This is a genomic window from Streptosporangium sp. NPDC001681, from assembly GCF_040298085.1.
Classification (GTDB): domain Bacteria; phylum Actinomycetota; class Actinomycetes; order Streptosporangiales; family Streptosporangiaceae; genus Streptosporangium.
The window spans coordinates 1-49,508 of sequence record NZ_JBEOZN010000073.1; the positions used below are offsets into that span (position 1 = coordinate 1).

51 protein-coding genes and 2 pseudogenes are annotated in these 49,508 nt (G+C 68.5%); 27 read left to right on the forward strand and 26 right to left on the reverse strand.

Annotated elements, in window-relative coordinates; translation table 11 throughout:
* The 3 genes from ABT130_RS28725 to ABT130_RS28735 all read right to left on the reverse strand — a co-directional run.
* The coding region (locus ABT130_RS28725; RefSeq protein ID WP_502992226.1) for a class I SAM-dependent methyltransferase at nucleotides 1-293 on the reverse strand (293 nt) is incomplete at its 3' end.
* On the reverse strand, nucleotides 290-1,285 hold the full coding sequence (locus ABT130_RS28730; RefSeq protein WP_350960391.1) for an alpha/beta hydrolase: 996 nt from the start codon (nucleotides 1,283-1,285) through the stop codon (nucleotides 290-292). The genes ABT130_RS28730 and ABT130_RS28725, both read right to left, overlap by 4 nt.
* Before the next feature lie 23 nt (nucleotides 1,286-1,308).
* Complete coding sequence (locus ABT130_RS28735; RefSeq protein ID WP_350922090.1) at nucleotides 1,309-1,614, reverse strand: putative quinol monooxygenase; 306 nt, start codon at nucleotides 1,612-1,614, stop codon at nucleotides 1,309-1,311.
* Between the two features lie 240 nt (nucleotides 1,615-1,854).
* Between ABT130_RS28735 and ABT130_RS28740 the strand changes: the two genes are divergently transcribed.
* The gene (locus tag ABT130_RS28740; protein ID WP_350922092.1) at nucleotides 1,855-2,427 is read left to right on the forward strand and encodes a ferritin-like domain-containing protein; all 573 of its coding nucleotides are present in this window, start codon (nucleotides 1,855-1,857) and stop codon (nucleotides 2,425-2,427) included.
* Here the strand turns inward: ABT130_RS28740 and ABT130_RS28745 are convergent.
* Complete coding sequence (locus ABT130_RS28745; RefSeq protein WP_350960394.1) at nucleotides 2,375-5,146, reverse strand: AAA family ATPase; 2,772 nt, start codon at nucleotides 5,144-5,146, stop codon at nucleotides 2,375-2,377. The genes ABT130_RS28740 and ABT130_RS28745 overlap by 53 nt on opposite strands.
* Nucleotides 5,147-5,418: 272 nt before the next feature.
* On the opposite strand from ABT130_RS28745, the gene ABT130_RS28750 reads away from it, so the two are divergent.
* From ABT130_RS28750 to ABT130_RS28780, 7 genes are all read left to right on the forward strand, one after another.
* Nucleotides 5,419-5,571, forward strand: a complete 153-nt coding sequence (locus ABT130_RS28750; protein WP_350960397.1) for a hypothetical protein — start codon at nucleotides 5,419-5,421, stop codon at nucleotides 5,569-5,571.
* A gap of 248 nt (nucleotides 5,572-5,819) precedes the next feature.
* On the forward strand, nucleotides 5,820-6,251 hold the full coding sequence (locus ABT130_RS28755; protein ID WP_350922097.1) for a hypothetical protein: 432 nt from the start codon (nucleotides 5,820-5,822) through the stop codon (nucleotides 6,249-6,251).
* Entirely contained in the window at nucleotides 6,245-6,478 is a 234-nt protein-coding gene (locus tag ABT130_RS28760; RefSeq protein ID WP_433381358.1) for a helix-turn-helix transcriptional regulator, read from the forward strand. Before ABT130_RS28755 ends, ABT130_RS28760 begins: the two co-directional genes overlap by 7 nt.
* Nucleotides 6,475-7,428: an NAD(P)-dependent alcohol dehydrogenase gene (locus tag ABT130_RS28765; protein ID WP_350960400.1), complete on the forward strand. Its 954-nt coding sequence runs from the start codon at nucleotides 6,475-6,477 to the stop codon at nucleotides 7,426-7,428. Before ABT130_RS28760 ends, ABT130_RS28765 begins: the two co-directional genes overlap by 4 nt.
* Before the next feature lie 498 nt (nucleotides 7,429-7,926).
* The gene (locus ABT130_RS28770; protein WP_350960402.1) at nucleotides 7,927-9,198 is read left to right on the forward strand and encodes a YibE/F family protein; all 1,272 of its coding nucleotides are present in this window, start codon (nucleotides 7,927-7,929) and stop codon (nucleotides 9,196-9,198) included.
* A gap of 283 nt (nucleotides 9,199-9,481) precedes the next feature.
* Nucleotides 9,482-9,718 (forward strand): hypothetical protein, encoded by a 237-nt coding sequence (locus tag ABT130_RS28775; protein WP_350922103.1) that lies wholly within the window; start codon nucleotides 9,482-9,484, stop codon nucleotides 9,716-9,718.
* Nucleotides 9,719-10,004: 286 nt separating this feature from the next.
* Nucleotides 10,005-11,108 (forward strand): alpha/beta hydrolase family protein, encoded by a 1,104-nt coding sequence (locus ABT130_RS28780; RefSeq protein WP_350960483.1) that lies wholly within the window; start codon nucleotides 10,005-10,007, stop codon nucleotides 11,106-11,108.
* On the opposite strand, the gene ABT130_RS28785 is transcribed toward ABT130_RS28780, so the two are convergent.
* Both ABT130_RS28785 and ABT130_RS28790 read right to left on the reverse strand, forming a co-directional pair.
* The gene (locus tag ABT130_RS28785) at nucleotides 11,105-11,755 is read right to left on the reverse strand and encodes a response regulator (RefSeq protein ID WP_350960405.1); all 651 of its coding nucleotides are present in this window, start codon (nucleotides 11,753-11,755) and stop codon (nucleotides 11,105-11,107) included. The two genes, ABT130_RS28780 and ABT130_RS28785, sit on opposite strands and share 4 nt — an antisense overlap.
* The gene (locus ABT130_RS28790; RefSeq protein ID WP_350960408.1) at nucleotides 11,752-13,638 is read right to left on the reverse strand and encodes a sensor histidine kinase; all 1,887 of its coding nucleotides are present in this window, start codon (nucleotides 13,636-13,638) and stop codon (nucleotides 11,752-11,754) included. The genes ABT130_RS28785 and ABT130_RS28790 overlap by 4 nt, the downstream gene beginning before the upstream one ends.
* Nucleotides 13,639-14,082: 444 nt before the next feature.
* Here ABT130_RS28790 and ABT130_RS28795 point away from each other — a divergent pair, with 444 nt between their 5' ends.
* Nucleotides 14,083-14,247, forward strand: coding sequence for a helix-turn-helix domain-containing protein (locus ABT130_RS28795; protein ID WP_350960410.1), 165 nt, complete (start codon nucleotides 14,083-14,085; stop codon nucleotides 14,245-14,247).
* Between the two features lie 56 nt (nucleotides 14,248-14,303).
* On the opposite strand, the gene ABT130_RS28800 is transcribed toward ABT130_RS28795, so the two are convergent.
* A complete protein-coding gene (locus ABT130_RS28800; protein WP_350960412.1) occupies nucleotides 14,304-15,374 on the reverse strand; it encodes an NADP-dependent oxidoreductase in 1,071 nt (356 codons plus the stop codon).
* Between the two features lie 62 nt (nucleotides 15,375-15,436).
* Here ABT130_RS28800 and ABT130_RS28805 point away from each other — a divergent pair, with 62 nt between their 5' ends.
* Nucleotides 15,437-16,222 carry a gamma-glutamyl-gamma-aminobutyrate hydrolase family protein gene (locus ABT130_RS28805; RefSeq protein WP_350922115.1) on the forward strand — a complete coding sequence of 262 codons (786 nt, stop codon included), beginning with the start codon at nucleotides 15,437-15,439 and terminating at the stop codon, nucleotides 16,220-16,222.
* Here ABT130_RS28805 and ABT130_RS28810 read toward each other — a convergent pair.
* From ABT130_RS28810 to ABT130_RS28855, 10 genes are all read right to left on the reverse strand, one after another.
* A complete protein-coding gene (locus ABT130_RS28810) occupies nucleotides 16,200-17,219 on the reverse strand; it encodes a hypothetical protein (protein ID WP_350960415.1) in 1,020 nt (339 codons plus the stop codon). The two genes, ABT130_RS28805 and ABT130_RS28810, sit on opposite strands and share 23 nt — an antisense overlap.
* A 2-nt stretch (nucleotides 17,220-17,221) precedes the next feature.
* Entirely contained in the window at nucleotides 17,222-18,592 is a 1,371-nt protein-coding gene (locus ABT130_RS28815) for a glutamine synthetase family protein (RefSeq protein ID WP_350960417.1), read from the reverse strand.
* A gap of 73 nt (nucleotides 18,593-18,665) precedes the next feature.
* Nucleotides 18,666-20,885, reverse strand: coding sequence for a N,N-dimethylformamidase beta subunit family domain-containing protein (locus ABT130_RS28820; RefSeq protein ID WP_350960420.1), 2,220 nt, complete (start codon nucleotides 20,883-20,885; stop codon nucleotides 18,666-18,668).
* A gap of 68 nt (nucleotides 20,886-20,953) precedes the next feature.
* Nucleotides 20,954-21,709 (reverse strand): SDR family NAD(P)-dependent oxidoreductase, encoded by a 756-nt coding sequence (locus ABT130_RS28825; protein WP_350922123.1) that lies wholly within the window; start codon nucleotides 21,707-21,709, stop codon nucleotides 20,954-20,956.
* Between the two features lie 184 nt (nucleotides 21,710-21,893).
* Nucleotides 21,894-23,381 carry an APC family permease gene (locus ABT130_RS28830; RefSeq protein WP_350960421.1) on the reverse strand — a complete coding sequence of 496 codons (1,488 nt, stop codon included), beginning with the start codon at nucleotides 23,379-23,381 and terminating at the stop codon, nucleotides 21,894-21,896.
* A 194-nt stretch (nucleotides 23,382-23,575) separates the two neighbouring features.
* Entirely contained in the window at nucleotides 23,576-24,325 is a 750-nt protein-coding gene (locus tag ABT130_RS28835; RefSeq protein WP_350922128.1) for an SDR family oxidoreductase, read from the reverse strand.
* A complete protein-coding gene (locus ABT130_RS28840) occupies nucleotides 24,322-25,809 on the reverse strand; it encodes a flavin-containing monooxygenase (protein ID WP_350960424.1) in 1,488 nt (495 codons plus the stop codon). Before ABT130_RS28840 ends, ABT130_RS28835 begins: the two co-directional genes overlap by 4 nt.
* Before the next feature lie 49 nt (nucleotides 25,810-25,858).
* Nucleotides 25,859-27,133 (reverse strand): YlbE family protein, encoded by a 1,275-nt coding sequence (locus ABT130_RS28845; RefSeq protein WP_350960427.1) that lies wholly within the window; start codon nucleotides 27,131-27,133, stop codon nucleotides 25,859-25,861.
* Entirely contained in the window at nucleotides 27,127-27,858 is a 732-nt protein-coding gene (locus ABT130_RS28850; RefSeq protein WP_350960430.1) for an SDR family NAD(P)-dependent oxidoreductase, read from the reverse strand. Before ABT130_RS28850 ends, ABT130_RS28845 begins: the two co-directional genes overlap by 7 nt.
* 125 nt (nucleotides 27,859-27,983) lie before the next feature.
* On the reverse strand, nucleotides 27,984-29,501 hold the full coding sequence (locus ABT130_RS28855; protein ID WP_350960433.1) for an AMP-binding protein: 1,518 nt from the start codon (nucleotides 29,499-29,501) through the stop codon (nucleotides 27,984-27,986).
* A gap of 157 nt (nucleotides 29,502-29,658) precedes the next feature.
* On the opposite strand from ABT130_RS28855, the gene ABT130_RS28860 reads away from it, so the two are divergent.
* On the forward strand, nucleotides 29,659-30,390 hold the full coding sequence (locus ABT130_RS28860; RefSeq protein ID WP_350922138.1) for a FadR/GntR family transcriptional regulator: 732 nt from the start codon (nucleotides 29,659-29,661) through the stop codon (nucleotides 30,388-30,390).
* 3 nt (nucleotides 30,391-30,393) lie between these two features.
* Here the strand turns inward: ABT130_RS28860 and ABT130_RS28865 are convergent, their stop codons facing one another.
* The 4 genes from ABT130_RS28865 to ABT130_RS28880 all read right to left on the reverse strand — a co-directional run bounded on the left by ABT130_RS28865 (nucleotide 30,394) and on the right by ABT130_RS28880 (nucleotide 33,332).
* A complete protein-coding gene (locus tag ABT130_RS28865; protein ID WP_350960436.1) occupies nucleotides 30,394-31,176 on the reverse strand; it encodes an SDR family NAD(P)-dependent oxidoreductase in 783 nt (260 codons plus the stop codon).
* The gene (gene lipP1, locus ABT130_RS28870; RefSeq protein ID WP_350960438.1) at nucleotides 31,169-32,098 is read right to left on the reverse strand and encodes a LipP1 family hormone-sensitive lipase; all 930 of its coding nucleotides are present in this window, start codon (nucleotides 32,096-32,098) and stop codon (nucleotides 31,169-31,171) included. The genes ABT130_RS28865 and lipP1 overlap by 8 nt, the downstream gene beginning before the upstream one ends.
* A gap of 165 nt (nucleotides 32,099-32,263) precedes the next feature.
* On the reverse strand, nucleotides 32,264-32,440 hold the full coding sequence (locus tag ABT130_RS28875; RefSeq protein ID WP_350960441.1) for an integrase core domain-containing protein: 177 nt from the start codon (nucleotides 32,438-32,440) through the stop codon (nucleotides 32,264-32,266).
* 55 nt (nucleotides 32,441-32,495) lie between these two features.
* Nucleotides 32,496-33,332 (reverse strand): TetR/AcrR family transcriptional regulator, encoded by an 837-nt coding sequence (locus ABT130_RS28880; protein ID WP_350960443.1) that lies wholly within the window; start codon nucleotides 33,330-33,332, stop codon nucleotides 32,496-32,498.
* Between the two features lie 207 nt (nucleotides 33,333-33,539).
* On the opposite strand from ABT130_RS28880, the gene ABT130_RS28885 reads away from it, so the two are divergent.
* The gene (locus tag ABT130_RS28885) at nucleotides 33,540-35,126 is read left to right on the forward strand and encodes an MFS transporter (RefSeq protein ID WP_350960446.1); all 1,587 of its coding nucleotides are present in this window, start codon (nucleotides 33,540-33,542) and stop codon (nucleotides 35,124-35,126) included.
* A 67-nt stretch (nucleotides 35,127-35,193) separates the two neighbouring features.
* On the opposite strand, the pseudogene ABT130_RS28890 reads toward ABT130_RS28885, so the two are convergent.
* Nucleotides 35,194-35,505: pseudogene (locus tag ABT130_RS28890) on the reverse strand (hypothetical protein); the annotation flags it as partial.
* Complete coding sequence (locus tag ABT130_RS28895; RefSeq protein WP_350960448.1) at nucleotides 35,490-35,744, reverse strand: serine hydrolase; 255 nt, start codon at nucleotides 35,742-35,744, stop codon at nucleotides 35,490-35,492. The pseudogene ABT130_RS28890 and the gene ABT130_RS28895, both read right to left, overlap by 16 nt.
* Before the next feature lie 309 nt (nucleotides 35,745-36,053).
* Between ABT130_RS28895 and ABT130_RS28900 the strand changes: the two genes are divergently transcribed.
* The gene (locus ABT130_RS28900) at nucleotides 36,054-36,254 is read left to right on the forward strand and encodes a hypothetical protein (RefSeq protein ID WP_350960450.1); all 201 of its coding nucleotides are present in this window, start codon (nucleotides 36,054-36,056) and stop codon (nucleotides 36,252-36,254) included.
* On the opposite strand, the gene ABT130_RS28905 is transcribed toward ABT130_RS28900, so the two are convergent.
* A complete protein-coding gene (locus ABT130_RS28905; protein ID WP_350960452.1) occupies nucleotides 36,238-37,206 on the reverse strand; it encodes a recombinase family protein in 969 nt (322 codons plus the stop codon). The two genes, ABT130_RS28900 and ABT130_RS28905, sit on opposite strands and share 17 nt — an antisense overlap.
* Before the next feature lie 224 nt (nucleotides 37,207-37,430).
* Between ABT130_RS28905 and ABT130_RS28910 the strand changes: the two genes are divergently transcribed.
* Nucleotides 37,431-38,495 carry a protein kinase family protein gene (locus ABT130_RS28910; protein ID WP_350960455.1) on the forward strand — a complete coding sequence of 355 codons (1,065 nt, stop codon included), beginning with the start codon at nucleotides 37,431-37,433 and terminating at the stop codon, nucleotides 38,493-38,495.
* A gap of 116 nt (nucleotides 38,496-38,611) precedes the next feature.
* Here the strand turns inward: ABT130_RS28910 and ABT130_RS28915 are convergent.
* Nucleotides 38,612-39,121: pseudogene (locus ABT130_RS28915) on the reverse strand (Tn3 family transposase); the annotation flags it as partial.
* 138 nt (nucleotides 39,122-39,259) lie between these two features.
* On the opposite strand from ABT130_RS28915, the gene ABT130_RS28920 reads away from it, so the two are divergent.
* The 13 genes from ABT130_RS28920 (at nucleotide 39,260) to ABT130_RS28980 (ending at nucleotide 48,113) form a co-directional block, all read left to right on the forward strand.
* Complete coding sequence (locus tag ABT130_RS28920) at nucleotides 39,260-39,604, forward strand: hypothetical protein (RefSeq protein ID WP_350960458.1); 345 nt, start codon at nucleotides 39,260-39,262, stop codon at nucleotides 39,602-39,604.
* A gap of 178 nt (nucleotides 39,605-39,782) precedes the next feature.
* Complete coding sequence (locus ABT130_RS28925) at nucleotides 39,783-40,418, forward strand: TetR/AcrR family transcriptional regulator (protein ID WP_350960460.1); 636 nt, start codon at nucleotides 39,783-39,785, stop codon at nucleotides 40,416-40,418.
* Nucleotides 40,419-40,553: 135 nt separating this feature from the next.
* Nucleotides 40,554-41,942 (forward strand): MFS transporter, encoded by a 1,389-nt coding sequence (locus ABT130_RS28930; protein ID WP_350960463.1) that lies wholly within the window; start codon nucleotides 40,554-40,556, stop codon nucleotides 41,940-41,942.
* Between the two features lie 1,044 nt (nucleotides 41,943-42,986).
* Complete coding sequence (gene rpmG, locus ABT130_RS28935) at nucleotides 42,987-43,151, forward strand: 50S ribosomal protein L33 (protein WP_350922222.1); 165 nt, start codon at nucleotides 42,987-42,989, stop codon at nucleotides 43,149-43,151.
* A 4-nt stretch (nucleotides 43,152-43,155) separates the two neighbouring features.
* Nucleotides 43,156-43,401 (forward strand): type B 50S ribosomal protein L31, encoded by a 246-nt coding sequence (locus tag ABT130_RS28940; protein ID WP_326639960.1) that lies wholly within the window; start codon nucleotides 43,156-43,158, stop codon nucleotides 43,399-43,401.
* A 27-nt stretch (nucleotides 43,402-43,428) separates the two neighbouring features.
* Nucleotides 43,429-43,665 carry a 50S ribosomal protein L28 gene (gene rpmB / locus ABT130_RS28945; protein ID WP_350960466.1) on the forward strand — a complete coding sequence of 79 codons (237 nt, stop codon included), beginning with the start codon at nucleotides 43,429-43,431 and terminating at the stop codon, nucleotides 43,663-43,665.
* Nucleotides 43,665-43,964, forward strand: a complete 300-nt coding sequence (gene rpsN, locus ABT130_RS28950) for a 30S ribosomal protein S14 (protein WP_350960469.1) — start codon at nucleotides 43,665-43,667, stop codon at nucleotides 43,962-43,964. The genes rpmB and rpsN overlap by 1 nt, the downstream gene beginning before the upstream one ends.
* A 12-nt stretch (nucleotides 43,965-43,976) precedes the next feature.
* Nucleotides 43,977-44,141 carry a 50S ribosomal protein L32 gene (gene rpmF, locus ABT130_RS28955; RefSeq protein ID WP_350960471.1) on the forward strand — a complete coding sequence of 55 codons (165 nt, stop codon included), beginning with the start codon at nucleotides 43,977-43,979 and terminating at the stop codon, nucleotides 44,139-44,141.
* A gap of 70 nt (nucleotides 44,142-44,211) precedes the next feature.
* On the forward strand, nucleotides 44,212-45,363 hold the full coding sequence (locus ABT130_RS28960) for a CobW family GTP-binding protein (RefSeq protein ID WP_350960473.1): 1,152 nt from the start codon (nucleotides 44,212-44,214) through the stop codon (nucleotides 45,361-45,363).
* On the forward strand, nucleotides 45,360-45,590 hold the full coding sequence (rpsR, locus tag ABT130_RS28965) for a 30S ribosomal protein S18 (protein ID WP_350922232.1): 231 nt from the start codon (nucleotides 45,360-45,362) through the stop codon (nucleotides 45,588-45,590). Before ABT130_RS28960 ends, rpsR begins: the two co-directional genes overlap by 4 nt.
* A 355-nt stretch (nucleotides 45,591-45,945) precedes the next feature.
* On the forward strand, nucleotides 45,946-46,143 hold the full coding sequence (locus tag ABT130_RS28970) for a hypothetical protein (protein ID WP_350960474.1): 198 nt from the start codon (nucleotides 45,946-45,948) through the stop codon (nucleotides 46,141-46,143).
* Complete coding sequence (locus ABT130_RS28975; protein ID WP_350960475.1) at nucleotides 46,140-47,345, forward strand: replication initiator; 1,206 nt, start codon at nucleotides 46,140-46,142, stop codon at nucleotides 47,343-47,345. Before ABT130_RS28970 ends, ABT130_RS28975 begins: the two co-directional genes overlap by 4 nt.
* Before the next feature lie 309 nt (nucleotides 47,346-47,654).
* A complete protein-coding gene (locus tag ABT130_RS28980) occupies nucleotides 47,655-48,113 on the forward strand; it encodes a hypothetical protein (RefSeq protein ID WP_350960478.1) in 459 nt (152 codons plus the stop codon).
* 204 nt (nucleotides 48,114-48,317) lie between these two features.
* On the opposite strand, the gene ABT130_RS28985 is transcribed toward ABT130_RS28980, so the two are convergent.
* A complete protein-coding gene (locus ABT130_RS28985; RefSeq protein ID WP_350960480.1) occupies nucleotides 48,318-49,013 on the reverse strand; it encodes a hypothetical protein in 696 nt (231 codons plus the stop codon).
* Between the last annotated feature and the right edge of the window lie 495 nt (nucleotides 49,014-49,508).

The following is a 49,508-nucleotide window of genomic DNA, read 5'->3' on the forward strand; positions in this document are numbered from 1 at the left end:
ACCCACAGGTCGACGTCGACGTCGACCTGTGGGTAGCGGGCGGCGAGCAGGTCCGCGAATCGTTGGTTGAGCTCGATGGCCAGGTGGTGGCCGCGGCCGGCGAGCCGCTGCTGGATGGCCCCGGTGAACGCGCCTGTACCGGGGCCGAGTTCGACGACGAGCGGGTCACCGTCGCGTGAGATGGGCGAGGTGATCAAGTCGGCCAACGGCTCACCGCTCGGCGCGACAGCGCCGACGGTGAAGGGGGACCGGAGGAACTCTCGCAGGAACGCGGCACGGTTGACGGCGCTCATCGGTTGGCCCCTTGTGCTGGCTGAAGGGCCTCGTCCGGCGAGGCGGGGGTCAGGACGCGGGCGAGCCAGTCGTTGCGGGTACGGCGGGCGGTGGCGGAGATCCGGGCATGGGGGTAGAGCGCGTCGAATCCGTGGAAGCCGCCCGCCCAGACATGCAGCTCTGCCTGGCCGCCTGCCGCCCAGATCCTGGTGGCGTAGGTGACGTCCTCATCGCGGAAGACCTCTGCCGTGCCGGCGTCGATGTAGGTGGTCGGCAGGCCGGACAGGTCGCCGGCGATCGCAGGTGAGACATAGATGGACACAGCCTGGTCGGCCAGGGGGCCGAGGACCGATCGCCATCCGAACTCGTTCATCTCGCGGGTCCAGACACCGGGGTCGCCGGAGAACTGGTGGCTGGAGACAGTGATGTTGCGATGGTCGAGCATGGGACAGATCAGCACCTGCGCGGCGATGGCGGGGGCGCCGCGGTCACGCGCCAGAAGGGCGAGCCCGGCAGCGAGACCACCGCCGGCGCTGGCCCCCGCAACGATGATGCGCCCCGGGTTGATACCGAGCTCGCCAGCGTGCTCGGCGATCCAGAGCAGGCCCTGGTAGCAGTCTTCGACCAAGGTCGAGCCGGTTGCCTCCGGTGCCAGCCGGTAGTCGACGGTGGCCACGACGGCGCCGAACAGTTCGAGCCATTCCAGCGGGATGTCGATGTTCGAGAACCGGTCCCCCATGATCATTCCGCCACCGTGGATCCAGTAGACGCACGGCGCCGCCGCCGTGGAACGGCCGGGGGTGAAGATCGACAGGGGGATCTGGGCACCGTCTTGGCCGGTCACCGTCACCTCGCGCCGGTCGATCGCGCGACCCTCGAGGTACGGTTCCACCGATGTCACGGACAGGTGGCGCATCTGGGCGAGCATCTCGGGGTCGAGCCGGGATACCAGGGGCATGTCCGCAAGAAGCTCCCGCAGTTCGGGATCGAGGTCGGGTCTGGCCAATGTCACGATGAGTTCCTCCTGGTTCAGGTTCAGAAAGCGGCTTTGCCGCCGACCGGCACCGCGTCGGCGTATTCGGACTCGCCGGCGAGCAGCGACTGGAGGCGTGCGACCAACGCCTGCGCCTGCTGGGTGGCGAAGAACATTGCGTGCGCCTCCCGGCTGACCCACCCTTCCGTGACGTGCACGACGTCCCGGTTGCCGGACGAACGGCTGACCAGGAACACGACGCAGTCCTTGTTCGGTAGTGACGGTGCGTTGAGCAGAAGCCGGACCAGTTCGTCGCCCTTACCCGGCTGCGCCGTCATCGTCGCGTGAAATCCATGGCCGACAGACATGGGGACGACCTCCTCACTGTGGTGCGCTGTTCGCTTGTCTCACGCCCCACTTTCGGCGCCGCCCAGGCGGCCCCACATCAGTCATTCGACTCCGAGTTCACGGCCTTTCCCGGGGCAGGCGACCTACTTGCGTGTGGAGTCACGCCTCTGGAAAACGGCCTGTCCAGGGACCACCGCCCCTGGGCGATTAGGTCATATGACAGATGCCTCGGTGCGACTCTGTGTCTCACCATCGAGGGTGTGACGAGGCTTCCAAGTCCAGAGCAGCTGTCCAAGCGCGAGGTCCGGGACCGTGCCCTGTTCGATCTGGAGGACGGGCCGGTGACCCCGTCGAACCATGCTGAGCTGACGGCTGTCGCGCGTCTGCTCAACGTGCTGCTGGTGAGCCTGGTCGTGTCCTCCTTACAGTACGAGCAGCATGCGCACCTCGTCCGCGCGCCGTCATACCGGCCGATCTCCGAGTTTCTCCACGCCTGCGCGGATCAGGACCGTGGTGGGGCCAGGCTGCTCGCGGCGCGGATCTGGCAGCTCGGCTTCGCCGCCGACTACGACCCGCAGCACCTGTCCGCCCGGTCGTGCGTCACCTTCCAGACCTTCCCCGACGGGGACCTCACGGGCATCGTTACGCAGGATCTCCTCACGGCGCGGATCCTCGTCCAGACCCTGCAGGAGGCGGTGCGCTGGGTCGGGAACAGCGATCCGACCACCCGGCAACTGCTGGAGCGGCTGCTCGAAGAGAAGGAGAGCCAGGCTGACGCGCTCAGCGCGCAGGCGGCTGCGACTCGTCGGGATGCGACGACAGCGCATCCCTGAGCCCCGCGCGGGAGGTGACGCCAAGCTTGGGGAAGATCCGGTACAGATGCGCGCCGACCGTTCGATGCGACAGGTACAGGCGCTCGGCGATCTGCTTGTTGCTCAGCCCGCTCGCCGCCAGCTGCGCGATCTGAGCCTCCTGCGCAGTCAGGGCGGTCGGACCACCCGACGGCACGTCAACCTGCCGGTGGCCGGCCGCGCTCAGCTCGCTCCGGGTGCGCGCCAGCCACGGCTCCGCGCCCATGGCGGCGAACCCGTCACAGGCGAGGAGCAGCTGCCGACGAGCCTCCGACGCCGATCGGCCACGGCGGAGCCTCTCGCCGAACGCGAGCCGTACCCGCGACGCGTCGAACAACCACCGCTCGCTCGCGGGACCGGCCAGCAGAGCCTCCAGCCGCGACATCGCCGCGTCGTCATCGAGAACGAGAGCCTCCGCGCCGGCCTGGATCAGCGCCATCCTGCTCGACAGCGAGGCCACGTCGGCAGCCCGCATCGCCTCTACGTGCGCCCTGGCCTCGACCGTGCGTCCGACTCGCACCGCCGCCTCGACCAGGTCGAACATGACCCAGGTGCAGTGCGGTGCATGCGAGGCCAGGACGCCGGGCGGGCTCATCGCGGCGGCGTGCCGGAAGGCGGCGTCGTAGTCGCCCCGGCCCAGCGCAGCCAGGGCGCGCGGATGGTGCGCGAACAGGGCCGCAGCCGACACACCGCGCGGCAGCGCCCAGTGCGTGATCTCGTCGGCCAGTGTGTACGCCTCGTCGAAACGGCCCCGGCCGGCGGCGACGATCGCCCTGTTGTACAGGAAATACCACTCGAAGAACGAGAAGCCGCTGGCGTCACAGACCCGATGCCCCTCCAAAGCGAGTTCCTCGGCCTCGTCCCACCGGCCGACAAGGTAGTCGTCCAGGCACAGGTGCATCAGGGCGCCGAGGTGCCGGCGGGGTGCTCCGCCGTCCCGCCCCTGCTGGACCAGGCGCCATGAGGACTCGCGGCAGTCGGCCAGGCGGTCCAGGTAGACCGATGCCGTACCGATCCGCATGATGCGCGTGGGATCCCCCTCGTCGGGGAGGGTGCGGAGGATTTCATCGATCGCCGGCCGGGCCGAAGCCGCGGTGCGTACAGGGTCGGGGAACGTCTTGCTCGCCAGTGCGAGCACGTCGGGCGGCGATGGCTTCAGCCTGCGCAGCGCCCGGTAGAACGGTTCCCAGTACTCCGGATCGCTGCTGTACCAGCACAGCAGCAGCAAGGTGTGCATGGCTTCGATCAGGGCGGGGTTGTCGGCGCGGAATCCGTGGTCGCCGGTCTCGATGGCTCCCACCAGGAGGCGGTGCGCGGTGTTCACATCGCCGTCTCCGTTGAGCATCAGGAAGGCGGCCGCGTTGGCGGCCAGCAGGGAACCCGCCGAGTCCGGGTCCGACCGGCGCGCATCCGTCAGGAGCGACTGGGCGTCCTCGACGGCGCCGCCGGCTTCGGCACCGATGTAGGCGGCCTCGGCGAGCCGCCGGCCACGGCTCGCGCTGGTCGAGCTGAGTTCGGCGGCGCGGATCAGAGCCGCGACCGCGGCGAAGGCGTCTCCGCGGAGCATGACGCGGTGCGCCGAGTCCTCCAGCAGTTGCGCCACCGTCTCATCCGGTCCGGTGGCAGCCGCCGCGAGGTGCCACGCGCGGCGTTCCTGGTCGACGTCCAACGCTCCGGCGAGAGCGAGGTGCGCGCTGCGTCGCTCCTCGTGGGTGGACACCGCCACGATCGCCGACCGGATCAGCGGGTGCCGGAACGCGATCCGCGCCGTGGCGTCGTCCACGCGTACCAACTGCGCCCGCTCGGCCGGGGCGAGGCCGGCCAGGCCGTGCCCGGCCCCCACGGCGGCCCTGAGCACCCTGATGTCGCCGTTGCCCTCGAACGTGGCCAGCAGTAGCAGCCTGCGGGTCGGCTCCGGCAGATCAGCCATCCGCGTGGCGAACATCGCCTGGAGCCTGTCGCTGAGCGGAACCACCTCAAGGTGGGTCACCGGGTGATGCGCAGCACCCAGCAGCGTGGACGGCAGCTCAGTCAGCGCCAGCGGATTGCCTTGGGCGAGGTCGAGCAGCCGTCGCCGGACGCGCGGCGGCATCTCCGGGAAACCAGCGTCGACCAACTGCCCGGACGCCTCATGGTCCAGCGGCCGGACCGTCATCTCGGTCAGTCCCCGCGGATCCAGGAAGCTCGCCGCGCCCGTTCTGGCGGAGACCAGCAGCCCGGCCTGGGTACCCTCCAGGCGGCGGGCGACGAAGCTCAAGACGACGGCGCTGGCCCGGTCGATCCAGTGCACATCGTCCACCAGAAGAGCGAGCGGCGCATCGGCGGCTACCGCCTTGACGAGCAAGAGCGTCGCGTTGCAGACCAGGAGCGCGTCCGTGGGCGCCCCCACACCGAAACCGAGCGCCACCGACAACGCCTCCCGCAGACCGGGTGGGAGGCGCTCGATGTCGGCGTTCAGCGGCAGAAGCAACTGGTTGAGGCAGGAGTAACTGACTTCCGCCTCGAACTCCGACCCTGACGCTCGCAGAACCCGCATGTCCGCCGTGATGGCGAGCTCTGCCACGGCGGTCATGAGAGCGGATTTGCCCACCCCGGGCTCGCCCCAGAGCAACCGCGCGTCGCCGCGTTGCCGGGAGGCATCGAGAAAACCGGCGAGCTGGTCGAGCTCGGCACGGCGTCCGAAGAGTTCACCGCCGCCCACAGGCACCTCACAGCGTCGGCCATGTCCACCTGCCCGACGCGACTCGCCGCACCACGACGGCTGTCGCATAAGGCGTCGAGAGCATATCCCGCGATGCGGCGGACATGGCGGCGTCATTGGCCTCCTTCGGCCGAGAAGGCAGGATCGGGCAACAGTTAGCGAGAATCGAACAAGCCAGAGACCTGGAAGCGCCGATCTCTGGTGTCGATCGATCCCGCAGGCGGCGCTGACCTCGGCTGGGGCGGCGCGCGTACTTACCCGCGAGGCGAGTCATGCGGCACTCCCGGCCCCTGCGCGCCTCGGCCTCGGAGGTGCACGCGATCGAGGCCATCCTGCGCCGGTTCACCGAGTCCGCCTCCCACCTGGCCTACCAGGCCATGCTGGAGGTCGGCCGCGCGCAGAAGACCACCTTCGTCACCCGCTAAGCGTCTGCCGCTGGGCGGCGGCGAGGGTGCCGCCCAGCGGCGCGAACCGGAGTAGCCCAGATCCTGCGGCTCTTCCGACGAGGGCGGGCTGGTGCGACCTGCGCCGTCCGGCCGACTGTGGACGTTTTGCAGCAACACCGCGCCGGGCGCTATGGCGTCGCCGGTCGTGCGTGTAAATAAACTTTGACATGGTGTCCGGGGCGCTTTACATTGGTTGATGTCAGCTTTGTTTTACATGAGGAGCAGGCATGGCCTTCGAGGAAAAGCGCGCCTGGGTGATGATCGTGGTCTCCGTCGGCGCGTACACGATCTACCTGGTGACCATCCTGGGCCGGGCCGGCGAAGGCCCGCTCGCCGACGTCGCCTACGCGGGAACTCTGCTGTGGACCATCGGTGGCGCCATCGTCGCCGCGATCGTGGCCCACATCGCGATGGCTATCGCGGGCGGCCACGGCGCCGACCGCACTGACGAGCGCGACCGTGAGATCAACCAGGTCAGTGAGCGCATCGGGCAGTCGATCCTCGTCATCGGCGCGCTCGCCGCACTGGTCATGGCCATCGCCGAGCTACGCCACTTCTGGATCGCCAACGCCGTCTACCTGGCGTTCGTGCTGTCCTCGGTGCTCAGCTCGTTTGCCAAGATCATGGCGTACCGCAAGGGCGGCTTCCAGACGTGGTGAAGCCGACGCAGGTCACCAACGCGATCCGGGCCCTGCGGTTCGCGCACGACGAGATGACCCAGGCCGAGCTGGCCGACCGGGTCGGCGTCACCCGCCAGACCATCATCGCGATCGAACAGGGTCGCTACTCCCCCTCGCTGGAGATGGCATTCCGCATCGCCCGGGTGTTCCGGGTCGGACTCGACGACGTCTTCCAGTACCCCGACACCGAAGGAGACCCCTCATGAGGGCGATCGTCCAGGACAAGTACGGCCCGCCGCACATGCTGAGCCTCGGCGAGGTCCCGATCCCGACGCCCGGCGCCGACGATGTGCTGATCCGGGTACACGCGGCCGGCGTCGACTACGGCGTGTGGCACATCATGACCGGGCTGCCGCTCATCGGCCGCCTCGGCTTCGGCCTGCGCCGGCCCCGCAACCGCGTGCCGGGCATGGACGTGGCCGGCGTCGTGGAGTCCGTCGGCGCCAACGTGACCGCGTTCCGCCCCGGCGACGAGGTGTACGGCGCGGCGACCGGCGCGTACGCGCAGTTCGCGCTCGCCCGCCCGGGCAAGCTCGCCCGCAAGCCCGCCAACCTGAGCTTCACCGAAGCGGCGGCCGTACCCGTGTCAGGGGTGACCGCGTTGCGGGCCGTCGGCCAGGTCACCGCCGGCGAGAAGGTGCTGGTCATCGGCGCCGGCGGCGGAGTGGGCAGCTTCGCGACGCAACTCGCGGTCGCCGGCGGCGCCCACGTCACCGCCGTGTGCAGCACAGCCAAGGCCGACCTCGTCCGGTCACTGGGCGCCCAGGCCGTCATCGACTACACGCGCGAGCCGCTCACCGGGACATACGATCTGATCATCGACATCGCGGGCCTCCGGCCGCTGGCCCTGCTGCGCGGGCTGCTCACCGAGCGCGGCCGGCTCGCCATCGTCGGCGGCGAGGGCGGCGGTCGGTGGTTCGGCGGGCTCGGCCGGCCGCTGGCCGTCCGGCTGATCACCCCGTTCACGCGCCAGCGCCTGGAGGCGCGGATCGCGCTGACCCGCACCGCCGACCTGGACGCGCTGCGCGACCTCATCGAGGCCGGGACCGTGCGACCGGCCGTCGGGCGCACGTACTCCCTGGCGGAGGCCTCCACCGCGGTGGGTGACCTGGCGGCGGGCAACGCGCCTGGAAAGCTCGTCATCACGGTTGAATGACCCCGGGGCGCCGGGATCAATATCCTGCGGCGAGTCTTGATCGCCCACCGCCCCCGCCACGCCCGTACCACCCTCCCTTCTCGCGACGTCGATTCCTCACCCCGCTGCTAACACGCAGTCGTTGGTTCCAGCTGCAGCGCCGTCACTGACGCCACGAAGCTGATGCCCTCGCAGGCCGGTGATCTCCTGCCGAACGTGTCGTTGTGCGGTAACGATCGGAAGACATGTCATCAGCCCCCGCACCGCGGCCAGCCAGACGCGGGCGGGGGCCTCAGTCGTGGGCGCGGGTGAACCAGAAGTCCGACTAGCTTCAACAAACCTTCCTTTTCTGAAGGTCGCCCGGAGGGGCTGCGCGGACGCCGCAGAGCCTTCAAAAACCTGGGTGGTTCATGAACCGGGGACCCGGCGGCCTCCATCACGCCGACATAGGGCAACACGGTCACCTTCGCGGTGCGGTACTTTCCCCTTTCCACGCCGCTAAGGAGACCCTTCTCGACCATGGGCACCAACCATTCACACGGCCCGGCCGCTCCCAGCTCCCGCGGCACGGTGTGGGCAACGCTGGCCGTCATCGTTCCCCTGGCGCTGGCCACGCTGACCGCCCTGATCTGGCTGTGGCCCACTGAGCGCACCTCCACCGGCCAGCCATCGGCCAGCCTGCAGCAGATGACGGGAACGATCACCTCCATCACCCTCACCCCCTGCATCGAGGAGCCGCCCGCAGACGGCCAACCCCGCGGCCAACAGCCACCGGCTGACCCCGCCACCTGCGGCGAAGCCAAAGTCGACCTGACCAGCGGGCCGCAGGCCGGCCAACGTATCGCCACCCAGCTACCCAGCGGCCCCGGCGCGCAGATCTTCACCGCGGGCGACGACGTGGTGCTGATCTACACGCCGAAAGGCATCCTCGATGTGCCGCCCTACCAGATCTCCGACCACGACCGGTCCTCACCCCTAGGACTGCTCGGCGCCGCCTTCGCTCTGGCCGTGATCGCCTTCGGCCGCTGGCGCGGTGTGACCGCGCTCATCGGGCTGGCCATCACCTTCGTGCTGCTGCTGATGTTCGTCATCCCGGCCATCCTCGCCGGACAGCCACCGCTGCTGGTCGCCATCGTCGGCTCGGCGGCCATCATGCTCACCGTGCTGTATCTGACCCACGGCTTCACCATCCCCACCTCGATGGCCGTGGTCGGCACCTTGGTCAGCCTCAGCCTCACCGGCGCGCTGTCGGTGGCCGCCATCGGCTTGGCCGACCTTAACGGCATCACTGACGAAAGCTCCTTCTACCTGGACATGAACTATCGGATCAACACTCAGGGCCTGCTACTGGCCAGCATCATCATCGGCTCCCTGGGCGTGCTCGACGACGTCACCGTCACCCAGGCGGTCACCGTCACCGAACTGGCCCACGCCAACCCTGGCTATACCTTCGCCCAGCTGTATCGGGCCGCCGCCCGAGTCGGCCGCGCCCACATCGCCTCAGTGATCAACACCATCATCCTCGCCTACGCGGGCGCCTCCCTGCCGCTACTGCTGCTCATCAGCGTCGGCGACCAACCCATCGGCGAGGTATTGACCAACCCGGTCATCGCCCAGGAGATCGTCCGCAGCGTGGTGGGCACCATCGGACTCATCGCCGCGGTTCCCATCACCACCGCCCTGGCCGCCCTGACCGGCACCCGGCGCACCACATCCGACCACCAGCCACCCCCCACAGCACGCCACCGACGGCCGAGGAACCTCCTGATCGACTCCGGGATGACTGACTGAACAACGGCCGGCACGGGCAGGTTCTCCTCATCAGTCGTGCCTCGACGATGGCCCGCGCGCCGGCCTCATGTACTCGTGTCCAACCAGACGACACCACCTGTCGTCTGGTTGGACAGGTAGCAGGCTCCGCAAGGTTCTCTTGGGTGGGGCATCCAAAGGCGGCATGGGGCTGCGCACCCCCGACCGGCGTCCGATCATCCCGCCCGGCGAGGACACGTCCTTGACGAGGGAGAGGGCCGCGCCAAATCCCGCACCAAGCGTAAGACCGCCGACCGCACTGCGCATGATCTTCACTTCGCGAGAATACGCGCCCTTCAAAAGCCAACGCCCCGCAGGGACCGGGCTGCTGGACCTGGTCGACACCCCTGAGGTCCTCGTGCTGCGCGAGCGCCTGGCCGCCGTCGGCCCGGTCGCCGACGTCGTCTTGACCACCGAGCAGGAGGCCGTCTACCAGGCCACCGCCACCTGGCTCAATCAGATGTGGACGCTCGGCTCCTCCCTCAGCCGCTTCGAATACTGATGAGCAGCGGGTCGGTGACGACCGCTGAGGTTCGCCGGGCGTTCTTGGGCCGGGCTACGGCTTTTGGGCCGGTCCCAGCCCCCGAGCGTCCCGCGGACCTTGTCTATCCCCTCCGGGCGGAGGGGTGCTTCCTTCATTCGTATGAGTGCCAAAGTCATCTCTGGTGGGGAGTTTCCGGACAGCGAGCCTCCCTAGCGTGGCCGTTATGAATTGCGCATTGCTCAGACGGGGCGTGGCCTCTGCGGTGGCGGTCGGCCTTCTGCTCACCGGACCCGCCGTACAGGCCATGTCAAAGCCCGTCACTGTGGCCCTGCCCCAGCCGACAGGTCCACGCGAGATCGGCACTGTCGCGCTGCACCTGCGTGACGGCTCCAGGGCCGACCCGTGGATCAAGGCACATGACCGGCGTGAGCTGATGATCAGCCTGTGGTATCCCACCCGTCGTCCGGACGGCCACCCCGCTGCGCCTTGGCTGCCGCCTCGCGCCGCCGAGGCCTTCTATCGCAACAGCAGCCTCTCGCCTGCGGCTGTCAGCCTGCCTTTGACCCATGGCCGCGAAGGGGCCCCTGTGGCGGGCCGAGGGCTGCCCGTCGTACTGTTCTCACCCGGCAACGGCGCCGACCGTTCCATGAACACCGCCACGGTCGAAGAACTGGCCAGCTGGGGCTACATGGTGGTCACGATCGATCATCCGGGCGATGCCGGCGAGGTGGAGTTCCCCAACGGCACGGTCACCGGCCGTGTCCTGAAGCCGGTCCCGGTGAGCCGGCTGGACGAGAAGGCCGAAGAGATCAAGGTGCGGGTGGCCGACACGCGATTCGTGCTGGACCGGCTCAAGGAGCTGAACAAGGGGCAGAACCCCGATGTTGAGGGCCGGAAGCTGCCGGAGGGGCTGCGTGGCGCGTTCGACCTGAGCAGGGTCGGCATGTTCGGCCATTCCGCGGGAGGAGCGACGGCCGCCGCGACGATGCTGGAGGATCGGCGGGTCAAGGCGGTTTTGAACCTGGACGGACCCGCCCTCGGCAAGGTGGCCGCCAAAGGATTGGCCAAGCCGTACATGCTCATGGAGGCCGAGATCTTCGACAAGCCCATCCGCGGGCAGAAGGCCTTCTGGTCCCGGCTGAAGGGCTGGCGGCTGCACGTGAAGACCAAGGGCGTCAAGCACAATTCCTATACCGACCTGCCGCTGCTGTACGAGCAGGCGGCGCCGGTGATCGGCCTGTCAAGGGAGCAGTTGCGAGCGGTAAACGGCACACTGTCGGCGGCGCGTTCCGTGGCCGTCACCCGCGCCTACACCATGGCCTTCTTCGATCTGCATCTACGGCGCAAAGGCGACCTGCTCGACAGGCGTTCCTCACGGTTTCCCGAGGTGCAGGTGATCGCCCGTTAGGGCTCACGCGACCAGATGAAGCCGCTCTCGTAGGCGTAAATGGTGGCATGCAGCCTGTCGCGGACCTGGAGCTTAGCCAAGATGGAGGCGACGTGCTCCTTGACGGTCGTGGCGCTGATGCCCAAGGCCACGCCGATCTCGGCATTGGTCAGGCCGCGGGTGAGGTGCCACAGCACGTCATCTTCGCGCGGGGTCAACGTGTTCAGCGCGGGGGCGGGTGATGGCAGGTGTGGGACCAAGCGCTTGATCAGCCTGGAGGTGATCGCCGGGTCGAGGAACGACTGACCCGCCGCGGTCAGCCTGACCACCTCGATCACCCGCCTCGGCTCGGCGTCCTTGAGCAGGAAACCGCAGGCGCCCGCGCGTAGCGCGGTGTGGACATATTCCTCCAGCCCGAACGTGGTCAGCATCACCACGCGGACCGCCGGCAGCCGGCGGGTGATCGTGGCGGCGGCCGACAAGCCATCGGTGCCGGGCATCCGGATGTCCATCAGCACGACGTCCGGAACCTCGGTGATGGCCTGCGCGGTCGCCGCCGCCCCATCGGCGGCCTGGCCCACCACCTCGATATCGGGTTCGACCGACAACATCGCGGCGATCCCGGCCCGGACCATCGCCTGGTCATCGGCCACCAGCACCCGGATCACACGCCCACCTCGGGCAGCCAGATCCGCACCCACCTGCCACGGCGGACCATGCCGCCGTCGGCCGCGTCGGCCACCGCCCGCAGCCGTCGTCTGGCCCCCGCATCCGCCATGCCCGAGAGCATAACCCCAGTGGGAAGGCAGCTCACCACGAGCATCCCATCGTGACTAAGAAGCTCGCGGGCGACCCAGAACGCCGTCGCCTCCACAGCTCCCTGCAGTTGGCGCGGCTCGCCGAGAAAGCGCACGACCGCTTCGTGGCGGGCCGCCAGTGCGGTGATCCCGGCCAGGCACGGGGGCGGGGCATTTTCGCCCATCGGGCTACGTAGCTCATCGAGCAGGTCCCGCAGGGCGTCCAGCCCTGCGCGCGCCTCGACCATCACGGTCTCCAGGTCCACGGCGGCCACCACCGCCTGCGCGCGCAGCAACGCCGTCGAACGCAGCCTGGCGGCGATCCTGGCCCGCTCCGCTTGTGCCGCTTCCTCGCTCAATCGGTGATGGCGCACGACGGCGGCGGCATGACGACCGGCCCGCCTGGTCGTGATCGCCACGCCTGCCGCCCACACCCCCGCCATCGGCATCAACAGGCAGACGCTCAGCACCGCCCAGACGCCCACGCGGTTACCGGTGATCTCCGGGCTCCAGGCCAGCGCCGCCCCGGTCGTCACCGCCACCGCCGCCGGTGCCGGCCAGCTTCGCAGCCGCCTCGCCGCGCCAATGCCATACATCATGATCAACTCCACCCAGCCGCTCCACAAGAAGCCCCCGCCTGACGGCACCGGCCAGCCCGCCCATCGCGCCGCCACCAGGAGCGGATACATGGACAAGGCCAGGGGCACGGCCACGACCGGCCGGTGTGTGTGGAAACGCAGTGCCAGGGCGTGCACGACGAGCAGCGGCAGGAGTGGAACCAGCGTTCGCGCGGACAGCGGAGGACCTGCCCCAGGTATCAGCAGCCCGCCCACCGGAATCCCAGCGGCCAACCCCACCAGTGCCCACGTGTGCAGCCTGCCGCCCGGCCTCTCGGTGGCGGTCTGATTGATGGTCAGAGGGAGTTCCGCACGCACCGACCAGCCTCGTGCCGACCGGCCGGCCGACAGTGAGCCGCCCGCCGCCGCCAGGTCGGCCCGCAGCACCGAAAGGCCGCTCCCGCATCCCCCGGCGAACGGCTCGCCCGTCTCCGCACGTCCCCAGTCGTCGACCGTGACCACTAGCCGGTCGCTCCGCCGTGCCAGGCCCACCTCGACGCGCGCTCCGTGAGCGTAGCGCCGACAATTGGTCAGTGCCTCGCGCACCACGCGGAAGGCCAGCGCGGCGATGAGCGGCGGCGCGGACTCCACGCTCCTGCGATAGACCGGTGGCCGCCCCGGCCATTCCGCGACCAGCGCGTCGACCTCTGCCAGGTCGGTTCGCGCCGCCCGCTGACCGAGGGCGGTCAGCCGGGTGAGCTCGGCCACGGCCAACCTCCCCTCCGTCGCCGCGTGCGCGCTCGCTTCGGCCTTCAGCCGGGGATCGGCGACGTGCAGCGCGGACGAAGCACCGATCATGATGCCGGTCAGCCGATGCGCCGCGGTGTCATGGAGGTCGGCGGCGAGCCTGTGCCGTTCGGAGGCCGCTGCCAGGCCGGGCACTGCCCACTCTCCCGAGCGGTAGGCCGCCAGCGCCCGGCGTCGCGCCCCGCGCAGCCGGGCCGACCTGCCCAGGGCCCAGCTCGTCGCGCCCAGCCCCACGGCCAGTAGCGCCGTGCCGACGATCTCCAGCGGAGTCCGGCCGAGGACGGCGACGACACCCGTGGCCGCGACGATCGCGGCCGCGGCACTCCACGCCGTCACGCTCGCCGTGCACCGGTAGGCCACGTACGACAGGAGAACGACGGCTGCGAGCAAGCTGATCCACCACATAGCCACCCTCGCAGCTCATATGAAGACTCGTCCCACGCGGGCACAGTTGGTGTGACCGGCGGGTGAGGCCGCTGCCAGGAGCCCGAAGGCAGCGGCCTCAGCGACGATAGTTCGCAGGTGTTCATCGTCACCGGTAACGGCCTCGTCAGGTGATCGGCCAAAGGTACACCGGTCATCATCCGCCCGGCGGGTCGCGCACTCCTCGTAGGCGAACTCGCCGTGGTAACGGATGGTGATGCCGGCGAGCTGAGGCCGGCGCTCGCGTGCCCTGGCGGCCAGGCGCCGGCGTAGCGAGGTCATGGTCGACTCAGGTGGCCTTACGGCCATCGTGCCCTACCCGCCTGGCTGCACCATGGAGCGCATGCCCTCCACCTTGGCGACGCTGAGCTGGAGTCCCTGTCCCGGCGCGGCGCAGCGCCGTTTCGCCTGGTGCTGCGATCACAGATTGTGCTGCTCGCCGCGGCGGGCACGGCGAACCGGATGATCGCGGAGCGGTTGGGCATCTGCCAGGACACGGCCCGCAAATGGCGGCGCCGGTACTGTGAACAGGGCATCGAGGGGCTGGCCGACGCACCGCACCCACTGGCCGGATGAACCCCGACGAATTAACGGGCGCGACCACTAGCGGGGTCTGTCAGCCCTCCTCGTGCCTACTTGTGCTGCAGCCGCAGCAGTTGCTTGCCCAAGTTCTTGCCGTCGAAGAGCCGGTTCATCGTGTCCACCGCGTCCTCGACGCCGCCCTCGTGGACGTCCTCGGCCCACACCAGGCGACCCTGCCGGATCCAGTCCACGAGCCGACGCGTCGCCTCGTCGAACCGGTCGACGAAGTCGGTGACGATGAACCCTTTCATGTCCGCGCTGCGCACGGTGATAGTCGACAGGTTGGTGGGCCCGTAGGCCACCGCCTCGTCGGAGTACCCGCTCGAGATCCCGCCGCACATGACGACCGTGCCGCGCTGCGCGATGTTCGCGATCCCGGCCTCCAGGATCCGGCCTCCCACATTGTCGTAGAAGACGTCGACGCCGTCGGGGGCAAGCTCGTGGGCCCGCGCTCTGACGTCTTCGGCCTTGTAGTCGATGACGTCGTCGAAGCCGCCGACCTCGGAGAGCCAGCGCACCTTCTCGGCGCCACCGGCGATGCCGATCGTGCGAGCGCCCGCGAACCGGGCCAGTTGCCCGGCCACCGACCCGGTGGCACCGGCAGCGCCGGAGACCAGGACCACGTCACCCGGGCGAGGAGAGGCGAGCTGGAGCATCCCGAAGTACGCTGTGAGGCCCGTGGTGCCCAGCACGCCCAGCGCCGCCGTCACCGGCACGCCCTCGGGGACCGGCCGCGCGACGGGCGTACCCACCGCGGCCGCGTGGATGTGCTCCAGCAGCGCCGCCGAGTGCGACCCCGGCTGGGCCACCACGTGGGTCTGCCAACCGAAGTTGCCGGTCACGACGGCGCCGACCGGGAGCTCGTCGGTCTTGCTGACGACGACCTCTCCCACCGCGTGCCCCCGCATGACCTCGCCCAGCGGTACCGGCGGCGCGTACGACGGGCCGTCGTTCATCCAGCCGCGCATCGCCGGGTCGAAGGCCAGCCAGTCGACGCGGACCAGGACCTGGTCGGCGCCGGGCTCGGGGACGGCCACCTCGTCCAGCACGAAGTCGTCGAGGGTCGCGGTCCAGGTCGGCCTGCGGGCGAGCCGCAGCTGTCGATTGACGAGTCGAGTCATACGGGCCAAGATACCTGAAAAGGTCTAAACGCTCTACCAATAGCACGCACAGGAGGCGTCGAATGGTGGCTCACCCCTCGCGGCCGGTCATCGGTCTCACCTACTCCTCGACGGACCTCGAACGGTTCTCCCTGTGGCGCAACATGCTGCACGGGTTCGCCGAGGCAGGTGCGGTGACGCTGACCATCGACTGCCACCAGCCTCACGACGACATCGCGGCGGTCGTACGCCGCCTCGACGGCCTGGTGGTCAGCGGGGGCGCCGACGTCGACCCGGCCGCGTACGGCGCGGACCCCGGCGACCCGGCGATCCGCGACATCGACCCGATCCGGGACCGCAACGAGCAGGCCGCGCTGCGCGCCGCGCTCGACGCCGGCCTCCCGGTGCTGGCGATCTGCCGTGGCCTGCAGCTGGTGAACGTCACGCTCGGCGGGACCCTCTATGCCGACCTGAATCGCGACCTCGCGGGCGAGGTCGCCCACGAGCTGCGCGAGGAGGCGCTCGCGTGGCCGCTCCATATGGTGGACGTCACCCCCGGATCGCGCCTCTCGCAGTGGCTGGGCGGGACGAGCGGGCGGCTGGCCGTCAACAGTGAGCACCACCAGGGCGTCCGCCGGCTGGCCGACGGGCTGGTCGCGACGGCGGTCGCCGACGACGGCCTGGTCGAGGGCGCAGAGCTGAGGGACCATCCGCTGGTCGCCGTGCAGTGGCACCCCGAGATCCTGTGGCCGAACGAGGAGCACGCGCTCCAGCTCCTGAGCGGCTTCGTCGACGCGTGTCGGACCGACCCGGCGGCGGGTCAGTCGGTGTCCGCCGGCGCGGGGGTCACGACCGTCGTGACCGACTGAGCCAGGACGGCACGGGCGCCCCGACGCTGGTGAACGCCTCGTCCGGCAGGAGCGTGGGGTCCTTGTAGAGGGACCACGTGCACTGGTCCCGGCCCGGCCCTTCGCCGTCGGGGCGCACCGGCGGTTCGACCACCCGCAGCGGCATCCCGAGGTGCTCGATGGGGGCGCGCTGCTGCAGCTGGCAGCAGTGCACGCAGTAGTGGCACACGCCGGTGGTCCGCCACGCCCAGTCGTGCTCGCTCTGGGTGAAAGTCCGGCCCGGCGTGGACTCCGGGTCGACGTACGTGCGCCCGCCCGAGCCGCAGGGCTCGAACCGGACCACCCACCGGTCCGGCTCCTCCCAGACCTCGAAGTTGCCGTCCCGCTCCGGCCCGCTGAGGTGGCCGCGGGTGGCCTCGAAGATGTCGAGCACCAGCCGCTCCAGGGACTGCCGCCACGGCCTTGTCGCGGGGTCGTACTTTTCCCCCAGCGCCGCGTAGTAGTGCGCCAGGAGCCGATCCCAGAGCGGACCGACACAGTCCTCGCCGAGCACGTCGACACCGACGGCGATCAGGGCGCACAGGGCGTCGGTCGCGGGATCGTGGGCGGTCTGCCATACCATCCGGCCTGCCTCGAGCTCCTCCTTCGCGCCCGGGGTGTCCCGTGCGCGCGCCCGTACGCCGAAGGCGGCGAGGTGCTCGCGGTAGGTCGCCCAGCCCGCCTCCAGCGTCTCGGCGGTCCGAGCGGCCAGGTCGCGGGCCGGTGCCAGATTCCCGTCAGGCACGCCCAGCTCGACGAGCAGGGCGGGCAGCTGCCCGAGCCAGAGCAGGTAGAGGTCGAAGGCCTCCTGGGCCTCCTGGGCGGTGAGCTCGGCGAGACTCACCGCCGCCTCGACGTCGTCCGCGGCCAGCGCCTCGCGGGCCCGGACGTAGGTCGACTCCCCCTGCTGTGCCCAGTCCTCCAGCCGGACCGCGTGGCCGAGCAGCTCGTTGTGCCCGACCGCGGTCGGCGGCCGCACCGTCAGGCCCGCTCGAACAGGCGCCGTTTCTCCCAGTCGGTGACCGTCTCCATGAGGAACGCCTTCTCCTCCTCGCGGCCCATGGCCAGCAGGTGGGCGTGTGTGGCGGGGCCCAGGGCGGTCCGCATCTCCTCGCTCTGCTCGAACAGGTCGAGCGCGTCGTGCAGGGAGCCGGGGATGAGCGGGACGTCCTCACGGGTGTACATGTCGCCGCACTCGATGGTCGGCATGGGCATCCCGGCCTCGATGCCGTCGGCGCCGGACAGCGCGATCGCGCCGAGGGCGACGTACGGGTTCACGTCGGCGCCGGGGATCCGGTTCTCGATGCGGCGGGTGTCGCCCGAGCCGACCACGCGCAGCGAGCAGGTGCGGTTGTTGTCCCCGACCGCGATCACGGTGGGCGCGAACGAGTGCGGCTGGAACCGGCGGTAGGAGTTGACCATCGGCGCGTACATCAGCGTCGCCGCCTCGGCGCGGGCCGCGAGCCCGGCCACGAAGCCGTCGAAGCGCGGGTCCGCACCCAGCGGCGTGGACGTCTCACGGTCCCAGAGGCTGACGTGCACGTGGCAGGAGCTGCCGTCCGCGTCGATGTTCCACTTGGCCATGAACGTCGCCGACTTCCCCATCCGGGCGGCGATCGTCTTGACGCCGAACTTGTAGAGGAAGTGCCGGTCCGCCATCTCCAGGCAGGTGGTGTGCTTGAGGTTGATCTCGTGCTGCCCGAGCCCGTACTCGCCGGCGTACCCCTCGATCTCGACGCCGGCCTGGTCCATCTGCCGGATGACCTGCTCGATGAACCCCTCGGACCGCAGGCAGGCCAGCGCGTCGTACGCCGCGTGGTAGCGGCTGGAGGGCGTGAGGGTCCGGTAGCCGTCGTGCCAGGCCGTTTCGTAGCTCTCGTCGAAGAGATGGAACTCCACCTCGGTGGCCGCCTGCAGGGTGACGCCGAGAGCGTCGAGCCGTACAAGCTGGTCCTTGAGGATCTGCCGCGGCGCGAACGGGATCGGGACACCGTTCTTGTCGACCGGGTCGCAGATGACCACGGGCAGGCCGGGCATCCACGGGACCCGACGGATGGTCGTGAGGTCCGGGACCAGGAACACGTCCGGGACGCCGGCGCCCATGCCACCGATGTGGTCGAGCCCCGGACGTACGTCCTGCTCGATGTCGACGCCCCACAGCATCAGCGGGATCTTGTAGGCGTCGGTGCGGCCCAGGTTCTCGACGAACCCGGCAGCGGCGACTCGCTCCGAAAGGCAGCGACCGGCGTTGTCCGGCGTCACCAGCAGCATGCCGTCGACGAGACCGGCGTCGATCTGCTTGATGAGCTCGTTCACCGAGAGGAGCCCGCTTCGAATCGTCTCCGTCTTCATTCGGCACTCCTCGTGCGTGCAAGCGAAGGGTTAAGGTCTATTTTCTGAACCATATTTGTCCTGGCTTTCTGTGTCAACGATCACGACGACGCGTGACGAAGGCGCGGATGACGTTCTCGGTCATGCGGGACACGCCGTTCTCGGTGGCCGCCTGCAGCAGCGAGCCGGTCCAAGCGATCGAGCCGGTGGAGAAGACCTCGCCGCCGCCGGGCGTCGCGAAGTAGACGATGTCGGCGTGCACCTCGGGGTCCTGCTCGCCTCCGCCGTGCTCGGGCAGGTTCATCGGGATCTCCTCGATGGCGCGCTGGTAGAAGTTCGAGTGACCGCGGGAAGTGGCGAGCACCACGGCGTGCCGCGGCGTGCCGAGGGCCGCGTCGGCCCGGTCGATCTCGTCGCCGGCGGCGCCGTCCATCACCAGCCCGTACGCCCCGATCGGCTCCTCGTCGACGCCCTCGAAGATCCAGGCGTGCTCGGGGTCCGCGGCCGCCTCGGTCCGGAAGTACGGCTCGGAGTGACCCCACCCCTGGGCGGCGAAGCCGACCCCGGCCAGGGCCTGTGGCGCCCGGCCGCGGTGGCGCCAGAGCCCGCCGGGCAGGCCGGTCGACATCAGCGTCACCTCACCCGGGAGCGACTCCCAGCAGCGGACGCCGGCCTGGCCGCGCCGGATCTCGACGACGAGGGGGTCGTCACTCAGGACACCGGTGACCCAGTACCAGCCGTTACCGCCGAGGTAGAGCAGCCCGCCACCGCCGTCGCGGTACGCCGTCAGCGCGTCGAGCATCTCCTCGGAGGTGTACTCCGGGTGCGAGCCCGACACCACGGCCGCATACGGGCGCAGGTAGTCGGCGCCCCGCTGGTGCACCTCGTGGTCGGTGAGCACATCGGCCTCGATGCCGCGCCGCGCGAGCCACTCGATCAGGTACATGTCCGAGGAGAAGGCGCGGCCCGCTCCCCCGACGACCCACATGCGGTAGCCGCGGCGCATGTTCACGATCTGGCGGCGCGCGGCCGAGAGCATGACCCCGCTTCCGTCGGGGTGGTGGTCGTACATCGACAGCCCGAAGGAGTGGTCCCCTATGTGCGCCAGGCTCTCCGGGGCGACCACCACCTCCTGGTCGGTCATCGCCGAGGTGTCCAGCCCGTTGAAGAGGGCCTCGTTGGCGTAGGCCAGGTAGGTGAACGTGGGCAGAACGACCGCGACCTTGCGGCGCTCGTCGGAGGATCTCGGCACCACGGAGATCGGCACCACGTCGGACCCGTCGGCGTTCTCGACGACGATGCCGTAGACGCCGCTCTCGAGCTCCTCGGGGAGCGGTGCGGTGATGAGGGCCGGCCAGCCCGCGTCGACCAGGTCGGTGGCGTGAAAGTGCGCCGCGGCGTACTGGTCCGTGGCGAGGGTGAAGTCCAGGCACCGGCCGGTGAAGGTCCGCCCGGTCACGGCCCGCGCCGGTCCGTTGACCAGCGTGCCGTCCGGCTGGCCGGGCACCACGGCCCTGGCGACCGTGGGATCGTCGCCGTAGGAGAAGGCCAGGTCCCAGGCGGCCACCGGCTCCAGGGCGCGGACGTCCGCCTCGGCCCGCGCCAGCGCCTCGAGCTGCGCGTCGTCGGGGTGCGAGCCGAGGACGAACGGCAGCTCGACCTTGCCGGTGAAGTGGTCGTCCGCCTGCCCGCGGGTGGCGCCCTCGACGGGCTCGACGGCGCGGCCGCGGTGCGCCGCGACGGTCACCGGACCTGTGAGGTCGACCGGACCGACGGGCGTCGACGCGGCCGCGTCGAGCCGTACGCCGCGCAGGGGGTCCACCGGCAGCGCCAGGACCCGGACGCCGTCCGGTCCGAGCATTCCGACCACCAGGTGCCACTGGTGGTCGACCAAGCGCTCGGCGGCCGTGACGAGCACGTCGCCGCTGCCCGGGTCGGCGAGCCCCGGGCGACCGTCCCGCAACTGCAGCGCAGGCCCGGAGGCCAGGGAGACGAGGGACTGCACGGGTGCGGACCCGACGTCGCCGGAGTAGACGAAGGCACCCAGGGTGGCACGGGTGTGGGACGCCGTGGCGGCGGGACCCGGGTCGCCGTGGAGGAACGAGCCGACGCAGGTCGGCGCCAGGCTCGCGTCGTACCGCGCGGCGGCCTGCCAGTCGACGGGGCGGTCGAGCGAGGGCTCGTCGGCGCTCGCACTGATCAGCCGCACCAGGCGGACGTCGACCGGGTCCGCGGCACTGACATGGACGGAGACCTGGTCGCCGCGCTCGTAGGAGAGGCGGTCGGTGTAGGCGCGGACGGGCAGGCTGGGCATGTGACTCCTCGGTCGGGTCGTCGTGGTCGTTGTGATGCTCGGCGTGGTCGCGCGTGGGCGACCTCCGATCAGATCGGTCCCGCGGCCAGGTAGCCGCCGTCGACGGGCAGGTTGGCCCCGTGGACGTAGTCGGCCAGCGGGGAGCTGAGGAACAAGATGGCGTCGGCGATCTGCTCCGGCCGCGCCCAGACCTTTGTCGGGACGGCGGCCGCGATGGTCGCCTTGGTCTCGGCGTCGTAGATGTCGGTCAGCTCGGTACTGGTGAACCCGGGCAGGATCGAGTTCACGTTGATGCCGACCGGCGCGCAGTCCAGGGCCATCTGCCGGGTGAGATTGACCCAGAGGCCCTTGCTCGCGCAGTAGGCCGCGAAGCCGGGGTTGCCGACCATCCCTGAGACGGAGCCGACCACGACGACCTTGCCGCGGCGGCCGGTCTCCTTCATGTGTCGGATCGAGGCCCGGGCGCACCGAAAGATGCCGTCGACGTTCACGTCCATGTGCCGGCGCCACAGCTCGTCGTCGGTCTCCTCGGCGCTCGATGGCTCGATCACCGCCGCGCTCAGCACGACGATGTCGATGCCGCCGTCGGCGCAGAGGTCCGCGAACACCGTGGTGACCGCGTCGGCGTCCGCGACGTCGAGCCGGCGGTGGGTGATCCGCTCTGCCACCTCGGGCGCCGGCGGGAGGGCGGTCAGCCGATCGCGGCGCGAGAGCGTGACCACGCACGCTCCCGCCTCGGCCAGGGCGACGGCTGAGGCCCACCCGATGCCGGTGGCGCCGCCGACCACGACGGCTCGCTTGCCCTGGAGATCGATCGACCGCATCCTTGAGGTCCTTTCCGACGACGGAGCCGGCCGGGACGGCCGTCCGTGTGATGCTGCGCGTTCCTCCGCAGCGTGGAGGTCGAGACTGGGTGCCGCGCGGGCCGGGCTCCCTCGGTCGATCTGCGCAGATCGCCGAGGAGCCCGGCCCGCGCGTCGGTTCTGCGCCGGTTGTAGGTGTTCTTGGTCAGTCCTGAGACGGTCTGCCCTCAGCCGTACGGCAGTTCTCGAGGAGCTCCGCGTACCGATCGGGTCGCCGCGCCCGCGTGACGGCCGTGACCACGGCACCGATCACGAACGACGCGGCGAGGGCCACCAGGATCGCGGTGGCCGCAGCGTTGGTCCCGACGAGGAGGTCGAAGTTGCGCACGATCATGTAGAGCACGAAGCCGAGGCCGATCAGGGACAGGACCGGGGCGAGTAGGGAGCCCCACAGCGGGGTGTCCGCGTGGTACCGGCGGTGGAAGGCGATGACCGAGATCGAGGTCAGCGCCATCAGGGCGATGACGCCGAGCGTGGCCGCGCCGGAGAACCAGGTGTAGACCTCGGTGATGGGGTCGAGGCCGAGCAGGAGCATGAGGACCAGCACCACGACCGACATGACGGTCACCACGACCGACGAGTGAGACGGGGCCCGGTGCTTGGGGTGCACCTCGCCGAGGAAGCCTGGCAGGAGCTTTCCGTTGGCGAGGTTGAACTGGTAGCGCGCCACCACGTTGTGGAAGGAGAGCACGCAGGCGAACACGCTGGTGACGAGGAGGATGCGGACGGCGTCCTCCATGGCCGTGCCGACGTACTGCGTGGCGAGGTTCTGGACCACGTTCGAAGGGTCCGCGCCGGACACGGCGGCGGCGCCGTCCGCGCCGATTCCGATGGCAATCGAGTAGGACGTGAACGCATACATCGTTCCGATCAGCGCCACCGCGATGTACGTCGCCCGCGGGATCGTCCGGGTCGGGTTGGTGGCCTCGCTGCGAAAGACCGCGGTGGCCTCGAACCCGATGAACGCGAAGAAGGCGAACATCAGCCCGAGGCCCGGGGTGCCGTCGAAGGCATGGCTGGGGTCGAGCGGCTGCGCCGAGAAGCCGGAGACGCCGCCCTGGGCGAGGATGGCGATGTCGATCACGAGGACGACCAAGGCCTCGAGCACCAGCGCCACGCCGAGGACCTTGGCGCTGACCTCGATGTCCCGGTAGCCGAGCAGGGCAACAACGATCAGGAACGCGAAGGCCGGCACCCACCAGTCGACGGTGAGCCCGAGGTACTGGTCGACGACGGCCGCGGCCGAGACGCCCAGCAGGGCATAGAGGCCGATGAGCAGCAGGTAGTAGGAAACCAGCGCCAGCGAGGCGGTGCCGGCGCCGGAGATCTTGCCGAGCCCGGCCTGGACGTAAGAGTAGAACGCGCCGGCGTTCTGCACGCGTCGGCTCATCAGCGTGAAGCCGACGGCGAAAACGCAGAGCACCACGACGGCACTGAGAAAGTACAGGGGTGCCGCCGCGTTGCCGCTGAGGGCGAACACCAAGGGGAGGACCGCACAGGCGGCACCGAGCGGCGCCACGGCCGCGATGACCATGAAAACGATGGATCCGACGCCGAGGCCTCGGTGCAGCAGGGCGGTCTTCCCGCCGGGGCCCGCAGGCTCTGCTGTCTGGGGGTCGCTGTAGGCCGTCATACGCTGACTCCTTGCTCGTGCTTCCCTACCGGGAGCCGAAGGTGGGTGTGGCTCGTGGCCCGAGCCACCAGAGCGTTCAGGGAGCCGACAGTGACGCACCCCATACCCAATTGTCTATTGGCTCGATATTCAGACCTTTAGGGGCCGGGTGTCAAGACCCTCGGAGCAGACGGCGGAATTCCGTCCGCGGGAGGTCAGTCCTCGGGGGTCACGTACGCTGCGGAGATGCCGCCGTCGACCCTCAACTCGTGACCGGTCACGTAGCTGGAGGCGTCGCTGAGCAGGTAGAGGGCCGCCTCGGCCATCTCCTCCGCGGTGCCGAACCGGCCCGTGGGCACGTGCACCATTCGCCGCGCCACCTCATCCTCGGAGAAAAGTGCGCTCAGCATCGGTGACTGGACCGGTCCGGGACTCAGCACGTTGACCCTGACGTTCTTGCGGGCCAGCTCGACGGCCATCTCCCGCGACATCGCCACGACGGCACCCTTCGAGGCGGTGTAGGCGATCTGGGACACCGCGGAGCCCATGCTGGCGACCAGCGACGCCGTGTTGACCACCGCGCCGCCGCCACCCGCCACCAGGTGCGGGATGCCGTGCTTGCAGCACAGCATCACGCTGCTGACGTTGACGCGCAGGGTGCGTTCGAAGGTTTCGAGCTCCTCGCGCAGCACCGATGCGTCCTCGGCGAGCGCCACGCCGGCGTTGTTGAACAGGGCGTCGATCCGCCCATGGCGGCGGGAGGCGCCGACGTAGAGCTCGGCCACCTGGGCCTCGGCGGTGAGGTCGCAGGCGACGAAGTCGTCCGCCCCTGTGTCGTCGGCCCCGACGAGGTCGACTCCGACGACGGTGGCCCCCTCCCGCTTGAAGACGGCGACTGCGGCCCGTCCGATGGCGCCGGCGGCCCCGGTCACCACGACGACCTTGCCATCGAGCGCTCCGGTCACGAGACCTTGACCCCGAACCAGCGCGCGAGCCGGGTGCCGATCAGGTAGGTCGTGGGGCTGAACGCCCACTGGCTGATGATTTTGCCGCTGTTGGCGTGGAAGTAGCTAGGCACCTCGGTCCACACCGTCTGGGCCAGGCGGCGCTGGAGGCGGCGGTTGTACAGGTCGTGGACGGAGCGGCGCACGGAGATCTTGGTGGCCTGTCCGCGCACGAGCTTTCCGGCCAGCTTCGCGGCGAACCGCGCTTGGGCCTCGTAGAAGGTCACCAGCGGGATGCCGCTGGTGTTCGGACCGAAGATCATGAAAAAGTTCGGGAAGTTCGGCGTCATCAGCCCGTAGAGCGCTTCCGCCCCCTCCTTCCACTGGTCGCGCAGGTCGACGCCGTTCTCGCCGAGGGTCCGGAAGGTGCTGAGGAAGTTCGCCGCGTCGAAGCCGGTCGCCAGGACGATCATGTCCAGGTCGTGTTTCTTACCCTGGGCGTCGACCACTCCCGTGGGCGTCACGTTGGCCACGGCATGGGGGACCAGCTCGACCTTGGGGCTCCGGAGGGCGTGGTAGTAGGTGTCGCTCACGACCGTGCGCCGGGCCTCGACCGAGAACGGCGGCCGCAGCAGCTTCATCAGGTCCGGTCGCGACGACATCTCCTGCTCGAGGTAGGCCTCGACCATCTTCTGGCGCTTCTGGTTGACCCGGCCGCCGGTGCGGGCGTGGCTCGCGTGGTACTGCCGGAGGTCGTAGTCGAGGTAGAGGCGGTAGCGGCGCCAGTAGTAGACCGGCTTGAACCGGTTCCACCGCCGCTCCCGCGGGCTGAAGTCCCGCGCCTGCTTCGGCAGCAGCCAGTTCGGCTCGATCTGGAAGACCTTGACCGCCTTGCCCTGACGCTCGGCCTCGGTCACGATCTGCACCGCCGACGAACCGGTCCCAAGGACGCCGACCGTCTTGCCCTCCAGGGACAGCTCGTCCCGCCAGGTCGAGGTGTGGCAGATGTCGCCCTCGAAGGGGGTCTCGCCGCGCATGAACGGCGGGATCAGCGGGGTGTTGAGGAACCCCACCGCTGAGATCACCGCTTTGAACGGCCCATGCGTCTCGCCGTCGGCCGTCTCGATGGAGTAGGTCCGGGTGGACTCCGACCAGCGGACGGTGGCAACGCTCGTGCCGAGCAGGGTGCGCTCGTACAGCCGCCACTTGCGTGCGACGTGCTGGAGGTAGCCGAGCAGCTCGTGCCAGTCCGCGTGCGTGCGGGTCCAGTCGTAGGGCTCGAAGGAGAACGAGTAGATGTGCGACTCGAGGTCGACCTCGGCACCCGGGTAGCGGTTGACCCACCAGGTGCCGCCGATCTCCTCGGACCGTTCGAACATGACGAAGTCGTCGACGCGCTGCTTGATCAGGGCGATGGCGGCGGCGATCCCGCTGAAGCCGGCACCGATGATGGCGACGTCATGGGCGCCGTTCGCGGGTGACTGCTTGCCTTCAGGAGCATTCACGGGAACCTCGATCCGTCCTTACTGGTCTTATGGTCCAATTTTTAGACCATTATCGAGAGTGTCGAGCCTGCGCGTGCACGGCGGCCGCTTTCTCGAAGCACTCGCGGGGCGCGCGGATCACTCCGGCACCGATCTGGCCGCCGTCGCGGCCGGCGAGACCGACGTCCATGACGGGCAGCACGCCGGTCTCGAGCACCTTCCGCACGTCGACGGCGGTCGGCGTACCGCGGAACCCGAAGAGCGGGATCCGGTAGTCGGGGTTCTCCCCGTGGGTGATCTGGTACATCTCGCGGTTGCGCTCGATCATCACTTCGGGAGAGCCGCCCTGGTATGCCTGCAGGGACAGGGCGCAGGCCTGGGCGAAGCCACCGAGGCCGACGGTCTCGGTGATCGGCGACTCGCCGCCCATCCAGGTGATCTCGCCCTCGGCGTGACCGGGGAAGAGCTTGCCCTGGTGGATCGGCGGCGGCCCCTCGAACCACTGGTCCCCCGTCCCGGCGACCTTGATCGCGAAGCCCTTGCAGCTGAACGCCATGGCCGAAACCAGGGTCGAGCCGGCGACGCCCGCCATCGCGTCCGCGCTCGCCTTGGCCGCGGCCATGGACAGGCGGAGGAAGAAGTAGTCGTTCTCGGCGAGGTGGAGCATCGTCTCGCGCACGTTCGGCACGTCCTCGGCGACCATGTCCAAGACGGCGGGCAGGATCTCCCGGCTGAACAGCACCGACGCCGCCGCGTTGCGGCTGTGGACCTCGTCGCCCATCCGCAGGGCCCGGGCGATGAGCGGCTTGAGCGCGATGCCACCCCGCCGGCGGATCGCCTCCCCCACCACCGGCGCGAGCACCTCATTGACGTACACCAGCCGGTCGTGGACGCCCTGGTCGTAGCAGCCGTAGTTGAGCCGGCGCGGCTCCTTACCCTCGTAGAAGTTGCAGAAGCCAACGTTCTCGTGCGTGCGGTTCTCCACGACGAACACCGGCATGGACGCGGTGTAGATGCCGGCCAGGGACCCGACCGCGCCGTAGTCGTGGCAGGCGCCGACGACGATCTCGCCGCTTTCGAACCCGACGATCGCCTCCGCGCGCGTCGCGGCGAGCCCCTCGAAGAGCGCGCCCCCGATCAGCGCCTCGCGCTGCCCGCCGACGTACTCGGACCAGGGCATCGGGGCCCCGGAGGTGAGGACCAGGTTGTCCGCGTACCCGGGAATGACGTCGCGGGCGATGCCGACGTCGACCACCCAAGGGTCGGCCGTGGTGAGCCGCTCGAAGGCCTCGGCATTCGCCACGTCGATGTCGAAGGGGCACGTGACGGCGGGCGTGGTCACCATGCGACGACCCCGCCGTCCACCAGGAGCGTCTGGGCGGTGATGAACGACGCCCGGTCCGAGAGCATGAACTCGACCACCTCGGCAACCTCGCGCGGCTCCCCGATCCGCTTGAGCATCGCGTACGAGGCGGCGACCTCCTCGCCGCCCGAGACCCGGGCCATCGACGGGCTCATCGGGGCCCGGATCACTCCCGGGGCGATGTTGTTCACGCGGATCCCCCGCGGCGCGAGCTCGTCGGCCAGGTAGCGCGTGTAGGCCGCGATGCCGGCCTTCGTGGCGCCGTACACGGAGGCGCCGGTGAATCGGCTGAAGTGGCCGGTCAGGCTGCCCACGTTGACGATGGCGGTGCCGTGGGCCAGGCGAGGTGCGCAGACGTCGGTGACCCGCGCCATGCCGGCGATGTTCACCTGGAACATCAGCTCGAGCTTCGCCTCGTCGAGCTCGCCCAGGAAGGAGTCCCGCAGGACCCCGGCGCAGTTGACGAGACCGGCCAGCTGCTCCCCCGGCTCGAGGACCGCCGCGACGGCGTTCTCGATGCTGCCGCGGTCGGAGACGTCCATGACCACCATGTCCACGCCGGCGAGCGAGGCGTCGGTCGGGTCGACGGCCTGGACCGCGTCCTTCAGGTCGGCGGCCACGGGATCGAACCCGCCCTCGACCAGGCGCCGGCAGATGGCCAGCCCGATCACGCCGGCGCCTCCGGTGACGATGACTTTACGATTCACCTCTCCACCTCTCGGTGTGTTGTCGGTCGTTGGGTGCGCTGTTCGGGCGCACGCCGAGGACCCGAGCGGACGGGTCCGAGCAGGCTCGGACCCGTCCCGTCGGGAAGTACGTGGGGCGGGGACCGCTAGTTGACCCGGCGCTCCCTGGCGCCCCAGTAGGTCTGGCGGAGCTTGAACTTCTGGAGCTTCCCGGTCGCCGTGCGAGCCAGCTCGTCGCGGAACTCGATCCGCTTCGGGCACTTGTAGCCGGCCAGCCGCTCGCGGCAGTAGGAGATGAGCTCGTCCGGGGTCACCGTCTCGGAGGTCACGACCAGCGCCGTGACCAGCTCGCCCCACTTCTCGTCGGGGATGCCGATCACCGCGACCTCCCGGACGGCGGGATGGCCGGCGAGGACGTCCTCCACCTCGATGGACGAGACGTTCTCACCGCCCGAGACGATGACGTCCTTCTTGCGGTCGAGAATGGACAGGTACCCGTCCTCGATGCGGCCGCCGTCGCCGGTGTGGAACACGCCGCCTTCCTGGGCGGAAGCGGTCGCCTCCGGGTTGCGCCAATAGCCGTCGAGGTTGTGGTTGCCGGCGGCCAGTACCTCCCCGTCCGGGGCGACCGAGATCCGGACCCCGATGCCCGGCGCCCCCGCGCGCCCCAGGAGCCGGGCCTGGTCGGCGCCCGGAAGGTCGCGCCACTCGCGCCGCATCCGCGACATGGTCAGGAACGGCGAGGTCTCGGTCAGGCCGTAGATCTGGATGAACTCCCAGCCCAGCTCGTCGCGGATCCGCTCGATCAGCCGGGTGGGCGGCGGCGCGCCCGCGACGACGACCCGGACCCGGTCCCGGCCCGGGATCTCACCCGACCACGACCCGGCCGCCTCGAGGACGGAGGCGAGCACGGCCGGGGCGGCGCACATCACCGTGACGCCGTGCTGCTCGACCCGGCGCAGGATCTCGGCTCCGTCGACCCGGCGCAGGACCACGTGGGTTCCGCCCATGCCGGTGAGCGCGTAGGGCATCCCCCACCCGTTGGCGTGGAACATCGGAAGCGTGTGCAGGTAAACGTCGTCCTCGTCGACCTTGAGGTGCCACCCGAAGACGGTGGCATTGAGCCACAGGTTGCGGTGCGTCAGCTCGACGCCCTTGGGGCGGGCGGTCGTGCCCGAGGTGTAGTTGATCGTCGCCGTCGCGTTCTCGTCCGGCTCCCAGGACGCGGGCGCTGTCTGGCGGTCCCAGAGCCGGTCGTCCTCCCCGAACAGGAAGGTGTGCCGCGCGGGCAGGTCCTTCACAACGTCGTGGAGCGTGGAGTCGGCCAGCAGGACGTCCGCCCCGCTATGCTCGACGATGTACTCGATCTCGGCTCGCCCCAGGCGGAAGTTGATCGGCACGAGCATGCGGCCGTAGCCGCTCACCCCGTAGAAGGAGGCGAGCATGCGGCTGGAGTTCTGCGACACGATCGCGACTCGCCCGCCCACGGGGACCTCGAGCTCGTCGAGAGCGGCGGCGAGCGACCGGGCGCGGCCGGCGAACTCCGCGTAAGTGAGCGACCCCCACGAGTAGTCGGCGGACGGCTCGTCGACGACTCCCGTACGGGCCGGGAACACCTGCTCGGCGCGGTACAGGAAGTCGTTGACGGTGAGCGGGTAGAGCATGGACGTCCTCCTCAGCACCCGTGCTTTGCCTCGTGTACGATGAGGCTAGGGGACCTAAGGCCTAAAAACAAGGCCTTTAGGCCTTTGGGCCTTTAGGGCGCGATCCTCCCGCTGTGGGGGTCGCGTTCGGTTAGCCTTATCCGAGCAGGGAGGTGCCGTGACCGAGAACAACAGCCTCGGGCCGATCAGGCAGATAGCCGCGCACGAGCTGGTGCTGGACCAGATCCGGCGGTCGATGGACCTGGGCCAGTTCCGTCCCGGGGACCGGCTGCCGGCCGAGCGTGAGCTGGCGGAGATGCTCGACGTCTCCCGCACAACGGTGCGTACCGCCGTGTCCGTCCTGGAGCGCGAGGGCCGGATCGCGGTCCGGCGCGGCCGCGGCGGCGGGTTCCTGGTCCTCGAGCCGACGTACGACGCCGCCGAGGCCAGGCGCGAGCTCAAGCGGAACAAGGTGGCGGTCCGCGATGCCTTCGACTACCGCGTCATCGTCGAAACCGGGGCGGCCCGGCTGGCGGCCGAGCGCCGCAAGGCGGCCGACATCCCTCGACTCAGGGACCTGGTGCGCCGGATGAGCGAGACCATCGACGCGGCCCGGGACTCACCGTCGACCGCGCAGATCACTGACTTCCAGCTGCTCGACTCGGCGTTTCACCTCGGGATCGCGCGGGCCACCGGTAACGAGCAGCTGGTCCGCTCCGTCGAGTTGGCGCGCAGCGCGATGTGGCTGCCGGTCGGCGCGATCTTCGGCCGCATCGAGGACAACGCCAACGACCACCACGCCGACATCCTTGAGGCGATCCGCATCAAGGACCCCGACCTGGCGGCGGCCACCATGGCGGCCCACATCGACGAGACGCGGCACACGATCGAGTCCTGGCTGAAGCGCTGAGGCTCAGCCCATGGTCGTGAGCCAGCCGCCGTCCACGACGAGGTCGGTGCCGGTCACGAACGAGGAGTCGTCAGACAGGAGATAGTCGACGGCCCCGCACACGTCGTCGGTGGTGCCGACGCGCCGGAGCGGTACCCGCCGCGCCATCGACGCCTTTCGGGACGGGTCCGCCTGGTAGATCCCGCTGATCATGGGCGTCAGGATCGCGCCGGGGCACACGGTGTTGGAGCGGACGCCGTGGCGTCCTTGCTCGGCCGCGATCGCCCTCGAGAGGCTGATGAGGCCGGCCTTGGAGACTTGGTAGGCGTCCAGCGCACCGTCCGCCCGGCGCAGCCCGGCGATGCTGGCGATGTGGGCCATGACGCCGAACCGGGCCGGCACCATCACCTGCAGCGCGGCGCGGGCGAAAAGCATCGGGCCGGTGAGGTTGATCTCCAGCACCCGCTTCCACACGTCGGGCTCGATGTCGGCGATCGAGCCGTCGACGTACTGCGGCGTGGGCAGTCCGGGCTCGTCGAACCAGGCCACGCCGGCGGCGTTGACGAGGTAGTCGAGCCGGCCCTCGCTCGAGAGCTCGGTCGCGGCCTTCATCGCCGCGGGCGCCAGCCCGGGGTCGGTCACGTCGCCGCGCAGGTACGTCACCCCGGTCGACAGCCCCGCTGGCTCGGGCTTCAAATCCACGGCGACGACCTGGGCGCCCCGGTCGGCCAGGTGCTGGGCCACCGCCAGCCCCATCCCGCCGCCGGCGCCGGTCACCACGGCTGTGCGGCCCGCGTGGTCAGCCATCGGCGAGCCGCTCGCGCAGGAACTCGGCGGCCTGGTCGACCGCCTCGTTCGCGTCGTCGAACAGCGTGGGGAACTGGGCAAAGCCGTGGACCATGCCGGGGTAGCGCCGGTGCTGGACCGGGACGCCCGCCTCGGCGAGCCTCCCGGCGAACAGCTCGCCCTGCGGCCGGATCGGGTCGTACTCGGCCGTGATCACCAGGGTCGGCGGCAGGCCGGCCAGGTCGGCGCCCAGCGGGGAGGCCTGCGGCGACAGCGCGTCGTCCGGGCTCGTGAAGTAGGCGTCCTTGTGCCACTGAACCTCGTCCCGGAACAGCATTAGCCCCTCGAACTCCAGGTCGAACCCGAGCTCGAGGTCGAAGGTCGTGGCCGGATAGAACAGCATCTGACCTGCCAGCGCCGGCCCGTCCTGGTCCCGAGCCCGCAGTGCCACCGCGGCGGCGAGGTTGCCGCCCGCGCTGTCGCCGGCCAGCGCCACCCGCGCGGGGTCGATGCCCAGCTGCTCGGCGTTCTCCACGGCCCACACGAAGGCGGCGTAGCAGTCGTCAGGCGCGGCCGGGAAGGGGTGCTCCGGCGGCCGCCGGTACTCCACGCTAAGAATCACGAACCCGGTCCGGTTGGCGATGGCGCGGCAGATGCCATCGTGGGAGTCGAGGCTACCCATCTGCCACCCGCCACCGTGCAGGTATACGACGAGAGGCGTGATTGCTCTCGCCACGTCCGGCCGGTAGACCCGGACCGGGATCTCGTGCCGCGTGCCGGGCACCACCAGATCTTCCGTGGCAGCGACGTCCTCGACCGGCAGCGCCGCGAACGTCGCCTCAAAATTGGATCTCGCTTCCTCGATCGGCAGCAGGTGGGAGTTGGGTCGACCGCTCTTCGCGGCCTCCTTGAGAAGGTTCGCAGCTACCGGGTGGAGGGACATCACCGAAGTCCTCGCCTTCGACTACATCGACCAAACAATGGGCTTTTGGTCGAGACTATAGACCACACGGCGGCGAGTGCGCACATCAGCACCAGCACAGCGGTGGGCCCGTCGAACCTGCGGGGCTCAATAATTCGAGGTCCGATCTGCCGGTTCTCGGTGGTGTCAGCCGGCGATCCGATACTCGCCAATGAGGCCGCCGAGGATCGCTCTGCGATGGACTCGGTGGTTGGCCAGGTCGATTGGGGTTGGCGGCCCGGTTTCGGCTTGCGATGGGGACAGCTGCCCGATGCCGCGGTGAGGTCGGGCTGTGTTGTAGTGCTGCAGGTAGCGGGTGAGCATTCGGCGCAAGTGTGGTCACGTCCAGCGCCGCATAGCGTGATCACCCTTGACAACTTCATTGAGGATCGATGCCTCGTCTCGCGAGATCGACTGCGATGCCGTCCAGGACACCGGCAAGACCTGAGGCGAACAAGGTGTCGAGGTCCCAGGGGTCGGCGCCTGCGCGCATCGCGAGGGCGAGCCGGGGATACGCCCCGGGTTCGAAAAGCGGATTCTGTGCGTGGTCCGAGGTTTTTGTCCCCTGTTTCAGGGCGATTGCCGATTGCCGTTCCGCCTCCACATCGCCGACGTAGGTCAGCGCCACGCCTTGCACGTAGGAGGCGAACATGAACATGTACCGGAAAGCATCGGCAGGTTCGATGTCGAGCCCGTCGAATGCGGAGAAGGCGCTTTCACTGTCCGCCGCGAGAGCCGGGCTGAAGTACGCGCGGGTTGTCACCATGACCCTCGGCAGGATCCATGGGTGGCGGTGGTACAGGTCCCAATCACGGTACGCGGCACGTTCGAGGCCGTGACGCCAGTTCCGCGGTGCCGAGTCGGGCAGGGGCACGTCGGCCATCGCGGCCTCCAACATCAAAGTCACCAGGTCGTCCTTGGATGCCACATGCCGGTACAAGGACATGGTGCTCGCTCCGAGGTCCACGGCGACCCGGCGCATGGACAGCGCGTCGAGCCCCTCCGTGTCCGCGATGGCGATCCCGGCTCGCACGATGCGCTCAACGGTGAGATGCGGCGCGCTGTCATTGCCCTCCGGGGCATCGGCCGGCGTTTCCGCCCTGCGCGCCCGATACGCCCTCGCCTGGCATGCCCGGGAACAGTAGCGCCTCGGTCGGCCCCGTTCCCCGGGCACGAGCGACTTTCCGCACGCCCCGCAAGCCAGCTGCACCGACACCACCGCACTCCTTTTCGTCACATTTCTACGTTGTGACGAAACTCTACCCCACTGGAGGTACGGGTGCATAGAGAGAGTAGAGCAGCAGGTCAAAACGCTGTTGTGTCGCGTTAGCGTGTATGCGTATCATGTACGCCAGACCGCGTACAAAGTACACACCGGGGCGATTGACTCCGACCCGATCGACACGACTCAGGAACAAAGGAAATGACTGAAGAAGACAGAAGAGCCGGAGCCAGGGAGTGGGTCGGGCTCGCTGTCCTGGTATTGCCCTGCGTACTGGCGTCCATGGATATGTCCGTCATGTTCGTTGCGCTCCCGTCCCTGACGGCCGACCTCAAGCCGAGCAGCTCCGAACTGCTGTGGATCATGGACGCCTACGGCTTTCTCCTCGCCGGCCTGCTCATCACGATGGGCACACTCGGTGACCGGATCGGACGGCGGCGGGTGCTGCTCGTAGGCGCCGCAGCCTTCGGCGCCGCCTCGATTCTGGCGGCCTACTCGACCAGCTCCGGGACGCTCATCGCGGCCCGCGTGCTTCTGGGCATCGCCGGAGCCTCGCTGGCGCCGTCCACCCTTGCCCTGATCCGGAACATGTTCCACGACGCCAAACAGCGGGCTACAGCGGTCGGCGTGTGGACGGCGGGCTTCGCGGGCGGCGCCGTACTCGGCCCCATCGTCGGCGGTCTGCTGCTGGAGCACTTCTGGTGGGGATCGGTCTTCCTGATCAACGTGCCCGTGATGATCCTGCTGCTGGTCCTCGGCCCGCTGCTGCTCCCCGAATACCGCGACCCCAAGCCGGGCCGTTTCGACCTGCTCGGCGCCGGCCTGTCCCTCGTGGCCGTGCTCGGCGTCATCTACGGCGTCAAACGGATGGCGGAGCACGGCTTCGGGTGGATTTCCCTGGCGTACTGCGTCGCCGGACTCGCCGTGGGGGCGGCATTCATCCGCCGCCAGCGCGTGGCCGCGAACCCGATGATCGACATCGCGCTGTTCCGTACCCGCCGGTTCAACCTGCCCCTGCTGATCGACGCGCTGGCGACGTTCACGCTGGTCGGCTTCTCCCTGTTCAACTGGCAGTTCATGCAGCTCGTTCTGGGCATGAGCCCGTTCGAGTCAGCCCTGTGGTCGCTGCCCACCTTCCTCGTGATGCCCGTGGGCATCGCCCTGGCCACCGCGATCGCACCCCAAATCGGCAAACCCAACGTGATGGCCGCGGGACTGCTCGTGGCGGCCGCCGGCTACGTCATGCTGTCCCTGATCCAGGCCGACTCGGGAGTCATCTACCTCGTCAGCGCCATGACGGTCGTCGCGATCGGCATCGGCGGAGTCTCCGCCGTGGTCACCGACGTGATCTTGTCCGCCGCACCACCGGAGCGAGCCGGGATGGCCTCCGCCATGGCCGAGACCTCGGCCGAGTTCGGCGGGGCGCTGGGCATCGCGGTCCTGGGCAGCATCGGCACCGCCATCTACCGTTCGGAACTGGCAACCAAGGCCCCCGACGCCCTCACACCCAAGGAACTGGAGGCAGCGCGGAACACCCTCGGCGGCGCCGTCGACACCGCCGCGACCCTCCCGCAGGGCGCCGCCGAAGCCCTGCGGAACGTGGCATTCGACGCCTTCGCGCGAGAGACGCGGGTCGCCGCGGTGGTCAGCGTCATCCTGACGGCGGGCGCGGCCATCCTCGTCGCCACCCTGCTCCGCAACGCACGCATCCGGCCCGGATCCGAAGCCCCGGAATCCGCAGCAGAACACAACGACCGGGACCAGGCGGCCATAGCAACCTCATCGTGAGCAAAGATCTCGTGGGGCCGTACCGGCGTCGGCACCCGACACCGAACCCGGTGTCGGGTGCCGGTACCTAGTGTCCTGCGCCAGAAATTACGAGTCTGATTTGTTTGTCGATTTTAGTGGCTGATGGAGTGATCCTGGCGAGGTAGTCGGCCAGGGAGTTGAGGATCTCATCTGCGGTCTTGGTCCAGGTGAACGGTTGCGGGTCTTCGTTCCAGGTGTCGATCCATGCCGTGATGTCGTCTTCCAAGGCTTTCACGGAGGTATGAACCCTCCGGCGCAGGAGCTTGTCGGTCAGCAGGCTGAACCAGCGCTCGACTTGGTTGATCCAGGGGGTGAAGTGGATGTGGAAACGAAGGCGCCTGCTCAGCCACGCCTTGACCTCTGCCAGACGCGCTGTGACACCTCGGTGCGGTAGGTGGCCATGCCGTAGGTGTCATTGGCCGCGAGTGCCTGCGTGGTCATGGCGAGCAGCATCCGGAGCGTGACGACGTTCGAGCCGGGCGCGTCGTTGCCGAGGTAGGTCGAGATCGGCTTGTCCAGCGCCAGCAGGCCGTTCTCGATCAGGTGCAGAGTGTAGGTGCCCAGGACCAGCTTGCCAAAGCTGGCGTAGGCGAACACCTATGAAACACGTCAGCGGCCAGGAACTACGGCTGCCTACTTGCCCCGCCGCTCGGTCCCACACCGTGTGCGGCTGCTCGGGAACTGGACGTTGAGTCTCGCCCCGGCCCGAGCGGACCCCGACCACCCGTCTTGACCCGGAACCACGCATGCTATTCCCACGCTCTCCCACCTGATGCCGCTTCTGACTGGTGGGAGCGAGCACTCACACCATGGCGTGGCTGCGTGGTGTGCACGCCGACATAGGAGATTTGTTCGGGAGATGCGGAATTGGGATGTAAGAAAGCCTTCCTTCGGACCACATGCTCTATGAACGACTTGCCAGCAACCGAAGGAACCGGCTTGCCCAACCCACATGAGCGCTTCACCGCGCTCTACGACACCTACCAAGCGCGGGTGTACAGCTATGCGGCAAGCCGCGCCGGACATCAAGGGGTCCCGGTAGTCCTGTCGAAGAATCCAACAGATATAGCTCTGACCTGCGGAGATGCGGTCAAGCTCCTGTTGTGAGCTCGGCGAACTCTGAGTGGGCCTGGGCGACCGCGTCGGGGTAGGCCTGCGCCTTGTCGTGCTCGGCCAAGGCGCGGTAGATGCTGGCCAGGCTCGGATTGCGGCCCTTGCGTTTCCCAGTGGGGATGATCAGGTCGCCTCGGATGGTCTCGACGGACTCGCCAGCAGCCCTGCGGCGCAGCACGGTGTGCAGCATGTCCTCGGTGATGACGGCGGGCCGTCCGCCGTGGTTACCCTTGCGGGCGGCGGCGTCCAGGCCCTCCAAGGTCGCCTCCCGTATGGCTTCGCGTTCGGTTTCGGCCATCGCGGCGAAGAAGGCGAACAGCATCCGGCCCGGGCCGGACGGGTCGTACAGGCCGGCCAGCGGCCCGCCGAGCATCTCCAGGACCAGGCCGTGCGCGACCAGGTGGTCGGCCAGCGCGGTGAGCTCGGCGGCGTCGCGGCCGAGCCGCTTCATCTCATACACCGTCACGATGACGCGGCAGTACGGGGCGTGCGCCTTGATCTGGCGAGCCAGGGCGAGCGCGGCCTCGAACTGGGGGCGGACCCGGACCCGGGCCGAGATCTTCTCGGAGAAGATCTTGTCGCGATCGATGCCGTGGGCCGCGAGGGCATCCAGCTGTGACTGCAGTTCCTGGGTCAGCGAGCTGCAGCGGGCGTATCCGATCCGGATGTCAGCGGTCGGCGCATTCGTGGCGAGTGGGGCCGGCGGCGAGGTGCCGGGCCGCCACAGCTGCCCCGGACCGCGATCGGCAGGGGTCTGTACCCGCAGCAGCTTTGCCAGCCGGCCGACCTTGGTGAAGCGGCCGGTGTGGTAGGTCCCGGCGACGGCGCCGGAACGGGATCGGCACGGCGAGCCCGCCGCCACACCGCAGCACGGGCACGGGTGGCGCTCGACGTCGTCGGCGTCGCGGTCGGCAGGGGGCGCGGAGGATGCGGGGAGGTCGGCCACCCCTCGCATCGTGTCACAAACATTTCTCACAAGGGGTAGGTCTCGCTTTTTGAGTGAGAACGAGTTATGAGAAGGAATTGATGATCCAGACGGTCACCGCGATGTCTGATTGATCTTCCTCCGGGAATGGAGCCGTTTGTGAGAGCATGCTGGCCCTGTCGAATAGGGCCGATCATGCCGATAGCTCGCCAACGCCCGGCGGAGAGACTCAGGAGCCACCACTGATGCCCAACCCAGACTCGCGGTACGCCGCGCGCCTGGCCGCCTATGGAGCGGTCTCCACCCAGCTGTCGCTGCTGAGCGACCACCGACTCGGCCAAGCCGTGGCGGAAGCCACCGCGCTCGGGTCCGGCATCGGCGGCAGGTCGGCGGAGCTGGACATCAGCGGGAGGCGGGTCTTCATCAAACGGATCCCGCTGACCGATGTCGAGCTGCAGCCGGAGAATGTGCGCTCGACGGCGAATCTGTTCGGACTGCCGCTGTTCTACCAGTACGGGGTGGGCTCGGTCGGGTTCGGAGGCTGGCGTGAACTGGCCGTACACACCATGACCACCAACTGGGTCCTCGGACGGGAGTACGAAGGCTTTCCCCTGATGTACCACTGGCGGGTTCTACCCGACTCCCCGCCCGAGGGGTTCGTCGACGAATTCGGCGGCATCGATGGGGCGGTCGCGCACTGGGAGGGCTCGCCGGCCGTCCGTGAACGCCTGGAGGCCGTCGGCCGCTCAACATCCAGCCTGGTGCTCTTCTTGGAACACGTGCCGCAGACTCTCGCCGCCTGGCTGGTCGACTCTCGGAAGGCCGCGCCAGGCAGCGGAGAAAGCTCGCCGTACCCCTGGGTGGAGGAAGCTCTGGCACGTGGAACCGCCTTCATGAGCTCTCGTGGGCTCGTCCACTTCGACGCCCATTTCGTCAACATCCTGACCGACGGCCAGCGGCTCTACTTCGCCGACTTCGGGCTTGCCTTGAGCTCCGGCTTCGAGCTCACCGCGGCCGAGGCCGCGTTCCTGTCCGAGCATCTCGACTACGACCACTGCTACACCGCGGGCCATTTGCTGCACTACCACCTGCTCGACGACCTGCGCGGCGACATCGACCAGCAGGCGTTCCTGCGGGAATGGATCGCGGGACGACGGCCCGATGACGTCCCGCCCGCGACTGCCGCGATCATCGACCGGCACGCCCCGGCGGCCATCGTCTTGAACGAGTTCCACCACCGCCTGCTCAACAAGAGCAAGCGGACGCCGTTTCCAGCCACCGAGATCAAGCACGCCAGGCAAGTCACCTGAGACGAGACTGACGGGCCAGGCCTGCTCGGCCTGGTCGGGTCAGGTGGGGGCAGGACGATGGTGCCCTGCTGAGCGTAGTGGAGGTCGCGCCGCAGGGCATGGAGGGATTCGCCCTTGTTGAGCTGCCGGGAGATTTTGCGCCGGTAGACCGGGTCGGACAGGTAACGGGCGGTGTGGATGGTCCGGCGCATCCGCCCCCACTCCTTCAACGTCGCCACCAGGGTGTTCTGCCGGGAGGCTGCCGACCACTTTCCAACGATCAGCGAGGCGGTCGCCTCTCCGAACGTGAGCGATCCGGCCATCCGCAGCAGGTCTGGCCAGCATTCGGCGACCAGGTTTTCGTTCCACCGGTCGGCCAGCAGCGGCCCGGCGTGCGGGTAGCGGGCGTTGGTGACGACCGGGGAGTCGTCCCGCACCAGCGTGATCTTTCCCAGGTCGCGAATCCGGGGAGTGAGGGCCTTGCCGACCAGGTCGAATAGCCCGAAACCCCACTGCAGGCTTGGCAGGAAGACCCCACTCCGATCGACAGCGTCGACCCGCACACCATCTGGGCCTTCACCCTGGAAGACACCGGCAAGGACCGCACGATCATCAAAAGCGGTATCTCCTGGGGCCGGACCGGACACCTGTACATCGGCGGCTCTTGTTTGTTGAGAGGGGTCTTTAGTCGATTTGCATTTTGTTGATCTTGAAACTGCCGAATGCCTTTACGATGTAGATTTCTAGAGGAGATTCGGCCCGGGCTGCCGGGACGATCTACCACAATGGGGCGCAGCCCGAGCTTCGAACCGGTCCGCGCGGCGTGTGGGCCGACGACGAGAGCCCGCTCCCCCGACTCCTGGGGGCGTACAGGTTCGGCGGGCGGCGCCCTGCCGTGCTCGTCATCATGCTGCTGGTGGTGGGCCGGTTCGTGCTCGCGCCGTATCTGCTGGGACGACGACAAGAAGTCCCTCATCGACCGTGAGGTCAAACTGACCGGCTTCGTCTCCCCCGCGAGGAAAAAGGGGCAGTGGTACGTCACCCGCATGCAGATCGCCTGCTGCGCCGCGGACGCGTTCCCGCCGAAGATCGCCGTCAAGGGGCTGCGGGCACCGCCCACCGACACGTGAGTCGAGGTCACCGGCACCTGGATCCCGCAGACCTTCGGCAAGATGACCACCGGCGTCATCTACCCCCAGCTCACCGGCAAGAGCCTCACAAGGATCGAGCCCCCCGACGAGCCGTACGAGTAGGCCTGCCGGTAAGGGCGGCCCCACCAGCCGCCATCTGTGACATCCCCAAGGGTGAATGCTCGGCAAAGTGAAGCGGGCTGCAGGTGCGAGGCGTCCCGAGAAGGAGCTTGACTATGAAAAGAGTGAGTGGTTTATTACTCACATGATGATGACGAGTTCGCGTCGGCTGTCGACGGCGGAGGAGCGACGCCACACCGTGCTGCGCACGGCGATCAAAGCTTTCGCGGCACGTGGCTACTACGGCACCACCACGACCGAGGTCGCCAAGGCCGCCGGCATCTCGCAGGCGTATCTGTACCGGCTCTTTCCCGACAAGGAGGCGCTGTTCGTCGCGGTCGTGGACTACTGCTCGGCGCGGATCCGCGAATGCCATGCCGAGGGTGCGGCCTCCGCCACCACGGCCGAGCCGGCTGCGGTGCTGGCCGCGATGACCGCCGCGTATACAGAACTGATCGCCGATCGCGATCTGCTCATGGTGCTTCTGCATGCCACGTGCGCGAGCAGCGAGCCGGCGATCCGGGAGGCGGTGCGGGCGTGTTATGCCAAGCAGGTCGAGTATGTGCGTGCGGCCTCGGGTGCCTCCGATGAACAGATCCGCCGGTTCTTCGGTGACGGCTTGCTGGCAAATGTTCTCCTCGGCGTCGACGCGGCCGCTCTGGATGCGCGGTGGGCGCGCACCTTGCTCGGCTGAGTCGTCATCGGGTCGCATGTGAGCGGCCCGATTTCTTTTACCGAAAGAGTGAGTGATTAACCACTCTCTCTCGTGTTAGGAGGAAGAGATTTCATGCCTGGGTCCGGAAGATCGCGGGGCGGTCTGATATTGGCGTTGCTGGCCTTCGCCCAGTTCATCAGCGCCATCGACTACAACATCGTCTACGTGGCGCTGCCTGAGATCGGCCGCCAGATCGGGTTTTCCACGCAGACGCTGCAATGGGTGGTCAGCGCGTATGCCGTCGCGTTCGGCGGGTTCCTGCTCTTGGGCGGGCGGGCCGCCGATCTGCTGGGGCGGCGCCGGATGTTCGCTGTCGCGCTGGCCCTGTACGGCATCGCGTCCCTGGTCGGCGGGCTGGCGGCCTCTCCCGGTCTGCTGATTGCGGCCAGGGCCGTGCAGGGACTCGGCGGCGCATTGCTGTTGCCGGCCACGCTGTCCCTGATCAATACCACGTTTGCCGAGGGGCCTGCGCGCAGCCGAGCCCTGGCGGTCTGGGGCGGTGCCGGGGGCGTGGGGCTTGCGCTCGGGTCTCTGCTGGGCGGTGTTCTCACCGATGCCCTCGGTTGGGAGTCGGTGTTCTTCGTCAACGTTCCGCTCGCCGCAGTCGCCGTTGTCGGGGCTTTTGTCCTGTTTCCGGGCGAACCTCGTGGTGACCGGCGCGGCGGTTTCGATCTTCCTGGCGCGCTCAGTGCCACGCTGGGGTCCACGCTGCTGGTTTTCGGGCTGATTCAGGGGCCGGAGGCGGGATGGGGCAGCCCGATCATCGTGGGTACCTTGCTCACGTCAGTGGCGTTGCTTGGACTGTTCGTCGCGATCGAGGCTCGCTCCGCTGAGCCGCTGATGCCGCTGCGGCTGTTCACCAACCGCAGCCTCACCGCCGCCATGGCGGTCACGTTCATCTTCATGGGGACGTTCGGTGCGCAGTACTACATCCTGACCGTCTATCTCCAAGACCTACGTGGCTTCGACGCTCTGGCGACGGGCTTGGCGTTCTTGCCGGGGGGCCTCATGGCTCTGCTGGGTACCAAGGTGAGCGAACGGATGCTGATCCGGACAGGCACCCGCACCACGCTGCTCACTGGCCTGGGGCTGGGGGCCGCCGGAATGATCGCATTCGGGCTGGCGATGTCCCCGCAGGGCGGCTACGCCGTGCTCTTGCCCGGCATCGTCATGATCAGTCTCGGGCAGGGCATCGCTTGGACGGCCATGTTCGTGGCCGCATCCACCGGTGTCGCACCGGAACGTCAAGGCATCGCCTCGGCGATGGCCTCTACCACTCAGCAGATTGGCAGCGCGGTCGGGTTGGCCGTCCTGGTCGCCGTCATCAACGCCGGGCCTGCTGGTGCCGCCACCACCGACGGACTACGCACCGCCGGCTTGCTGGCGGCCGCACTGACGCTCGTCGGCGCGGCGGTGGCCCTCACCCTGCGCAAGCCCCAAGCCTCAAGGCCAGCGCAACAGGTCGCTTCGACATCACCCGGTGACACACGTATCGGCAGCTGACAGCAGCTCATCATCACAACCGGATATCTACGCTGTACGTATCAGTTCGAAGTGCCGAGCTGCCGGTTGGCATCGGCACTTCGCTGGTTTGCGAGACGAGACCGCCCCTATACCTCCAGGATGGGGGCCGTTTCGGGGAAGGGAAGTGCCGCCTCCGGCTGTTCTCGGCCCGGAGGGCGCCACAGCTGAGGCGACAAGCACATGACCTCCGACCGAGTCAGCGCCGAACTCGCGAGCCGGACTGCCTGCCGCCACCAGCAGCGAACCGGCCACTCACATGAGCCAAAGCGGCTGGTGGGGTCAGCCTTACCGACAGGCCGAGTGACGCCAAAAAGCATGTACAAGCTCAGGTTCCTCTTCCCGAGCATGGTCGGCCACCAGGCAATACGACGTCATCAGGTCTTGGCGGACCATCCACAGCTGCCGGCGATCCACCGCTGATTCGGGCCGGTCCGGGAAAAGCCCGGTCGACCAGGTCAGTGGCGATCCGGTCGGACGTGGAACGACGCCACCTGGGCCGACCACTGACCCCTGCCGGCCCAGCGCATCAACATTCCCACTGCCCCGTGCCCGACCGGCACACACTGGCCCAGGCACGGCTCGGCATGCACGGGGTGATCTCCATAGGTGCCATGGGGTTCCGGCAGACCTCGATGATCAGATCGGCCGGCAGGCGTGCCAGATCGTCCGGGGGCGGGCCGCACCAGGCATAACAGCCCGAGACCGACCAAGACCTGCAGGACGCGGCAGCCCGTCTTGACCGGGACGCCCTCATCGGTTCGCGACGGGAAGACCCCGTCGCGTATCGGACCGGCGTCGAGGCTGATCTCGCTCACGTTGTTGACGATCGCAGCCATGCGCAACCCGCAGGGTTACCCGGGAGGCGGTTGAGCAGCGTGGTCGTGCCCGCGTCCAGGAACCCGGACAGCACTGTCACGAGGAAGCGTGCGGCGAGATAACGGATCGCCACTGCCTCTCGTTTCGCAAATGAAAACGGTTATCGCTATCATGGCACCATCGTCCCCCTTCCAGGAGTGAAGACGCTTGGCCAGAAACGACGTACGACCGGTGATCAAGCTGCGATCTACCGCGGGCACCGGCTACACCTACGTGACCCGCAAGAACCGCCGCAACGACCCCGACCGGCTCACCCTGTGCAAATACGACCCGGTCATCCGCCAGCACGTGCTGTTCCGAGAGGACCGCTGAAGCGATGAAAAAAGACATCCACCCCGACTACCACCCCGTGGTGTTCCGCGACCCGAGCGCGGGCTTCGCCTTCCTGACCCGCTCCACCATCACGAGTGGCAAGACGATCGAGTGGGAGGACGGCAACACCTACCCGCTCGTCGACGTCGACGTCTCCTCGGCCAGCCACCCCTTCTACACCGGCCGCAGTCGCGTCCTCGACACCGCGGGCCGGGTCGAGCGGTTCAACCAGCGCTACGGCAAGACCTGACCCCGCCCCCTTCGGGAAGGAAACCGCATGTCCGCCCACTGCCAGCTCACCGGCCTCAAGCCGGTGTTCGGCAACAACGTCTCCCACTCCCACCGGCGCACCCGCCGCCGCTGGAATCCCAACATCCAGCCACGGCGCTACTGGCTGCCCACCGAGGGTCGCTTCGTACGGCTGACGCTCAGCGCCAGAGCCGTCAAGACCATCGACAAGATCGGCATCGAGGCCGCCGTGACCCGCATCCGCGCCCGGGGAGAACGCATCTGATGGCCAAGAAAAGCAAGATCGCAGCCAACGAGCGACGCAAACTCGTTGTCATCCGCTATGCGGAGCGCCGGGCCGAGCTCAAGGAGATCATCCGCACCGGCTCCCCCGACGAGCGAGCCCAGGCCGTCCGCGAGCTGAGCCGCCAGCCGCGCGACGCCAGCGCCACCCGCGTGCGCAACCGCGACAGCACCGACGGCCGCCCCCGCGGGCACCTGCGCAAGTTCGGGCTCTCCCGGATCCGCTTCCGCGAACTGGCCCACCGCGGCGAACTGCCCGGCGTCACCAAGTCCAGCTGGTAGGAGCACCACGACATGGCAGTCCCCAAACGCAAGACCTCCCGCAGCAACACCCGCCACCGCCGCTCACAGTGGAAGGCCACCGCACCCGACCTCGTCCCGATCACCATCGACGGGCGCGAACTGCTGGTGCCGCGCCGACTCGTCCACGCCTACCGGCGCGGCCTCCTCACTCCCTGAGAACCGGCCCGCACCCCGAACCCCCACCGTGAACTCGCGCGGTGAACCCCGCACTACGAGAGGAGCTGTCATGTCCGTCCCCGTCGTCATCGTCTCCGGACTGTATCCCCAAGCGCGCTCGGCCTTGGTGGACCGCCTGCTCGCCGATCACCCCGGATCGGTGGCGATCCACCACGACCTGCGACAGGTGAGCACCGGGCGCGTGGAACGCATCGTGCGCGACGCGTCGGGGACGCTGGAAGAGCGGGAAGTGCGGCTCGCGCACGGCTGCGTCACCTGCACCGTGCGCGAGGATCTCATTCCTGTCCTGTTGTCGCGGGCGGACTCGGCGCCGCTGTTCGTCGTGGAGCTGTGGGATTCGGTCGAACCCCGGACCGTGGCCGAGGCCCTCGCCTGGCACGAGGACACCGTGCACCGCCTGCGCCTGACCGGGGTGCTGACCGCGCTGGAGGCGGCGCAGATGACCGACGACATCTGCTGCGACGACACCCTCGCCTCCCGCAGGAAACACGCCGCAGGAGGCGACGAGCGTCACCTGGCCGAGGTACTCACCCGCCAGATCGAGTACGCCACCGCCCTCGTCGTGTCCGGTGAGCAGGCCGACGATGTCGAGCTGGCCCTGGCCGTGCTCAGCCACCTCGCCCCCACCACCCCGGCCGGTCCCCCGGACATCGCTCTGCCCGCCGTCACCGGTGCGGGGATCGACGTGGAGATGCTCGGGGCCCGCGTCGACCCGGCGACCGCCCAGCTGCCCTGCGACACGCAGACCGGGGAGATCTCCACCGTCGTCTGGCACCGGCTGCGCCCCCTGCACCCCCAGCGGCTCTTCGACGCCGTCGACGAGCTGGTCACCGAGACTGTCCGCAGCCGCGGCCGGTTCTGGCTGGCCAACCGGCACGAGCGCCTGCTCGGCTGGGACGCCGTGGCGGGCGTCATCACCGTCGAGGACGCGGGCCCCTGGCTGGTCACCCTGCCCGAGGCCGCCTGGGAGATGGAGAGCCCCGCCCGCCGCATGGCCGCCACCCTCGACTGGACTCCCCAGCTCGGCGACCGTGTCCAGCACCTCGTCTTCACCGGCCCCGACCTCGACCGCGACCGCATCCACCGGCTTCTGGATTCCTGCCTGCTCACCGAGGCCGAGACCCTGGCCGGCTCCGACGTCTGGGCCGGATACCCCGACCCGTTCGCATTCGTCCTCGACCTGAAGGAGGCCTCCGCATGAAACTTCGCCGCACGCCCCGCAAGAAGACCAATCCGCTACACGGCGTGAGCCACATCGACTACAAGGACACCGACCTGCTCCGCAAATTCATCTCCGACCGCGGCAAGATCCGCAGCCGCCGCGTCACCGGGGTCACCGTCCAGCAACAACGCCGGCTGGCCACCGCGATCAAGAACGCTCGCGAGATGGCCCTGCTCCCCTACGCCTCCACCTCACGATCCCGCTGATCAAGCCGGGAACAGGCTGGGTAGACAGCACCTCAGGCTGGTCCGCCGGACTTCGTGGCAGATCAGCCTGAGGCCGCGACGGACACCCGGTCAGGTGAAGGCCAGCCCAGCTCGAAGCCGCGTGAAAGGCTGTGACGTTCAAGTCCTTCCTGAGAACGGCTGACGACGACGGAAACAGACGTCGTTGACAACGGCGAGGGGGCGAAACCGCCATCCAACGCGAGCGTTTTCTGAAGCGTGCCCGTTCACCGATCCACGAACGCATCCCTCTCTGTCAGTCTCTCGTGAGACCTGGGGGCGAACCAGTCTTCTGTAACTCAAGTAGGGCAAGAGCAGGATCTTTTGGACGGCGACGTTGACGTTGGCCGACCTTCGTGGGGCTCTCGTCGATGATGGCGAGGTGGTCAAAGGTGACAGACCTCGATCGGATCGGCCGAAGCGGCGCTCGTTCACGCCAGAGTACAAGCTGGCGATGGTCGAGGCCTACGGCGCGGCGACCGAACCAGGTGCCAAGGGCGCGTTGCTGCGCCGGGATGGGAGGGACATCGCGTGAACGATGCTCCCTCCTTCGCCCCTGACATCCTGGCCGCGATGCAACGGGCGGCCATGCCGGACTTCACCCGGTGGCAACGCATGGTCTACGCCACCGGTGAATGCGCTCAACCGGTCCGCCTGCACGGTGAACGCCTGACCTTCAACGGCGCGACCGGTGAGATCCTGGACGTCTACCGGACGGCTGACGAACCTACCGGGTTCCTGCTCACCGCCTGCGGCAACCGTCGCGCGTCCCGGTGTCCGGCCTGCTCGGCGGTCGCCACCTTCACCGCTCCGTCCTTCGGCGCGGTCCACGCTCACCGCACGGGCAAGGACGGCAAGCCGCTGCCGTGCCGTCCCCGACGTGACTCTCCGCTCTGCGAGCACAGTCGTTACGAGGGCTGCAGCAGGCGCCATGACCGCGATGACCCGCAAGTGGGGCAACCGCTCTGCGTGGACTGTTACGACTACCAGGGTGCGGTCTTGTGGAACGCTCACGCGGGAGAGCTGTGGCGCCGCTTCACCCAGGCACTCCCTGCCGCCCTGGCCCGGCTGCTCGGCGTGCGTCGTGCCTACCTGCGCGAGGTGCTGCGCCTGTCGTATGCCAAAGTCGCCGAGTACCAAGCGCGCGGCCTGGTCCACTTCCATGCGATGATCCGCCTCGACGGCCCGGACGGTCCCGCCTCACCTCCACCGGACTGGGCAACCGTCCCACTGCTGGACCAAGCAATCCGGTACGCCGCTGCTCAGGTCGTCGTCCCTGCCTCGAAGGAATCGCCGGACGAACCCTCGCCGGTTCTGCTGCGCTGGGGTGATCAGCTCGACGTGCGGCCGGTCTACGACCTGGACGGCGTGAGTGATCAGCGAGTGGCGTCATATGTGGCCAAGTACGCGACCAAGGGGGCCGAGTCCGCTGGCACGGTGGACCGTCGCATCCGTGACGCCGGGGACATCGCCCGGCTGCCTGTGACCGAACACGCCCGGCGCATGATCTTCACCTGCTTCGCCCTGAACCGCCTGCCTCAATACCGGCTGCTCCTGCTGCGGCAGTGGGCTCACATGCTGGGCTACCGGGGCCACTTCTCCACGAAGTCGCGCTACTACTCCACGACTCTCAGCGAACTACGCCGGACCCGTGCCGACTACCGCGCCGCGCAAGCCCGGATGCTCCTCGGCCTGCCCAACCCTGCCGAAGGGAACACGCTCACCCTGTCGGAGTAGCGTTACGCCGGAAGCGGCCACCGGAACGGCGAACCCTTCTGGGCTGAACTGGCTCGGCAACGCATCGCCACTGCCCGCATGATTGTCAAAGAACGGGCGGCATCATGAACGCCGTTGTCGCACTTCGCCTTTCAGTACAGATACTCCTGTCCGTGAGTCTTTTTCATTTTCTTCAGCCCGTCTATTAGGAGCTTCTTTATGTCATTAGGTGAACGCTGCACTCGTGATCATGATGTGACCGGACGGGCCGTCGCTCGGGGATGAAAAGGTTCATTACGTAACGCTGCTGAGGCGGCTATGGTCTCGATCATGAAAAGAGTACTTGGCTGTTCGTTGATGGTGGTCGCGAGTTTCTTGGTGGTGGCTGGTCTCGCCGCAGTCCCTCTGATCTCCGAGATCTGGGAGCACCGGAGGGTCTGTGGCGAACACTACGACAGCATCGAAACCGCCTTGGCGTCGCTTGACGCCCTGAACGCTGTCCCGGACGGAGAGCCCTACCGCTCATGCACCGACACCGACGACCACCACGCCACCATCCATCGCTTCTACCGCCTTCTGGAGAAGCACGGCTCGCCCAAGAACATTGAGTCCCTCTATCGAGACTTCGCCCTGCGCAACGGCTGGAAACTCCTCCCTGCTGAGGGCTCCGCTGACGAGCCAAGGTGCATGGTCAAGGAGGTCGAAGGCGCAGAGGTCAGCCTCGAAGTCGAGTTCAACCCGGAGTTGGAGGGCATCTACGGGGTGATTGCGTCCACCTGGCCCTGCTGAGGTGATCACGGCCAGGTCATCGACGCCGAAAAGGGATCATTGAGCTTTTCCAACCTGTCGCCGTAGCTCAGCGGGGTGACCTCCTTCGCGAGGAGGTAAGAAGCGCTATCGGGCAGGCCACCCTACGATCCCATCCAATCCGTCCCCTGCCGACCGGGCTCAGGACGTCCGAGGCGCGAGGACGAGAAAGGCCCCGTGATTCCCTCATGTGCTGGGTGGGACTTCGGGAGAAAGCATGGATTGCAGGTGTTCGCGCGCCTGCCGTATCTCTGGGGTGGCGTTCCATTTGAGGGATGCTCGGAGTATTTCGTGGACCCGTTTGTTGACTCTCGCCGAAGCGATGAATGGGAGTGATCGAGCCAGCTCATTCATTCGGTCGGCTACGAAAGACGGGTCGGAGGCTCTTAGAGCCGTTTGGATCTGCCGTCCCAGATATTGAGCCCTAAAGAGCGGCGACCACTGCCCGATCGCGCTGGCCGCTTCGTTGAGCAGTGTTCCGGCTTCCTGATATTCACGAAGGTGGCTCAGTCCTATACCGACATCGCCCGACAAGGCGGCTTCCCCGAAGGGGGAAAGTCCACCGACGTTGAGCGCGCGATTAAGCGCGTCTCGGGACGCTGCTCCCTGCTCGGGTATGAGTGCCAGAGAACGCCCAAGCCTCATGTTCAAGGAGGCTTGCTGACTGCTGGTGATGTCCGGGACCTGTAGTCCTCGCTGAGCGTAGGTGACTCCTCGGGCGTGATCGCCTCGGTAGAGACTGACCCGGCTCAGGCTGTCGTACGCGCGGGCCTGGCTCTTGAAGTCCTGAGCTCGCAGTGCGAGATCCAGCGCGATCCCGCCTGTCCGGTCGGCCTGGGCAAGTTTCCCGGCGTCATACAGAACGAGGGTGACCTGGTACATAAGCTCGGAAACCGCTTTTTGCAGCGGAGACGGCCGGCGCCAATGCGAAGCACCCCAAAGGGGCCGCGTAGCGGTTGGGGCCGGTGGTCGCAGCGGGCGCAACTTCCAAGCTGACCTGAGATGAATCGTGATCATTTTGGGCCGCTGCATATCCGGGACCCTTGAACGCGGGTGGTCGATGGGATGAGGCAAGACGGGGAATCAGTAGTTGCTATTCACGTCGCCATGGTCACCCGGTGGCAAGTCCCGACGAAGGAGGGGCGCGGCAGTTTCCTGAGTCAACCTAGGTGGGGTTCCTGCGTAGGTTGCTCCTGTTCAGGTGCGATTGAGCGGCCAGGTATTCCGGTGGCAAGGTGACCCGGACCGCAGCGAGCGTCAGCGAGTGAGGACCGGAAGCGCCGCGGCGTGCGCCACGAGGCGCTGTTTGACCGTGCGGAGGTGGAAGACCTTCGCCGACGACCTGTCGTAGCGGGTCGTGTGAAGTGGGAGGCAGCC

Coding starts and splice junctions, on each gene's coding strand:
- ABT130_RS28755 (WP_350922097.1), top strand. CDS start 5,820: ATGGCCTTCGAGGAAAAGCGCGCCTGGGTGATGATCGTGGTCTCCGTC.
- rpmF (WP_350960471.1), top strand. CDS start 43,977: ATGGCAGTCCCCAAACGCAAGACCTCCCGCAGCAACACCCGCCACCGC.
- ABT130_RS28780 (WP_350960483.1), top strand. CDS start 10,005: ATGTCAAAGCCCGTCACTGTGGCCCTGCCCCAGCCGACAGGTCCACGC.
- ABT130_RS28865 (WP_350960436.1), bottom strand. CDS start 31,176: ATGGCTGACCACGCGGGCCGCACAGCCGTGGTGACCGGCGCCGGCGGC.
- ABT130_RS28855 (WP_350960433.1), bottom strand. CDS start 29,501: ATGCTCTACCCGCTCACCGTCAACGACTTCCTGTACCGCGCCGAGCAG.
- ABT130_RS28750 (WP_350960397.1), top strand. CDS start 5,419: ATGCGGCACTCCCGGCCCCTGCGCGCCTCGGCCTCGGAGGTGCACGCG.
- ABT130_RS28940 (WP_326639960.1), top strand. CDS start 43,156: ATGAAAAAAGACATCCACCCCGACTACCACCCCGTGGTGTTCCGCGAC.
- rpsR (WP_350922232.1), top strand. CDS start 45,360: ATGAAACTTCGCCGCACGCCCCGCAAGAAGACCAATCCGCTACACGGC.
- ABT130_RS28830 (WP_350960421.1), bottom strand. CDS start 23,381: ATGACGGCCTACAGCGACCCCCAGACAGCAGAGCCTGCGGGCCCCGGC.
- ABT130_RS28800 (WP_350960412.1), bottom strand. CDS start 15,374: ATGACTCGACTCGTCAATCGACAGCTGCGGCTCGCCCGCAGGCCGACC.
- ABT130_RS28805 (WP_350922115.1), top strand. CDS start 15,437: ATGGTGGCTCACCCCTCGCGGCCGGTCATCGGTCTCACCTACTCCTCG.
- ABT130_RS28885 (WP_350960446.1), top strand. CDS start 33,540: ATGACTGAAGAAGACAGAAGAGCCGGAGCCAGGGAGTGGGTCGGGCTC.
- ABT130_RS28900 (WP_350960450.1), top strand. CDS start 36,054: ATGAACGACTTGCCAGCAACCGAAGGAACCGGCTTGCCCAACCCACAT.
- ABT130_RS28815 (WP_350960417.1), bottom strand. CDS start 18,592: ATGAAGACGGAGACGATTCGAAGCGGGCTCCTCTCGGTGAACGAGCTC.
- ABT130_RS28985 (WP_350960480.1), bottom strand. CDS start 49,013: ATGTACCAGGTCACCCTCGTTCTGTATGACGCCGGGAAACTTGCCCAG.
- rpsN (WP_350960469.1), top strand. CDS start 43,665: ATGGCCAAGAAAAGCAAGATCGCAGCCAACGAGCGACGCAAACTCGTT.
- ABT130_RS28765 (WP_350960400.1), top strand. CDS start 6,475: ATGAGGGCGATCGTCCAGGACAAGTACGGCCCGCCGCACATGCTGAGC.
- lipP1 (WP_350960438.1), bottom strand. CDS start 32,098: ATGTCCCTCCACCCGGTAGCTGCGAACCTTCTCAAGGAGGCCGCGAAG.
- ABT130_RS28925 (WP_350960460.1), top strand. CDS start 39,783: ATGCTCGGCAAAGTGAAGCGGGCTGCAGGTGCGAGGCGTCCCGAGAAG.
- rpmB (WP_350960466.1), top strand. CDS start 43,429: ATGTCCGCCCACTGCCAGCTCACCGGCCTCAAGCCGGTGTTCGGCAAC.
- ABT130_RS28920 (WP_350960458.1), top strand. CDS start 39,260: ATGGGGCGCAGCCCGAGCTTCGAACCGGTCCGCGCGGCGTGTGGGCCG.
- ABT130_RS28770 (WP_350960402.1), top strand. CDS start 7,927: ATGGGCACCAACCATTCACACGGCCCGGCCGCTCCCAGCTCCCGCGGC.
- ABT130_RS28820 (WP_350960420.1), bottom strand. CDS start 20,885: ATGCCCAGCCTGCCCGTCCGCGCCTACACCGACCGCCTCTCCTACGAG.
- ABT130_RS28960 (WP_350960473.1), top strand. CDS start 44,212: ATGTCCGTCCCCGTCGTCATCGTCTCCGGACTGTATCCCCAAGCGCGC.
- ABT130_RS28910 (WP_350960455.1), top strand. CDS start 37,431: ATGCCCAACCCAGACTCGCGGTACGCCGCGCGCCTGGCCGCCTATGGA.
- ABT130_RS28875 (WP_350960441.1), bottom strand. CDS start 32,440: ATGCTCACCCGCTACCTGCAGCACTACAACACAGCCCGACCTCACCGC.
- ABT130_RS28775 (WP_350922103.1), top strand. CDS start 9,482: ATGATCTTCACTTCGCGAGAATACGCGCCCTTCAAAAGCCAACGCCCC.
- ABT130_RS28980 (WP_350960478.1), top strand. CDS start 47,655: ATGAAAAGAGTACTTGGCTGTTCGTTGATGGTGGTCGCGAGTTTCTTG.
- ABT130_RS28825 (WP_350922123.1), bottom strand. CDS start 21,709: ATGCGGTCGATCGATCTCCAGGGCAAGCGAGCCGTCGTGGTCGGCGGC.
- ABT130_RS28735 (WP_350922090.1), bottom strand. CDS start 1,614: ATGTCTGTCGGCCATGGATTTCACGCGACGATGACGGCGCAGCCGGGT.
- ABT130_RS28845 (WP_350960427.1), bottom strand. CDS start 27,133: ATGGTGACCACGCCCGCCGTCACGTGCCCCTTCGACATCGACGTGGCG.